Source organism: Pseudoalteromonas sp. H103, assembly GCF_001469205.1.
In the GTDB taxonomy this organism is placed as follows: Bacteria; Pseudomonadota; Gammaproteobacteria; order Enterobacterales; family Alteromonadaceae; genus Pseudoalteromonas; species Pseudoalteromonas carrageenovora.
Window position 1 is genome coordinate 141,956 of the sequence record NZ_LOFG01000015.1, and the last position, 57,671, is coordinate 199,626.

The 57,671-nt window shown below is 39.7% G+C and carries 45 protein-coding genes and 2 riboswitches (2 of these 47 running past the window's edge); of the genes, 22 read left to right on the forward strand and 23 right to left on the reverse strand.

Annotated features, from left to right (window positions below):
• Window positions 1–385: the 5' portion of a PrkA family serine protein kinase gene (locus tag ATS74_RS10590; protein WP_058548871.1), read on the reverse strand. It extends 1,538 nt beyond the left edge of the window; the window shows 385 of its 1,923 coding nt (coding positions 1–385); it begins with the start codon at window positions 383–385; its stop codon lies beyond the left edge, outside the window.
• Between the two features lie 208 nt (window positions 386–593).
• A complete protein-coding gene (locus ATS74_RS10595; RefSeq protein WP_058549160.1) occupies window positions 594–1,175 on the reverse strand; it encodes a superoxide dismutase in 582 nt (193 codons plus the stop codon).
• A 267-nt stretch (window positions 1,176–1,442) separates the two neighbouring features.
• On the opposite strand from ATS74_RS10595, the gene ATS74_RS10600 reads away from it, so the two are divergent.
• The 4 genes from ATS74_RS10600 (at window position 1,443) to ATS74_RS10615 (ending at window position 10,315) form a co-directional block, all read left to right on the forward strand.
• Window positions 1,443–1,781 (forward strand): Grx4 family monothiol glutaredoxin, encoded by a 339-nt coding sequence (locus ATS74_RS10600; protein ID WP_058548872.1) that lies wholly within the window; start codon window positions 1,443–1,445, stop codon window positions 1,779–1,781.
• A gap of 672 nt (window positions 1,782–2,453) precedes the next feature.
• Window positions 2,454–6,911 (forward strand): glutamate synthase large subunit, encoded by a 4,458-nt coding sequence (gene gltB / locus ATS74_RS10605; RefSeq protein ID WP_058548873.1) that lies wholly within the window; start codon window positions 2,454–2,456, stop codon window positions 6,909–6,911.
• 9 nt (window positions 6,912–6,920) lie between these two features.
• The gene (locus tag ATS74_RS10610; RefSeq protein WP_058548874.1) at window positions 6,921–8,336 is read left to right on the forward strand and encodes an FAD-dependent oxidoreductase; all 1,416 of its coding nucleotides are present in this window, start codon (window positions 6,921–6,923) and stop codon (window positions 8,334–8,336) included.
• A 920-nt stretch (window positions 8,337–9,256) separates the two neighbouring features.
• Window positions 9,257–10,315: a GGDEF domain-containing protein gene (locus tag ATS74_RS10615; RefSeq protein ID WP_235592003.1), complete on the forward strand. Its 1,059-nt coding sequence runs from the start codon at window positions 9,257–9,259 to the stop codon at window positions 10,313–10,315.
• A gap of 138 nt (window positions 10,316–10,453) precedes the next feature.
• On the opposite strand, the gene ATS74_RS10620 is transcribed toward ATS74_RS10615, so the two are convergent.
• From ATS74_RS10620 to nadK, 4 genes are all read right to left on the reverse strand, one after another.
• Window positions 10,454–10,768, reverse strand: a complete 315-nt coding sequence (locus ATS74_RS10620; RefSeq protein ID WP_058548875.1) for a hypothetical protein — start codon at window positions 10,766–10,768, stop codon at window positions 10,454–10,456.
• A 199-nt stretch (window positions 10,769–10,967) separates the two neighbouring features.
• Window positions 10,968–12,641 carry a DNA repair protein RecN gene (gene recN, locus ATS74_RS10625; RefSeq protein ID WP_058548876.1) on the reverse strand — a complete coding sequence of 558 codons (1,674 nt, stop codon included), beginning with the start codon at window positions 12,639–12,641 and terminating at the stop codon, window positions 10,968–10,970.
• Between the two features lie 75 nt (window positions 12,642–12,716).
• Complete coding sequence (locus ATS74_RS10630) at window positions 12,717–13,274, reverse strand: hypothetical protein (RefSeq protein WP_058548877.1); 558 nt, start codon at window positions 13,272–13,274, stop codon at window positions 12,717–12,719.
• 76 nt (window positions 13,275–13,350) lie between these two features.
• Window positions 13,351–14,235, reverse strand: coding sequence for an NAD(+) kinase (nadK, locus tag ATS74_RS10635; protein WP_058548878.1), 885 nt, complete (start codon window positions 14,233–14,235; stop codon window positions 13,351–13,353).
• Window positions 14,236–14,389: 154 nt separating this feature from the next.
• On the opposite strand from nadK, the gene ATS74_RS10640 reads away from it, so the two are divergent.
• Both ATS74_RS10640 and grpE read left to right on the forward strand, forming a co-directional pair.
• Window positions 14,390–15,355, forward strand: coding sequence for an HrcA family transcriptional regulator (locus ATS74_RS10640; RefSeq protein WP_058548879.1), 966 nt, complete (start codon window positions 14,390–14,392; stop codon window positions 15,353–15,355).
• 58 nt (window positions 15,356–15,413) lie between these two features.
• A complete protein-coding gene (gene grpE, locus ATS74_RS10645) occupies window positions 15,414–16,028 on the forward strand; it encodes a nucleotide exchange factor GrpE (RefSeq protein ID WP_058548880.1) in 615 nt (204 codons plus the stop codon).
• Window positions 16,029–16,058: 30 nt separating this feature from the next.
• Here grpE and ATS74_RS10650 read toward each other — a convergent pair whose 3' ends face one another.
• Window positions 16,059–17,261, reverse strand: coding sequence for a Bcr/CflA family efflux MFS transporter (locus ATS74_RS10650; RefSeq protein WP_058548881.1), 1,203 nt, complete (start codon window positions 17,259–17,261; stop codon window positions 16,059–16,061).
• A 186-nt stretch (window positions 17,262–17,447) separates the two neighbouring features.
• On the opposite strand from ATS74_RS10650, the gene ATS74_RS10655 reads away from it, so the two are divergent.
• Window positions 17,448–18,245, forward strand: coding sequence for a M48 family metallopeptidase (locus ATS74_RS10655; RefSeq protein WP_058548882.1), 798 nt, complete (start codon window positions 17,448–17,450; stop codon window positions 18,243–18,245).
• Window positions 18,246–18,355: 110 nt separating this feature from the next.
• Here the strand turns inward: ATS74_RS10655 and ATS74_RS10660 are convergent, their stop codons facing one another.
• From ATS74_RS10660 to ATS74_RS10670, 3 genes are all read right to left on the reverse strand, one after another.
• On the reverse strand, window positions 18,356–19,372 hold the full coding sequence (locus ATS74_RS10660) for an alpha/beta fold hydrolase (RefSeq protein WP_058548883.1): 1,017 nt from the start codon (window positions 19,370–19,372) through the stop codon (window positions 18,356–18,358).
• A 151-nt stretch (window positions 19,373–19,523) separates the two neighbouring features.
• A complete protein-coding gene (locus ATS74_RS10665) occupies window positions 19,524–20,312 on the reverse strand; it encodes a hypothetical protein (RefSeq protein WP_058548884.1) in 789 nt (262 codons plus the stop codon).
• 131 nt (window positions 20,313–20,443) lie between these two features.
• Entirely contained in the window at window positions 20,444–21,757 is a 1,314-nt protein-coding gene (locus tag ATS74_RS10670) for a Na+/H+ antiporter NhaC family protein (RefSeq protein ID WP_058548885.1), read from the reverse strand.
• Between the two features lie 354 nt (window positions 21,758–22,111).
• Between ATS74_RS10670 and dapB the strand changes: the two genes are divergently transcribed.
• From dapB to ATS74_RS10705, 7 genes are all read left to right on the forward strand, one after another.
• Window positions 22,112–22,915, forward strand: coding sequence for a 4-hydroxy-tetrahydrodipicolinate reductase (dapB, locus tag ATS74_RS10675; RefSeq protein WP_058548886.1), 804 nt, complete (start codon window positions 22,112–22,114; stop codon window positions 22,913–22,915).
• A 365-nt stretch (window positions 22,916–23,280) separates the two neighbouring features.
• Entirely contained in the window at window positions 23,281–24,417 is a 1,137-nt protein-coding gene (carA, locus tag ATS74_RS10680) for a glutamine-hydrolyzing carbamoyl-phosphate synthase small subunit (protein ID WP_058548887.1), read from the forward strand.
• A gap of 16 nt (window positions 24,418–24,433) precedes the next feature.
• Entirely contained in the window at window positions 24,434–27,652 is a 3,219-nt protein-coding gene (gene carB, locus ATS74_RS10685; RefSeq protein WP_058548888.1) for a carbamoyl-phosphate synthase large subunit, read from the forward strand.
• 47 nt (window positions 27,653–27,699) lie between these two features.
• Entirely contained in the window at window positions 27,700–28,176 is a 477-nt protein-coding gene (gene greA / locus ATS74_RS10690) for a transcription elongation factor GreA (RefSeq protein WP_058549162.1), read from the forward strand.
• 321 nt (window positions 28,177–28,497) lie between these two features.
• Window positions 28,498–29,556 carry a S66 family peptidase gene (locus ATS74_RS10695; RefSeq protein ID WP_058548889.1) on the forward strand — a complete coding sequence of 353 codons (1,059 nt, stop codon included), beginning with the start codon at window positions 28,498–28,500 and terminating at the stop codon, window positions 29,554–29,556.
• A gap of 67 nt (window positions 29,557–29,623) precedes the next feature.
• Window positions 29,624–29,812, forward strand: a riboswitch (FMN riboswitch).
• A gap of 143 nt (window positions 29,813–29,955) precedes the next feature.
• Window positions 29,956–30,609, forward strand: a complete 654-nt coding sequence (gene ribB, locus ATS74_RS10700) for a 3,4-dihydroxy-2-butanone-4-phosphate synthase (protein ID WP_058548890.1) — start codon at window positions 29,956–29,958, stop codon at window positions 30,607–30,609.
• Window positions 30,610–31,094: 485 nt separating this feature from the next.
• Entirely contained in the window at window positions 31,095–31,679 is a 585-nt protein-coding gene (locus ATS74_RS10705) for a class I SAM-dependent methyltransferase (protein ID WP_058548891.1), read from the forward strand.
• A 62-nt stretch (window positions 31,680–31,741) separates the two neighbouring features.
• On the opposite strand, the gene ATS74_RS10710 is transcribed toward ATS74_RS10705, so the two are convergent.
• The gene (locus tag ATS74_RS10710; protein ID WP_058548892.1) at window positions 31,742–33,250 is read right to left on the reverse strand and encodes an OmpA family protein; all 1,509 of its coding nucleotides are present in this window, start codon (window positions 33,248–33,250) and stop codon (window positions 31,742–31,744) included.
• A 237-nt stretch (window positions 33,251–33,487) separates the two neighbouring features.
• Between ATS74_RS10710 and ATS74_RS10715 the strand changes: the two genes are divergently transcribed.
• Both ATS74_RS10715 and rhlP read left to right on the forward strand, forming a co-directional pair.
• On the forward strand, window positions 33,488–33,832 hold the full coding sequence (locus ATS74_RS10715) for a hypothetical protein (RefSeq protein ID WP_058548893.1): 345 nt from the start codon (window positions 33,488–33,490) through the stop codon (window positions 33,830–33,832).
• 35 nt (window positions 33,833–33,867) lie between these two features.
• Window positions 33,868–34,674, forward strand: a complete 807-nt coding sequence (gene rhlP / locus ATS74_RS10720) for a rhombotarget lipoprotein (RefSeq protein WP_058548894.1) — start codon at window positions 33,868–33,870, stop codon at window positions 34,672–34,674.
• A gap of 77 nt (window positions 34,675–34,751) precedes the next feature.
• Here the strand turns inward: rhlP and ATS74_RS10725 are convergent, their stop codons facing one another.
• From ATS74_RS10725 to ATS74_RS10740, 5 genes are all read right to left on the reverse strand, one after another.
• Window positions 34,752–35,642, reverse strand: coding sequence for a dienelactone hydrolase family protein (locus tag ATS74_RS10725; RefSeq protein ID WP_058548895.1), 891 nt, complete (start codon window positions 35,640–35,642; stop codon window positions 34,752–34,754).
• Window positions 35,643–35,776: 134 nt separating this feature from the next.
• A complete protein-coding gene (locus ATS74_RS19945; protein WP_158657434.1) occupies window positions 35,777–35,944 on the reverse strand; it encodes a hypothetical protein in 168 nt (55 codons plus the stop codon).
• 132 nt (window positions 35,945–36,076) lie between these two features.
• Window positions 36,077–37,873: a SulP family inorganic anion transporter gene (locus ATS74_RS10730; RefSeq protein WP_058548896.1), complete on the reverse strand. Its 1,797-nt coding sequence runs from the start codon at window positions 37,871–37,873 to the stop codon at window positions 36,077–36,079.
• Between the two features lie 663 nt (window positions 37,874–38,536).
• Window positions 38,537–41,686, reverse strand: coding sequence for an efflux RND transporter permease subunit (locus ATS74_RS10735; RefSeq protein WP_058548897.1), 3,150 nt, complete (start codon window positions 41,684–41,686; stop codon window positions 38,537–38,539).
• Window positions 41,683–42,864 (reverse strand): efflux RND transporter periplasmic adaptor subunit, encoded by a 1,182-nt coding sequence (locus tag ATS74_RS10740; protein WP_058548898.1) that lies wholly within the window; start codon window positions 42,862–42,864, stop codon window positions 41,683–41,685. The genes ATS74_RS10735 and ATS74_RS10740 overlap by 4 nt, the downstream gene beginning before the upstream one ends.
• A 169-nt stretch (window positions 42,865–43,033) precedes the next feature.
• On the opposite strand from ATS74_RS10740, the gene ATS74_RS10745 reads away from it, so the two are divergent.
• Complete coding sequence (locus tag ATS74_RS10745; RefSeq protein WP_058548899.1) at window positions 43,034–43,297, forward strand: YkgJ family cysteine cluster protein; 264 nt, start codon at window positions 43,034–43,036, stop codon at window positions 43,295–43,297.
• Between the two features lie 99 nt (window positions 43,298–43,396).
• On the forward strand, window positions 43,397–43,885 hold the full coding sequence (locus ATS74_RS10750; RefSeq protein WP_058548900.1) for a hypothetical protein: 489 nt from the start codon (window positions 43,397–43,399) through the stop codon (window positions 43,883–43,885).
• Window positions 43,886–43,948: 63 nt separating this feature from the next.
• Here the strand turns inward: ATS74_RS10750 and ATS74_RS10755 are convergent, their stop codons facing one another.
• The gene (locus tag ATS74_RS10755; protein ID WP_058548901.1) at window positions 43,949–45,802 is read right to left on the reverse strand and encodes a TonB-dependent receptor plug domain-containing protein; all 1,854 of its coding nucleotides are present in this window, start codon (window positions 45,800–45,802) and stop codon (window positions 43,949–43,951) included.
• A 176-nt stretch (window positions 45,803–45,978) separates the two neighbouring features.
• On the opposite strand from ATS74_RS10755, the gene ATS74_RS10760 reads away from it, so the two are divergent.
• Window positions 45,979–46,470 carry a peptide-methionine (S)-S-oxide reductase gene (locus ATS74_RS10760; RefSeq protein ID WP_058548902.1) on the forward strand — a complete coding sequence of 164 codons (492 nt, stop codon included), beginning with the start codon at window positions 45,979–45,981 and terminating at the stop codon, window positions 46,468–46,470.
• Window positions 46,471–46,825: 355 nt separating this feature from the next.
• On the opposite strand, the gene ATS74_RS10770 is transcribed toward ATS74_RS10760, so the two are convergent.
• The 5 genes from ATS74_RS10770 to ATS74_RS10790 form a co-directional block, all read right to left on the reverse strand.
• The gene (locus tag ATS74_RS10770; RefSeq protein ID WP_058548904.1) at window positions 46,826–47,122 is read right to left on the reverse strand and encodes a hypothetical protein; all 297 of its coding nucleotides are present in this window, start codon (window positions 47,120–47,122) and stop codon (window positions 46,826–46,828) included.
• A gap of 381 nt (window positions 47,123–47,503) precedes the next feature.
• The gene (locus ATS74_RS10775; RefSeq protein ID WP_058548905.1) at window positions 47,504–48,055 is read right to left on the reverse strand and encodes a DUF4136 domain-containing protein; all 552 of its coding nucleotides are present in this window, start codon (window positions 48,053–48,055) and stop codon (window positions 47,504–47,506) included.
• A gap of 108 nt (window positions 48,056–48,163) precedes the next feature.
• Entirely contained in the window at window positions 48,164–50,941 is a 2,778-nt protein-coding gene (locus tag ATS74_RS10780) for a hypothetical protein (protein ID WP_058548906.1), read from the reverse strand.
• Complete coding sequence (locus tag ATS74_RS10785; RefSeq protein WP_058548907.1) at window positions 50,938–51,486, reverse strand: condensin complex protein MksE; 549 nt, start codon at window positions 51,484–51,486, stop codon at window positions 50,938–50,940. Before ATS74_RS10785 ends, ATS74_RS10780 begins: the two co-directional genes overlap by 4 nt.
• A 3-nt stretch (window positions 51,487–51,489) precedes the next feature.
• The gene (locus ATS74_RS10790) at window positions 51,490–52,761 is read right to left on the reverse strand and encodes a hypothetical protein (protein WP_058548908.1); all 1,272 of its coding nucleotides are present in this window, start codon (window positions 52,759–52,761) and stop codon (window positions 51,490–51,492) included.
• A 212-nt stretch (window positions 52,762–52,973) separates the two neighbouring features.
• On the opposite strand from ATS74_RS10790, the gene nhaD reads away from it, so the two are divergent.
• Together nhaD and lysC are read left to right on the forward strand one after the other, a co-directional pair.
• Window positions 52,974–54,221 carry a sodium:proton antiporter NhaD gene (nhaD, locus tag ATS74_RS10795; protein WP_058548909.1) on the forward strand — a complete coding sequence of 416 codons (1,248 nt, stop codon included), beginning with the start codon at window positions 52,974–52,976 and terminating at the stop codon, window positions 54,219–54,221.
• Window positions 54,222–54,319: 98 nt separating this feature from the next.
• Window positions 54,320–54,492: riboswitch (Lysine riboswitch) on the forward strand.
• 75 nt (window positions 54,493–54,567) lie between these two features.
• Window positions 54,568–55,959, forward strand: a complete 1,392-nt coding sequence (lysC, locus tag ATS74_RS10800) for a lysine-sensitive aspartokinase 3 (RefSeq protein WP_058548910.1) — start codon at window positions 54,568–54,570, stop codon at window positions 55,957–55,959.
• Here lysC and ATS74_RS10805 read toward each other — a convergent pair.
• Entirely contained in the window at window positions 55,948–56,712 is a 765-nt protein-coding gene (locus ATS74_RS10805) for a 4'-phosphopantetheinyl transferase family protein (RefSeq protein WP_058548911.1), read from the reverse strand. The genes lysC and ATS74_RS10805 overlap by 12 nt on opposite strands.
• 139 nt (window positions 56,713–56,851) lie before the next feature.
• Between ATS74_RS10805 and ATS74_RS10810 the strand changes: the two genes are divergently transcribed.
• A protein-coding gene (locus ATS74_RS10810) for a sodium-dependent transporter (RefSeq protein WP_058548912.1) crosses the window boundary here: on the forward strand, window positions 56,852–57,671 show its 5' portion. The gene runs 503 nt beyond the window's last position; 820 of the gene's 1,323 nt are visible here — the first part of the coding sequence; its start codon is at window positions 56,852–56,854; its stop codon lies off the right edge, out of view.

Sequence of the window (57,671 nt, forward strand, 5' to 3'; positions counted from 1 at the left end):
GTTGCATTAGGTATTTTAGTTTTTCAGCAATAGATGATTTACCGCCGCCAACAGGGCCGAGCAAATAAAGTACTTGTTTACACTCTTCAAGCCCTTGGGCTGCATGTTTTAAATAAGAAACTATTTGTTCAATAGCGTCTTCCATTCCATAAAAGTCTTCAAAGGCAGGGTAGCGTGCTACTACTCTATTGGAAAATAATCGACTTAATCGTGCATCCGTTGCAGTATCAACCATTTGGGGATCGCCTATAGCCATAAGTAAGCGCTCTGGTGCGCTGGCGTAGGCAGACTTATCAGTTTTACAAATCTCAAGGAATTCGCTAATACTGTACTCTTCTTCTTGTGCCGCTTCGTATCGTGCTTGGTAATGCTCAAAAATCGTCATAATAACCTCCGAAACCCGCTAAAAAAGGTGCTTACTGTTTAAAGTCTAGTCACTATTTCGTATTTTTGTGCAATAAAATTAAAAATTTAAGTGAAAAAAGATCATGTTGACCAATTAACGAATTGCCGTCGTATAACACCATTTTTATTGAAAATTGAGCATAAAAAAAGACGCCTAAGCGTCTTTTTAAATTAGCTAAAAGCGCTAATTAAGCGAAGTTTGCGTTTGCAAATTCCCAGTTAACTAGTGACCAGAAACCTTTAAGGTAATCTGGACGCACGTTACGGTAATCGATGTAGTAAGCATGTTCCCATAAATCCACTGTTAGGATTGGAGTAACACCTTCATCTGTTAACGGAGTCGCTGCGTTAGACGTATTTACGATATCTAATGAACCATCAGCAAGTTTAACTAACCAAGTCCAGCTAGAACCGAAGTTGTTAACTGCTTTATCATTTAATGCATCTTTAAACGCATCAAAAGAGCCCCATTTAGCGTTGATTGCATCAGCAACTGCGCCAGTTGGCTCGCCGCCGCCATTTGGAGATAGGCTGTTCCAGTAGAAAGTGTGGTTCCAGATTTGTGCTGCGTTGTTAAATACGCCGCCTTCTGAAGAACATACGATTTCTTCTAGAGATTTGTTTTCAAACTCAGTACCAGGAATTAAACCATTAAGTTTAACAACATAAGTGTTGTGGTGTTTACCGTGGTGAAACTCTAGAGTTTCTTTTGAAATATGTGGCTCAAGTGCATCGATTGCATATGGTAGTGACGGTAGTTCAAATGCCATTTTTCTATCTCCATCTTCTTTTGGTTGATAATCCGTTTGGTTATACGTAATGCCTGTACAAACAGGCCACTTACCTATACCAACCGGGAATATAGTGTTACTATAATTGTTGAGTATTTTACTCAAGTTTTAGCAAACAGCAATGCTATTGCTAAAGACTATTTCAATTGCGGCTTTATTTGCCCATTTTAAGTTATATATCTGTGGTCACAATGATTTATTTTCAAGGCCTAGGTATATTCAGCTATCGTCATTTTGAGGTTGTAGATGGAAACCATTGATAAAATTAAACAGCAGATTTCAGAAAACCCAATAATCCTTTACATGAAAGGGTCACCTAAATTACCAAATTGTGGTTTTTCTTCACAAGCGTCACAAGCTCTAATGTCGTGTGGCGAACCATTTGCATATGTTGATATTTTACTTAATCCAGACATTCGTGCTGAACTTCCAGCATACGCAAATTGGCCTACGTTCCCACAACTATGGGTAGAAGGCGAGTTAGTTGGTGGTTGTGACATTATCATCGAAATGTTCCAACGCGGTGAGTTACAGCCGCTAGTTGCAGAAACAGCAGCTAAATATAAAGAAGCTGACGCAGAGTAATAGTTACTTTGCTAAATTACTAAAGCCACGTTAAACGTGGCTTTTTTGTATGTGAAATATAGCTACTACTTATACCTGCCTTTTATCATGAATAATTGATCATATACCTCACTGTAATAATTCATCACTTCAGCTAGAGTGCGTTCGATACCTTAAGCAATCTTATATCGAGTTTAAATAATCCCACGTTGTAGTTATATATTATTAGATTCGGGTCTAGTTAGATAAAAATGCACTAAAAGCGTAGTAAAACAGACGCAAATTTTAATAACTATACTCATGAATGCTTAAAGTCGTTATCATAATCCTTAAATTTCCTAAAACCTCACTAAACTATCTAAATGTTAACTGAATTACACGCACGGTAGTGAATATTTATTCAATACATTGCTTGCTTACGTTTACGTAAGGTGTAACTGTTTGAGTCCTTTATTTTTACAAAGTGTTAAACTTGACACCAGTGTCATAAAAATATAACGGTCAAATAACCGCTAATTGTTAAAACTTATAACTAAAAAAGAAATCTTGCCTTGAAGTGAGAAATATTCAAGAATGTGAATATGTATTCAAAATAATATTGACTCTATTTACTATAGAGGCTAGTTTTGTGCGTCTGTTAGCAAATCGTCGAGCAGTTCATTCACGTTAACAGTGCAGCAAGGGGAGGGGTCTATGTTATACGACTCAAAATTAGAAAAAGATAATTGTGGCTTTGGCTTAATAGCCCAAGTTAATGGTCAGGCTAGTCATAGGCTTATACGTACAGCTATAACTGGACTTGATCGCATGCAGCATCGCGGTGGTATTTCTGCCGATGGTAAAACTGGTGACGGCTGTGGTTTATTACTGCAAAAGCCTGACAGTTTTTTCCGTGCTATTGCCAGTGAACATAATTGGCACTTAGGTAAAAATTACGCCGTAGGCATGGTTTTCTTAAATTCAGATCCCGTTTTAGCACAAGCTGCAAAACAGGTTTTATGTGAAGAATTAGAACAAGAAACACTTAAAATACTAGGCTGGCGTGAAGTGCCAACCGACCCTTCAATGCTAGGTCCTATTGCTACTCAGCAGTTGCCTGGGTTTGAGCAAATTTTTGTTAGTGCGCCTGAAGGTTGGCGCTCTAAAGATTTAGAACGCCGTTTATATGTGGCACGTCGTCGTGCAGAAAAGCGTTTAGCGCAAGATGATTCATTTTATATTGCAAGTTTATCTGGGTTAGTCACTATCTATAAAGGCCTTATGATGCCTGCAGATTTGCCTAACTTTTATTTAGATTTAGCCGATATTCGTATGACCAGCGCTATCTGTGTTTTCCATCAGCGTTTTTCTACCAATACTCAGCCGCGTTGGCCTTTAGCGCAACCATTTAGGTATTTAGCGCATAATGGTGAGATAAATACTATTGAGGGTAACCGTCAATGGGCGCGAGCTCGCTCGTACAAGTTCTCATCGCCGCTTATTCCTGATTTACAAAGCGCAGCGCCATTTGTAAACGAAACCGGCTCTGATTCTTCAAGCTTAGATAACATGCTTGAGCTGTTTTTAGCCGGTGGTATGGATTTATTCCGTGCTATGCGTATGCTTGTTCCGCCTGCATGGCAAAAAAACCGTGCAATGGATGATGATTTACGCGCATTTTATGACTTTAACTCTATGCACATGGAACCATGGGATGGCCCAGCGGGTATTGTAATGTCCGATGGTCGCTTTGCAGCATGTAACCTTGACCGTAATGGCCTTCGCCCAGCCCGCTATGTTATTACACAAGACGGCTTTATCACACTTGCATCAGAAGTGGGCATTTGGGATTACACTGCCGATGAAGTAGTCGAAAAAGGCCGTGTTGGACCAGGTGAATTATTAGTAATTGATACTAAGCTTGGTAAAATTTGGCACTCAGATGAAATCGATCAAGATTTAAAATCACGCCACCCTTATAAGTCATGGCTTGAAGAAAACGTTAAGCGCTTAACACCATTTGAAGAACTTACTGAGCAAGATGCGGGTAATCGCTCATTTGACGACGAAACGCTTGCGAAGTACCAAAAAATGTTTGGCTACACAAATGAAGAGCTCGATAGTGTTATTCGTGTAATGGGTGAAAACGGCCAAGAAGCGACAGGCTCAATGGGCGATGACACGCCATTTGCTGTGTTAAGTGAAGGGCATCGTTCACTTTACGATTACTTCCGTCAAAAGTTTGCTCAAGTAACCAATCCGCCTATCGATCCGCTACGTGAAAACCATGTAATGTCACTTGCTACTTGTATTGGTAGTGAGCAAAATGTATTTAACGAAACAACAGGCCACGCTAAGCGCTTACAGTTCGATACGCCTATTTTAATGTACGCAGACATGCAGCAACTACTTAATGCTGATGACGAGCACTACAGCTACTGTAAAATAGATATTACTTATACAGCTGAAGAGGGCTTAGAAAAGGCAGTGGCGCGAATTTGTGATTCTGCACAAGAAAAAGCCGCAGCGGGTTGTGTCATGCTTATATTGACTGACCGTAATTTTAGCGAAACAAGCTTACCAGTTCCTGCTGCTATGGCGGTAGGTGCAGTACAAAAGCGCCTTGTAGATACAAACCTTCGCTGCGAATCTAACATTATTATTGAAACGGGTAGTGTTCGCGATGCTCACCAATTTGCCGTACTACTTGGCTTTGGCGCAACAGCGATTTACCCATACCTTGCGTACGAGTCACTTGTTGCAATGAGCGACAGTAAAGTGATTGAAAAATCGTACTGCGAAGTAACACTTTCGTACCGTAAAGCCATCAATAAAGGCTTATACAAAATAATGTCTAAAATGGGCATAAGTACAGTTGCATCGTACCGTTGTTCAATGCTTTTTGAAGCGGTTGGTTTATCTGATTCTATGGTAGAGATGTGCTTTAAAGGCGTTGCAAGTCGTATTAAAGGTGCGTGTTTTAGTGATTTTGATAGTGATCAGCAAAAGCTTCATAAACTGGCCTTTAGTAAGCGCAAGCTACTAAGCCATGGTGGCTTATTAAAATACGTGCACGGTGGTGAGTACCATGCTTATAACCCAGATGTTATTCAAACGCTGCAAAAAGCGGTACGCTCTGGAGATTATAAAGACTACGGCGCTTACGCAAATTTAGTTAATAATCGTCCAATTGCTACTTTGCGCGATATGTTAGCGCTTAAATTACCTGAAAAAGGCATTAGTGTTGATGATGTAGAGCCAGCTGAAAACCTATATAAACGTTTTGATTCAGCAGCAATGAGTATTGGCGCACTCTCACCAGAAGCACATGAAGCGTTAGCTATTGCGATGAACCGCTTAGGTGGTTGTTCAAACTCAGGTGAAGGCGGTGAAGATAAATTACGTTTTGGCACTGAGAAAAACTCACGAATTAAGCAAGTTGCTTCTGGACGATTTGGTGTAACGCCGCACTACCTTCGTAATGCTGATGTAATTCAAATCAAAGTGGCGCAGGGTGCTAAGCCTGGTGAAGGTGGACAACTACCGGGTGAAAAAGTAACGCCGTATATTGCTAAACTTCGTTATTCAGTTCCGGGTGTAACACTAATATCACCACCACCGCATCACGACATTTACTCGATTGAGGATTTAGCTCAGCTAATATTCGATTTAAAACAAGTAAATCCTGAAGCGATGATTTCGGTTAAGTTAGTGTCAGAGCCTGGCGTGGGCACAATTGCTACAGGTGTAGCTAAAGCATACGCTGATTTAATTACTATTTCGGGTTACGACGGTGGCACAGGCGCAAGCCCGCTTACGTCTGTAAAATATGCAGGTAGCCCTTGGGAGTTAGGCCTAGCAGAAACTCAACAAGCACTTGTTGAAAATGGCCTTCGTCATCGTATTCGTCTGCAAACCGATGGCGGCTTAAAAACAGGTTTAGACATTATAAAAGCGGCTATTTTAGGTGCAGAAAGCTTTGGCTTTGGTACCGGCCCAATGGTTGCGCTTGGTTGTAAATACCTACGTATTTGTCACTTAAATAACTGTGCAACCGGTGTAGCAACGCAAGACGAAACACTTCGTCAAAAGCACTACCATGGCTTACCAGAAATGGCGATGAACTACTTTAAGTTTATAGCGCAAGAAGCACGCGAGATCATGGCAAGCTTAGGTGTTGCAAACTTAACTGATTTAATTGGCCGTTTAGATTTACTTGAAGCGATTGAAGGTAAAACAGCTAAGCAAAAGAAAATAGATTTATCATCTGTGATTGCTCAGCCTAATAACCCAACGGGCGAAACATTATTTTGTAGCGCACCAAATAGCTCTCATTACTTAGGTGAGTTAAACGAAACGTTATTAGGTAAAGCACAGCAAGCCATTGATACTTCTTCAGGTATCTCGCTCGTGAGTCGTATATGTAATACAGACCGCTCAGTAGGGGCAATGTTATCTGGTTATATTGCATCTAAACACGGTAACCAAGGTATGGCTGCTGACCCTGTTGCAATTGAGCTACACGGTACTGCAGGGCAATCATTTGGTGTTTGGAATGCCGGTGGCTTAGAAATGACGTTAATAGGCGATGCAAACGACTACGTGGGTAAAGGCATGGCTGGCGGTAAGCTCGTTATTCGCCCACCACTGGGCTCATCCTTTGAAAGCCATAAAGCGACTATTGCAGGCAACACGTGTTTGTACGGTGCTACGGGCGGTAAATTATTTGCTGCAGGTTGTGCGGGTGAGCGTTTTGCTGTTCGTAACTCAGGTGTACAAGCTGTTGTAGAAGGCGTAGGCGACAATGGCTGTGAATATATGACCGGCGGCGTTGTTTGTGTACTTGGTAATATTGGCGTTAACTTTGGCGCGGGTATGACAGGTGGTTTTGCTTATATTTTAGATGAGCGAAATGACTTTGAAAAACGCATTAATCCAGAGCTAGTTGAAGTCGTAACACTTGATGACTTAAGTTCGCACCAAGAACATCTACGCGGCTTAATTGCTGAACATTTAGAGCTTACTGGCTCATGTCGTGCAGAAACCATTTTAGCTAACTTTGAATTGTATTTACCTATGTTCAAGCTAGTTAAACCAAAATCAAGTGATGTAAAAAGTTTACTCGGGCATCGCGCTCGCAGTAGCGCAGAACTTCGTGTTCAAGCGCAATAAGGGGGCAGTATGAGCGAAAATGTATATCAATTTATAGACGTGCAGCGCGTAGATCCGCGCAAAAAACCAATCTCGTCGCGTAAAAAATCTTTCGTGGAAATTTACGAACCCTTTTCAGAGAATCAGGTGAACTCACAAGCTGACCGTTGTTTAGATTGTGGTAACCCGTACTGTGAATGGAAATGCCCAGTGCATAACTACATTCCTCAGTGGTTAAAGTTAATTAGAACAGGCCGCATTTTAGAAGCTGCTGAGCTTTCTCACCGTACAAACAGTTTGCCAGAGGTATGTGGACGTGTTTGCCCACAAGACAGACTGTGCGAAGGGTCATGTACGCTTGATGAAGAGTTTGGTGCAGTAACCATAGGTAATATTGAAAAGTATATTACCGATACGGCATTTAAAATGGGCTGGAAACCAGACATGTCATATGTGACATGGACGGATAAAAAAGTAGCTATTATTGGTGCGGGTCCGGCTGGTTTAGGGTGTGCTGATATTTTAGTGCGTAACGGTGTAAAGCCAGTGGTTTTTGACCGTCATCCTGAAATTGGCGGCCTGCTTACTTTTGGTATTCCTTCTTTCAAACTTGAAAAAGAAGTAATGCAAAAACGTCGTGAAATTTTCACCGAAATGGGTGTGGAATTTAAGCTAAACGTTGAAGTGGGTGTAGATATCACCATGGACGAAATTTTAGCTGACTACGACGCGGTATTTTTAGGTGTAGGTACGTATCAAAGTATGCGTGCTGGCCTTGAAAATGAAGATGCGCCAGGCGTGCACGACGCACTACCGTTTTTAATCGGCAATACTAACCGTGTAATGGGTTACGACGAAAAAAATCAAGCGTGCATTGATATGGCTAATCAAAAGGTTGTAGTACTGGGTGGTGGTGATACCGCGATGGACTGTGTACGTACTTCTATTCGCCAAAATGCAGCTAAAGTAACGTGTGCGTACCGTCGTGATGAAGAGAATATGCCAGGCTCTAAACGTGAAGTTAAAAACGCCAAAGAAGAGGGTGTAAATTTTACGTTTAATGTACAGCCAACAGGTATTTTACTTGACGATAATGGTCATGTTGCTGGTGTTAAAATGGTTAAAACACAACTAGGTGAGCCTGATGAAAACGGTCGAAGTCGTGCAGAAGTAGTGCAAGGCTCAGAGCATGTACTTGAGGCTGACCAAGTTATTATGGCGTTTGGTTTTAAACCACATAAAATGGATTGGTTAGAAAAGTACGATGTAGAAATTAACCATTGGGGCGGTATTAACGCACCAGAAAAAGGTGAATTTACACACCAAACAACTAACCCTAAAATATTTGCTGGTGGCGATATAGTGCGTGGTTCTGATTTAGTTGTAACGGCTATTTTTGAAGGGAGAAACGCTGCTGAAGGTATCATGGACTATTTAGAAGTTTAGTTATTTGTTCTTCTAAATAATTTTAAAAGCAAGCCAAATGGCTTGCTTTTTTCGTTTAAAGTAGACAATGTTCAATGTGGTTTGTGTAAACGGTCACGGAACTACGGGCTTTCACGAGATGGTACTACCAATTAGCAATAATACTTAATCATTTAGCGGGGCTAAACTGTCGCTTCCTGGGTTAAAAAAATTCTCGTTTACGACTGCATGGATGCAGAAGGTAGAGTAATGCAGGAGCAATTGCCAAGAACAACTAAATAGCGATTTTTTTGCCTAGCTATAAACACGTTTTTCCAGCCTCAAAATAGATCACTTAATAAAGCAAGTTGGTATAATTCTATTTTAGATAAGGCAGATCACCTTTACGCTCGGACTTGCAGCATTGTGTTGAGTGTTTTACAAGGCAGACTTTATATATGTGGTTATTTTAATTAACTGGGAAGCATATGCCCTAAAAGGCAAATAGGTGCTTTTTTGTGGGCGTTATAAGGTGGTTTTGTACACTTTGTTACCTGCAAAGGTGTAGATAAAATGAAAGGTTATAGGCGTTTTTTGATGACGTTTGCGTGGGCGAAAGTCAAAATAGTTCGTAGAGTAATTAGCTACCTATTTTGATTCAAACTCACAACATGGTTAAGTGTATTTAAAATTCGAGCTAACTTAATCTCGAAAGGTAAATAGTTTTAGTTTAAAAAAATCTAAAACCGTAGGTCTATATTTTGATTTTTAAGTAGGGTTAGAAGTCAGCGTTGAATGCTATAAAGCGAAGATATTGCGGTATTTTTTACTAATGACATAAGTTGAATAGGGCATTTAAAAACTTGATAAAAAGATTAAAGCAGTACAAAATCGTTTTTTGTTTACCATTTTATTACTTTTTGTTTATAAATTAGCTTAAATACATAAGATTTAAAGGAACTATGTACGAATATTCAAACAATTCAGAAAGAAAACTTATTGTTCGATTTTTTTCTTCTATAGGCTTTATTGCTACATTTTCGATGTCGAGCCTTGCATTTATCAATAGTAGTTTTCTACTGTCGTTCGCATTATTTGTGTCTTCGTGTTTTTATATTTGGGCATTTAGTTCAGTAAAAGGGTTAGAACGATCAGCTAGTGCAATCCTTTATAATTTATATGCACTTATGTTTTACTTAGTCGTTACAGGAGGAGTTGAAGGTACAGGGCCTATATGGATATTCATAGTATCACCTGTTACTTATTCAATACGAGGACTGAAACGCGGTACATTTGATATAATATTATTTTTATTGGCTATTATTTTGGGGTTCCATTTTGCTGATAGATTTAATATTTATGATTATAACCCAGAACAGTTACCACTTAGGATTATGCTCTCTTTTATAATCGTTGCACTACTCAGTGGTTATTACGAATACTCAAGAGAAAAGTACAATAGTAAAATAATTGCTTTGAGCCAAAAAAATGAACTATTAGCGACTATTGATCCTCTTACTAATTTACCCAACCGACGCTTTACCATGGATAAGCTAGCTACTTTTAAAAAAGAGTTAAAAGAAGCAAACATTCCATTTGTACTTTTATTAGCAGATGTAGATAACTTTAAAAAAATTAATGACGAATTTGGTCATGATTTTGGTGATAAAGCACTTATTCATTTATCAAAAACATTTCAAAAAAACATCCCTAAAAATGCAATTGCTTCACGCTGGGGCGGTGAAGAATTTTTAATTATCCTTCCAGACTCAAACCTCGAAAATGGAATGCAAATAGCTGAAAAAATACATAATTCACTTAAAAATTCAGAAGTGCAACACCTCGAAAATAGTACTAGTTTAACACTAAGTATTGGGGCTATTTCTGCAAGCGTTGAGCGATCAATAGACTCTGATATTAAACTCGCAGATGAGCTACTGTATAAAGCAAAAGAGCAAGGCAAAAACAGAACGTGCTCTTATACCAACCTGCATAAATCTTTGATTAATTTAACGAATTAAATTGCACTATAACGTCGTTAAAATTTTTTATTTAGAACAACTAGATACAAAAATTTTTGCCTAGTTCTAGCGTGATTTTCTTAACGTTAAATAGACCTCATATACAAGCAGATTGGTATTATTGAAGCTTGCCAATTTTTAATCCATAGAAAATGAATCTAATGAAGGTCTTGTTTTTGCTTTTCGTCGTTTTACACTCATAAAGCACGTAATATTTAACGCAATCTGTAATGCAATTAGCAGCCATAAATTAGTCTTTAAACTATCAGCTTTAAAATGAGTTAAATAAAAAGTTATAGTCGCTATATGGATAACTAAAACACTATTTAAAAACTTAAATAGTCGTTGTTTAAAATCGGTATGCTTATATTTACTAAACAGTACTAAGCATGCGCTTAATACTAATAAAGCCCAGCTAATAGCTATACAAAAATCAACTAAGGTATTTTGCATATTGTAACCCTTTAGTGTGTTTGTTATTTAAATAAACAATCGTAATCATAATTTCATTGGTAATAAATCGTGACTTTTGTTTAGTTGTTCTGCCAATTATTCTTAATTTTCTCAACTTTTTATATCACGCAGTTAAAGCCAAGTTTATTATTTTTAATTGGTTAACCTGTATCGCTAATTGGCATTCATCATAGAAACGTTAGCCGTGCGCCATAATAAGCTCTTTAGCATTCGCTTTTGCTGTTTTACTCACGTTGTCTCCGCCTAGTAACCGTGCAATTTCGTTTATTCTGCCGTCTTTATTTAAAGGGAGCATATGTGTAAAGGTTTCACCTTGGGCTATTTCTTTAGCGACAAAAAACTGCTGATGTGCACTGCTAGCTACTTGTGGCAAGTGGGTAACACATATAACTTGTGTAGATTTACCTAGTTGACGTAATAATTTACCCACCGCTGATGCAGTAGGGCCCGATATACCTACATCTACTTCATCAAAAATCAAGGTTGGAGTTGTAACCTTTTGCGCAATGATAACTTGTATTGCAAGGCTTATACGGGAAAGCTCACCACCTGATGCTACTTTAGCCAAAGGTTGCAGAGGTTGGCCTGGATTGGTTGATACTAAAAACGATACATTATCAAAGCCTAAGCTATTTGGTGTGCGGTCGCTTTGCTGTGTTAGTGCTATTTCAAATACACCATTTTCCATTGATAAATTAGCCATACTTTCACTTATCAATACGTTAAGTGTGTTGGCATATTTATAACGGCTTTCACTTAGCTGTTCTGCAGAGTGTTTGTAATCAATTAGTGCGCTATCTATTTCAGATTCTAGCTGTTCTAAACGCTGCGAATTATTACTAATAGACTCTAGTTCTTGGGAAATAGACTGGTGAAACTCAACCAGTTGCTGGGGTTTTATATGGTGTTTACGTGCTAAGTCCATTGCGCCACTTAAGCGCGTTTCTACTTCGGTTAAACGAGCGGGATCTAAATCTGCTTGCTCTGTATAATTTCTTACTTCACGGCTCGCTTCTTCAACTTGTACTGCTGCTTCATCGAGTAATGCAGCGACGCTTGCTAAACTTTCATCATACTGAGCAAGTTGAGCAAACTGTTGAGCACTATGTTGTAGCATAGAGCACGCATTTTGTTCATCACTTTCATATAAATGTTGTAGCTCACGCTGGCAAGATTCTAAAATTGTTTGGCTATTACTGAGCTTATAATGCTCAGCTTCTATTTGTTCAAACTCACCTTCTTGTAAAGCAAACTCATCGAGTTCAGCAACTTGGTATTCTAATAATTGCTTTTGAGCAGCTTGTTGTTGCTGCTGTAGCTCTAGGTGTTTAAATTCTTTTTGTAGGCTAGCAAATTGCTTGTAGTTTAAATTTACTGTTTCAACTAAATTGTGGTGGCCAGCATATGCATCTAAAAGCTGTAACTGGTGTTCTGCTTTTAGTAAGTGTTGATGAGCATGTTGCCCATGAATAGAAATTAAGTACTGGCCAAGCTCTTTTAATTGGGACGCAGTCACTGCGCTGCCATTTATATAGCTTTTGCTACGGCCATTTTTACAAACAACACGGCGTAATAAACATTCATTTTCAGCAGTGCTTAGTAAGTGCTGTTCTAAAAATGATTGAGCCAGAGGCAATGCTGATAAATCGAATTGAGCACATACCTCAGCTTTATCAGTGCCTGGGCGAACAGCAGAGGCTTCTGCGCGCTCACCTAAGCATAGTGATAAAGCATCAATAGCAATAGATTTACCAGCCCCTGTTTCGCCTGTTATTGCGGTCATACCGCTGCGCCACTCGGTGCTTAAATTACTTACGATTGCAAAATTTTTAACTTCTAAACCAATTAACATACTGTTCATCCATCCAGTCAATTAACTGTTAATTTATACAGTGTTTTGGTTTTTTGCAAATTAATTTTATATTATTTAAGCAACACTCGCATCTTGAGCGAATTGAGGATCGGAAGTTGATGGGATTGAATTGGCTGTATCATCTGCTATATCAGTAGGTTGTGAGAAATCATCGGTTTTAATATTACTAATAAGTGTAGGTAATGCATTTGTATAAAAGTTCTTATTATACAAAATACCTTGCTGAGGTAATTCAGATACAAAGTACTGTATATTATCAATCAAAGGTTGAATAAAATTTGTTTGGTTTACTTTAATTAGCTCGTTAGTTAGCGTATTGGTAAGTAAATCAGCAATATCTTCTAATTGTTGTAGGTTTTCATCTGTATGTGGTTGCACTACAAAAAAGTTACTTAAAATGGCTTGAATACGAGGAATATACTTTGGACGAATTATTTTAGCATCAAGTAGTTCGTTCAATTTAGTTTTAAGACGTGCGTTCACATGGGAAACACGTTCATTGAATAGCTTTTTTTTAGCTTCTATTGCTTTTTTACGGTTACTCTCAATTTTTAAGTAACTTGCTAAAAGCGTAATTAGCAGCAGTAGAGCAAAGAATACTACATAAGTCATTGCTATCTGGTTCCAAGAAGGTTGATTATTATTAGACGCTATATTTTGCTCTATAGTACTAAATTTGGCAATAAGATTAGTATAAACGACTGCCCCAATTTAATTTAGTACGTAAAACGTTGTAGTAGGAATAATTTTTAGGATGAATTAAGCGCAATTGTTTATCAGCTTTTTTAATAACTACTTCATCACCAGGTAAAACAGCAAGTACAACATGGCTGTCGCAACTCACTTGTAAGCTATCGGTGTTTTCTAGGCTTAACTTTAAGCGCACTTCATTATCGGCATCAACCACTAAAGGCCTGCTTGATAAAGTATGGGGGAACATTGGCACTAGTGAGATTGCATTAAGCTCGGGTGTTAATATAGGCCCTCCACCCGACAGAGAATAGGCCGTAGAGCCCGTAGGTGTTGATACAATTAAACCATCAGAACGCTGAGAAAACACAAAGTCGTTATTAATAAATGCTTCAAATTCAATCATGTGAGCAACTTTGTCGGCATGAAGCACAGCTTCGTTTACCGCTGAATTTGCACTTTTTAGTTCGTTATGACGATATACTTCTACCTCTAGTAAAAAGCGTTTTTCTTCGAGGTACTCACCACTAAGTACTTGCTCAAGGCTTGCTTCAAATCCTTCTGGATTTAAGTCAGTTAAAAAGCCTAAATTTCCCCTGTTAACACCAATTACCGCTATATTAAAACGTGCCAGTACGCGTGCGGCACCTAACATATTGCCATCACCACCAACTACTATAGCTAAGTCTGCTTGTTCGCCTAAGTCGACTAATTTAACAAGTTTATTTTGAGGGATATCGTCTAACTGGCTTCCTGTACGTTTTTCTACTATTACCTCAAAACCTAACGCGAGTAAAAAAGTATGTAATCGCTGAAGTGTTGCTGCTGCACCAGGGTGATTAGGTTTGCCAATAAGGCCAATAGTTTTAAAAGGTGAATCCATAATGTACGCACATAAAGAGTTAATATTCGTAGAGTAACCCAAAAGAGAAGTGTTTGAAAATACAGATTATAGCAATATTACAAACCTTCAATTTTATTGCTAATGAGTTAAGTAAGTGACTTGAATTACAACCAAATGCCCCGATATCTCTTTCATGCAACAAGATGTAGATAACATGAAACTAAACCCAAGAGATCAGCAAATTTTTTCAGCTGTTATGAACATGTACTGTAATGGTGAAGGCCTCCCAGTTCCGTCAACAAAAATTGCTAAACTTAAAGGCATGGCAGTGTGTTCGGCAACGGTACGTAACGCGATGGCTCGACTTGAAAAAATTGGCTTACTTTATTCGCCTCATACTTCTGCGGGCCGAGTCCCTACAACACAAGGGTTTGATTACTGGTTTGATGAATACTTTACGCTCGCTGATATTGCAAATTATTGGCAACCTGAGCAAGCACAATTAGTTGAACTAGCACACGGACTTAGTCAAAAGTATCAAGTGTGTTGTTGCGTTGGGTTACCCCAAGCAAGCTCTCAGCAAGTGTTTAGAGTAGAAGTACTTGATTTTGACTCAACTGATTGGCTTATTTTATTAATAGATAGAGCAGGGCAGAGTCATAATATTTGTATTGATAAACCACATGACTCTTCAGATAGCGTACGTTATCAATTTGCTACGTGGTTAAATACCGTTTTTAGCCAGCAAACCTTAATGGAAGGCCTTTATAGAATGCAGGCTATGGCTAATACTGCACCTAATAATTGCCACGATTCATTAACCCAGTGGACGCGTCAGCTTAGCCAAAAGCTAGGTTCTGATAACAGCATTGTAGTGGGTGAAAACTATTTATATAAAAAAATAGACTGCGAACAAAATCTAAATATTGGCGTGTCGTTTTTAAATTTTGTTGAAGATAAGCTTGCCTTTAAAAATGGTGTATCGGTTTTAAATACGGGTAAATTACCTTTTACTGAGTGCGATGAACTTATTGTGCTTAGCGTTCCGTATTTTCAAAATCAAGAATATCAAAGCCGCTTTTGCGTAATTTGCCCTAAATCGGCGCAAATTGAAGAAATAATCCAAGAATTTAAATTATTAGAGTCATCTAACTCTTGAATCTTTTTATTCAATCCCCATAATTACCGCAGTTGTAAAGAATTGGAGCACGTATTTTATGTCTGAGCAGACAAAAAACCCTGAGCAAGAAGTAGAACTAAACGAAGAAGTAGCTCAAATGGAAGCTGATGTTGAAGCAGCAGTAGAAGCCGCAGAGCAACATGAAGCTGATCAAGAGCAAAGCCCTGAAGCTGAAATTGCGATGCTATATGCAGAGCTAGAAGCTGCAAAACAAACTATTGCTGATCAAAAAGACAGTGTAGTACGTGCAGCAGCTGACGTTGACAACATTCGTCGTCGCGCAGCACAAGATGTAGAAAAAGCTCACAAATTTGCACTAGAGAAATTTTCTAACGAATTACTACCAGTTATTGATAACCTAGAACGCGCTATTGAGTTTTCTGATAAAGAAAACGAAACATTAAAGCCGTTACTAGAAGGTATTGATATGACGGTTAAAAGTTTTAACGATGCCGTTGCTAAATTTGGCGTTGAAATTGTAAACCCACAAGGCGAGCAATTTAACCCAGATTTTCATCAAGCAATGTCTATTCAGCCAAGCAACGATGTAACGCCAAATACAGTATTGGCCGTTATGCAAAAAGGCTATACATTGAATGGCCGTTTATTGCGCCCAGCAATGGTTATGGTTTCAAAAGCGGCTGATGCTTAATTTAGCCCTTTAACATATTTAAAAAATGCCTCAAATTGAGGCATTTTTTTTGTCTAATTTGTAGTGAATTAATTGTACTAGCATAGTTAAAAGCACGGCACTAAACATCAAGCTTGAAAACGGAACAGAGCTTTTAGCGTGCATTAGCGCAAGTAGTGGTCCAACTAATGCGCCACTGCCAAAACGAAGTGTGCCAATTACAGCTGTCGCAGTTCCTGTGTTTTTTTCAAATTTCATTAATATTAGTGAGTCGGCATTACTTGCGGTAACCCCTAAACTCATCATCAACGGCGCAATGGCAGCCACAATATAATATAAAGAGAGGTGTAATAAACTAAAAGTTAGTAGCGCCAGCCCAGATATAAACCCGCAAGCAAGCCCTATATACAGCATCTTACGAGAGCCAATCCTTGGTACAATTCGGGTGTTTAAAAAGTTACCAAACATAAGTGCCATAACGTTAAAAGCAAATAACACACCAAACAATTGCTCAGATACTTTATATAAATCTAAATATATAAACGGTACTGAGGTTAAAAAGCAAAAAAAACCAAACGATACAAACATAGAGCTTAAAATGTCTGCTCGAGCATCTTTATTACTAAGCACGGTTTTATAGCTATCAAAAAATAGGGCTAGGCCTTTTTTCTCGTTTGTGTGAATGGGTATATCAATTAAATGCACTTGTACAAACGCAAGGATCACAAAACTGTAAGCTGCCAATACTAAAAATATACTAGACCAAACAGAAAACCCTAATATAAATGAGCCAACAGAAGGAGCAACTAACGGCGCTACCATCATGATCATTGACACATACGACATGCCTTTAGCCGTATTTTGCTGATAAATATGCCTAATTACACCTGGAACAACCACTGTGGCTGCTGCACCTGTAAATGCTTGCACAGCTCTTAGTGCCCAAAAGGTATGTATTTCAGTGGTAAATGCCAGTGCTACAGAGCTTATACCAAACAAAGTTAAGCCAATACGCGCGAGTTTTCTGCGGCCAATTTGGTCAGCTATAGGGCCAAAAAATAACATACCTAATGAGTAACCCGCCAAATAAATACTTAACGAAATTTGTACATTTGGCATGCTGGTTTGTAAATCGTTCGCAATTACCAGCATGGCGGGTAAATACATATCTATTGCCAAAGGAGTAATTGCCACAATACTGGCTAATAAAGGTAATAAAATACGGGTATTAAAAGACGAGGCTGAGGCGTCCATGAATAAACTCAACAATCACTAAAAACAAGGCCTATAGTGTAACAGGGCATTGGGGGTGTATAAACTTAGTTTGCCTGCTAAGTTAATAAAAATAAATTATCAAGCAATACAGTGCAAAGATTCTAAACTGGCACTGTGTTTGCTATTCTACACACAATAAAAAATAACGACTTGAGAGAAAATACCATGAAAAAACTAGTACTTGCCGTATTAGCAACTGCAGTTTTAGCAGGCTGTAAAACATCACCAACAGGACGTACGCAAATTGCACTTTACTCAGATCAACAAATGAGTGAAATGGGCACCGCTAGCTTTGCCGAAATGAAAGCGTCTCAGCCAATAAATAAAGATGCTAAAACAAATTCTTATGTAAATTGTATTGCTGAAAAAGTAGTCGCTGTTTTACCTCAAGAATATGCGTCGCAAAATTGGGAAGTAGTGGTATTTGAAGATGAATCTGCTAACGCTTTTGCACTACCTGGTGGTTATATTGGTGTTCATACGGGCTTATTAAAAATAGCCACCAATCAAGACCAATTAGCAACAGTACTAGGGCACGAAGTCGGACACGTGATAGCAGAGCACTCAAATGAGCGTGTATCACAAAGCTCAATTTTAGATACTGGAATGCAATTAGGTAGCGCTGCACTTGAAATGGGCAATATTCAATACCGTAACGAAATAATGCAGGGTCTAGGGTTAGGCGCACAATACGGTGTTGTTTTACCTTTTAGCCGCTCACATGAATCTGAAGCAGACGAAATTGGTTTAGATTTAATGGCTCAGGCCGGTTTTAACCCACAAGAGTCGGTAACGCTTTGGCAAAATATGAGCGCCGCAGGCAGCGGTACAACCCCTGAGTTTTTATCTACTCACCCAGCGCCAAGTAACCGCATTAAAAATTTACAAGCGCAAATGAGCAAAGCACTTAGTGAGCAAAGCACTGCTAAATCTCAAGGCAAAAAACCGCAGTGCACACTGTAGTTATGCGTTTTATTAGTTAAAGTTGTACACGTTTAGTATTAATACGTAATTAATATAAAACCCCTGTAAGTATTTTACCTACAGGGGTTTTGTTTTATTTTTAAGCGTGGTTATTCAGCAGCAAGTGCTTGTTTAAATACAGTTTTAAAGCGTTCAAAATCTTCTATTTGTGGTAAATGCCCTAAATTATCAAGCTCATATAATTTAGCATTAGGGATAAGCGATGCCGCATTTTTGCCTAACTTATCGTAACGGCCAAGCTCATAATCTACACCGTCTTTTTTCCAGTTTCGGCCGGGTCCTGTTCTATCACGAGTGCCAATTATTAACTTAACTGGCACAGCAAAGTCTTTAAATTCTGTAATTACCGGTTGAGTAAAAATCATATCGTACGTTTTAGCGTTAACCCACGCCATTTGCTCTTTATCTGGGCCTTGTATTTGCCCTGTAATAAAGTCGGTTAATGCTGAGTATGTGGCGTTCCACTTTCCATCGTAATAATTTTTTTGTTGATAACGTTGAACACCTTCAGGTGTTTTTGCTAATTCGTTTTTATAGAAAAAATTAGTATCTTTGTAATCTACATATTGTAAGTAGTTTTCAAGCCCTATTGGGTTTAGTAAAATCAGTTTAGTTGTTGTGCTGGGGTACATTAATGCAAAGCGACTTGCCAACATACCGCCCATAGAATGGCCAACTACAATCGTTTCTTTTAAATTAAGAGAGTCAATTAATGCATGTGTATGATGGGCAAGCGCGGCAAATGAATACTGATAGTTGGTGGGTTTAGATGATTTACCAAAGCCAATTTGATCAGGCATTAACACGCCAAAGCCAAGTGATTGTAGGTACTGCGCTGTAGTCGTCCAATAATCAGCATTAAAGTTTTTACCGTGCATAAGCGTTACTGTAGGCATATTTTCTTTGGTAGGCTTTAGGTAAATATACGCCATTTTAAGAGACTGCTTTTGTGATTCAACGCTAAAGTAATTTACTTTAAAATCATATTGATAACTGCTTAAAAGCGCATCGTAAGAGAGAGACTCTGTATTTACTTCACTACTTGCTAAAGCATTATTAGTTAAAGCTAACAAAGCAGAAAAACAAATAACTTTAATAGATGACATGTTGATACTCCTAGTAAGGCAAGCGTGTGGCTTAAATGAAGTACGACAATAGCTAAGTATTAAACACTGTTCAATTAAATACTTTTCATGGCATAAAAAAGGAGCACTTAATAGGGCTCCAATTTATGTAATTTTAACGCAGAGTGATTGCTTAAAATGTCCACTCTACATGTATTTGCGGAACTGACTCTGTGACCTCAGTACCTAGCTTGTTATGCCAGTATTGAAGTTCCATACCGAGTAATAAGGTATTTTCTTTCATTTCAAGTGCATGACCCATATCCCATACTAAAATAGGCTGTGCGAGTATCCACGCTTCTAAATCGTTACCAAATTCGTCTTCACGTTCAGCAATATATTCGGCGTGGCCTTTAAAGCTAAATTTTTGTGAGCCAATAGTAAAAGGGTATTCAAAAGCAACATCAAACATCCAGCTATTTGTTTCAATAGGTGCGCCGCCTTTGGCTACACCTTCACTGTCATCAATGTAGGCAGTTACTAACGTTTGAAAAAAGTTAAACCCGGGTACATCCCAGCTTAACTTAACGCCCGGCAAGTATTTCATCATTTTAGCGTCGCCCGCTACGTTAATACCGCCGGTAAGGCCAACATCTAATAACGCGCCTGCGCCAATTTTTTCACCGCTAATGGCCGATAAGCTTACCGTAGAATACCATTCGCCGTAAAAATCGCTATCTTGATAGCCGTCAGTTGTATCGTCTTTACTGTAATCGATAAAAAAGAAGTTATCGCCGTAATCGTAACTCGATGCATGTTGAATAGAGTAAACAGTGGTATCCGACTCTTGCTCAGTAAAAGGGTTTTTTTGGTCGCCATTATTAATATGTAATGCTGTGCTGCTCCAATTAGCGGCAAAAGCAGAAGACGATAAAGCAATTGATGTAAGGGTAATGAGAGGAAGTAATTTTTTAAATTTCATATCTGTATTTAACTATAATTTTAGTGACACGCGAAGGCGCGCATTATAGCAAAAGTGATTGATATGTAGAGTATTATTTTAACATATGTTGCAGCTTACTTATTAAGCTGCAACACATAAAGACTCGTTTATTATGCTTTGTTGCGGCGCAAACAGATTATAGTAATTGCCGTAAACGCTAAAATAAAGCAGTAGTATGATGAAGTAGATACTTCCCATGGGCTAATTTTAAATGTAGCACCGAGTAATAAGGCTTGTGCGCCATAAGGCAATGAACCCTGCGTTACACAGGCAAATATATCAAGTAAACTTGCAGAGCGTTTAGAGCTTATTTCGCCATCCTCAGCGAGCTTTTTAGCAATAGGGCCGGCAACAATAATAGATACTGTATTATTAGCTATACACACATTACTAGTTAAAACTAAAGCCGCAATACCTAGTTGATCAGCCACTTTACGGTGCCATTTAGCGATTACTTTAGTAATGGCTTGAATTTTTTGGGCAATGTAATCAAGGCCGCCGTTAATACGAATAAATTCAGATAAGCCACCAATAAACATAGAAAGTAAAAATATTTCCTGCATATCAGTAAAGCCTTTGTATATGTCTTTTACAAAGCTTGCACCTTCGTAGCTGCCGGTAAAGCCCATTAAAGCAGCAAAAACAATACCACTAAATAACACTACAAATACGTTCATACCCGCAACAGCCAATATTAAAATAAAGGCATACGGCAGTACTAATAACAAATCGTAATCTTTCGTTTCTACGGCTTGTGGTGCAGGTGTTAAATATAATAATAACGCGATGGTGAGAACGGCAGCGGGCACGGCTATTTTTAAGTTTTCTTTAAATTTATCTTTCATTTCACAGCCTTGCGTACGAGTAGCTGCAATAGTCGTGTCTGAAATAATAGATAAGTTATCGCCAAACATAGCGCCAGATACAATAGTACCGGCCATTAATGCAGGGTCGATGCCTGTTTTAATAGATACCGCATAAGCTATTGGGCCTATAGCACCAATAGTACCCATTGAAGTACCCATAGCCGTAGATACAACCGCAGCAATTAAAAATAAGCCTGGCAGCAACAAAGCGGGAGGAATAAGCGATAAGCCTGCGTTTACAACAGCATCAACACCACCGGTTGCACTTGCCACAGCCGAAAAGGCACCCGCAAGTAAGTATATTAAACACATGGTAATAATGTTGTTGTGCCCAGCACCTTTAATAAAGGTTTCTACACATTGGTTTACTGTGCCTTTATTTAAAATAAACGCAAGCATAATGGCTGGCAAAATAGCCACAGGGGCGGGTAGTTGGTAAAACGCGTAATCAACCCCTTGCGATTGCAAGTATAAACCTGAGCCTAAAAATAGCGCTACAAAGGTAAGTAGGGGGAGTAAAGAAAGTATTGCTTTGTTTTTGTTAAATGATGGCTGCATCATATTCCTCATAACCAGTAAAATTTATCACAGCCAAAACTCCTCTTTTAGCTGAATTTAGCAGTACAACTTTTTATTTTAAAAAGTTGTTAGCCGCAGCGTCCGCAAGCCAAAGACCAAATCGACGCGAAAGAGAAGTTTAAATGTATAGATGGCTAAAGTAAACTGGTATTGTTATTATTATAAAATTAAAAGGTCACCTGACTATTGCATGACTTTTAGATAATATCTATAAAGCGACGCGATTTTCAGCGATTAATATTTATCCAGCTGCATAAAAATACCCACCTGCGTATTTTGCAATGTCCGGATATATGGCTAATAAACGGATTCAAATTAAATTAGGTAAAAACCATGACTACAAATCGAATAGGTGTTTTTGGTGCTAACGGCAGAATGGGCTTAGCCTTATTAGAAGCCGCGACAATTAAAGAGCAAACACAACTTACAGGCGCATACGTTCGTAGCAGTTCATCGTTATTAGGTATTAATGTAAATCAAGTAAATAGTGCAGCCGATATCGCTGTAAGCTTTAGTGTTGAAAGTGAAGTGAATAATGTAGATGTGTTAATCGATTTCACATTGCCACAAGGTATGCGTAATCATTTAAAAACAGCGGTTGCGCAAAAGCTACCTATGGTTATTGGTACCACAGGGCTGAACGCTGATGATATGGCGCTTTTGAACGATGCGGCAAAGCACATTCCGATTGTATTTGCCCGCAATTATAGTGTTGGCGTAAACGTGCTATTAAATTTGGTACAAACAGCAGCCACTAAATTTGGCGATGATTTAGATATAGAAATATTTGAAGCGCACCATCGTCATAAAATAGATGCACCATCGGGTACTGCTTTAGCTATTGGTGAATCAATTGCAGATGCAAAGGGCTGGAACCATGACGAGGTTGCAGTATACGACCGCAGCCAAGTAGAAACGGCTAAATCGCAAAATGAAATAGGTTATTCAGTACTAAGAGGTGGAGACATAGTAGGTGAACATACCGCATACTTTGCCACAATGGGCGAAAGGCTCGAATTAACCCACAAAGCAAGTTCAAGAATGACCTTTGCACTAGGTGCTGTAAGGGCTGCATGCTGGTTGCAAAATAAACCGGCAGGACTTTATGATATGCAAGATGTGCTTGATCTTAAGTAGTTTAGTTACTTTTTTACCTGTTTGGGTCTAATTTCACCTAAAGCGACTTGTTTGTAACAATTTACCAAATAGTGTTAGACCTAAATAGTAACTTAATGTAGAATGCAGCCAATTTGCCAAAAATTACTAAATGCGTGTTTCCAATTATACCCAAGTGGCTAGTAAAACCAGGGGTTTCAGTGGGAATGATAAGAGTTTTAGGCAAGAAAAAATGATTGAAGGTTTAGCGTTTTATATCGGCATCATTTAAGACTGCGTAAAACAATTATAAGCTCACAAAAAATCTGGTTTTGACGATCCCTCTGGGTATTGGCGGGGTGTTAAGCAATTGCTTACTCCCGTTTTTTACTGTTAGGAGGTTTAACTTGACTAAATCCGCTCTGTTAGTCCTAGAAGACGGCACAGTGTTTCGCGGTACTGCAATCGGCGCTGACGGCATGTCAGTCGGTGAAGTAGTATTCAATACGTCTATGACTGGTTATCAAGAAATTTTGACTGATCCATCATACGCGGAACAAATCGTAACTTTGACGTACCCACATATCGGTAATACGGGTACCAACAGCGAAGACGAAGAAGCGAATCAAATATGGGCTAAAGGCCTAGTGATCCGTGATTTGCCACTGCTAGCAAGTAACTTTCGTAACGAGCAATCGTTAGATGATTACTTAAAAGAACGTAATATTTTAGGTATTGCGGACATCGACACCAGAAAGCTAACACGTATTCTGCGCGACAAAGGCGCACAAAACGGGTGTATTATCGCTGGTAGCGAGCTAGACGAAAACAAAGCGTTAGAAGCCGCGCAAGCCTTCCCAGGTTTAAAAGGTATGGATTTAGCAAAAGTTGTCTCAACCAAGGAAAATTTTGAGTGGCGCGAATCAAGCTGGACATTAGGTGAAGGATTTAAAACCCTAGATACCGCTGATGAAAAGTTTCATGTTGTTGCCTACGACTTCGGTGTTAAACGTAATATATTACGTATGCTAGTTGATCGCGGCTGTAAATTAACCGTCGTGCCAGCGCAAACCTCAGCAGCCGATGTACTTGCTTTAAACCCAGATGGTATATTCCTATCTAATGGCCCTGGCGATCCTGAGCCATGTACTTACGCTATTGATGCAATTAAAGCCTTTTTAGAAACCGACACGCCTATTTTTGGTATCTGTTTAGGTCATCAGTTATTAGCCCTTGCCTCAGGTGCTAAAACAGCAAAAATGAAATTTGGCCACCACGGTGGTAACCATCCAGTAAAAGATTTAGACCGCGACGTAGTAATGATCACCGCACAAAACCATGGTTTTGCTGCAGATGAAGCGTCATTACCAAGTAACTTACGTGCTACGCACAAATCGTTATTTGACGGAACGCTTCAAGGTATTCATCGTACAGATAAGCCAGCGTTTAGCTTTCAGGGTCACCCAGAAGCAAGCCCAGGCCCGCACGATGCAGCCCCATTATTTGACCACTTCATCGACTTGATGCAAGCGCGTAACAACTAATTTAACTGGAGTAATAATGCCAAAACGTACCGACATAAAAAGCATTCTTATCTTAGGCGCAGGCCCAATTGTAATTGGTCAAGCTTGTGAATTTGATTACTCTGGTGCTCAAGCGTGTAAAGCACTCAGAGAAGAAGGCTATAGAGTTATATTAGTCAACTCAAACCCTGCAACTATCATGACCGACCCAGAAATGGCCGATGCAACGTACATCGAACCAATTCACTGGGAAGTGGTAGAAAAAATTATTGAAAAAGAAAAGCCAGATGCAGTACTCCCTACAATGGGTGGTCAAACAGCATTAAACTGTGCGCTTGATTTAGACAAGCACGGTGTACTGGCTAAGCACGGCGTTGAGCTAATTGGCGCAACAGCTGATGCAATCGACAAAGCAGAAAACCGTGAACGCTTTGACGTAGCAATGAAAAACATTGGCCTTGAATGTCCTCGTGCTGAAATTGCTCATTCAATGGAAGAAGCTAAAGATACAATGAGCCGTATTGGCTTACCGTGTATCATTCGTCCTTCTTTCACCATGGGTGGCACCGGCGGCGGTGTTGCTTACAACATGGAAGAGTTTGAAGAGATTTGTGAGCGCGGTTTAGACTTATCGCCAACGAACGAATTATTGATTGATGAATCACTGATTGGTTGGAAAGAGTACGAAACAGAAGTTGTTCGTGACAAAAAAGACAACTGTATCATTGTGTGTACTATTGAAAACTTTGACCCAATGGGCGTGCATACAGGCGACTCAATCACGGTTGCTCCAGCACAAACTTTAACCGACAAAGAATACCAAATTATGCGTAATGCCTCTATGGCAGTACTGCGTGAAATTGGTGTTGAAACCGGTGGTTCTAACGTACAGTTTGGTATTAATCCAGAAGATGGCCGTATGGTTATCATTGAGATGAACCCACGTGTATCACGCTCATCAGCACTTGCTTCTAAAGCAACGGGTTTCCCAATTGCTAAAATTGCAGCAAAACTAGCAGTAGGCTACACGCTTGATGAGCTTCAAAACGATATTACTGGCGGTAAAACACCAGCGTCTTTTGAGCCTTCAATTGATTACGTTGTAACTAAAATACCTCGCTTTAACTTTGAAAAATTTGCCGGTGCTAACGACCGTTTAACAACGCAAATGAAATCAGTAGGCGAAGTGATGGCAATTGGTCGTAACCAACAAGAGTCATTACACAAAGCATTACGTGGTCTTGAAGTTGGCGCAACGGGTTTTAACCCAATTGTGGCACTTGATGACCCTAAAGCCCGTGAAAAAATCATTCGTGAATTACGCGAGCCAGGCGCCGAGCGTATTTGGTATATTGCTGATGCAATGCGCCATGGTATGAGCGTTGAAGATGTTTACGAACTGACTAAAGTTAACCGCTGGTTCTTAGTGCAAATTGAAGACATTTTAAAAGACGAAGCTAAAATTAGTGACGTAGGCATGGCTGGCTTAAATGCAGACTTTTTACGCAAACTTAAGCGTAAAGGTTTTGCCGACCCGCGTATTGCTGAAATTGCCGGTGTTTCTGAAGCTGAAATTCGTAAAAAACGTCATCAACTAAACATTGTGCCAGTGTACAAACGTGTTGATACGTGTGCAGCAGAATTTAGCTCAGACACAGCTTACATGTACTCATCGTACGATGAAGAGTGTGAAGCAAACCCAACAGACAAAGACAAAATCATGGTTATCGGTGGCGGTCCTAACCGTATCGGCCAAGGTATTGAATTTGATTACTGTTGTGTTCACGCAGCCCTTGCGCTTCGTGAAGACGGCTACGAGACCATCATGGTTAACTGTAACCCTGAAACGGTATCTACCGATTACGACACATCTGATCGTTTATACTTTGAGCCAATTACGCTTGAAGACGTACTAGAAATCGTCCGTGTTGAAAAACCAAAAGGCGTAATCGTGCAGTACGGTGGCCAAACACCACTTAAATTAGCGCGTGAGCTTGAAGCGAATGGCGTGCCAGTGATTGGTACTTCTCCTGATGCGATTGACCGTGCAGAAGACCGTGAGCGTTTCCAACAGTTAGTAGAGCGTCTTGATTTACTACAGCCAGAGAACGCAACGGTAACATCAACTGAAGAAGCACTACTTAAATCAGTTGAAATTGGTTTCCCACTGGTTGTGCGCCCATCGTACGTATTAGGCGGCCGCGCAATGGAAATTGTATACGACGAGCAAGATTTACGTCGCTACATGACCGAAGCCGTGTCAGCATCAAACGAGGCACCAGTATTACTTGACCGTTTCTTAGATAACGCAATTGAAGTTGACGTTGACGCAATTTGTGACGGCGAGCAAGTAATTATTGGCGGTATCATGGAGCACATTGAACAAGCGGGTGTTCACTCAGGTGACTCAGCATGTTCATTACCAGCACATTCTTTATCTCAAGAAGTGCAAGATGTAATGCGCAAGCAAGTAACCGATATGGCACTTGAGCTTGGCGTAGTTGGATTAATGAATACACAGTTTGCTGTAAAAGATGGCAAAGTGTACTTAATTGAAGTAAACCCACGTGCAGCACGTACAGTACCGTTTGTATCAAAAGCAACCGGTGTTGCACTTGCAAAAGTAGCTGCGCGTTGTATGGCGGGTCAGTCACTGGCAAGCCAAGGCATTACTAAAGAAGTGATCCCTCCATATTACAGCGTTAAAGAAGTGGTTTTACCATTTGCTAAGTTCCAGGGTGTGGATCCTATCCGTGGCCCAGAGATGCGTTCAACAGGTGAAGTGATGGGTGTTGGCGATACTTTCGCCGAAGCGTTCGCAAAAGCACAATTAGGTGCAAGCAACACTTTACCACGCGGTGGTCGCGCGTTACTATCTGTACGTAACAGCGATAAGTCTCGTGTTGTAGAGCTTGCAAAAACCATGACAGACCTTGGTTTTGAAATTGATGCAACAGGTGGCACAGCAGAGGCTTTAAAAGAGGCCGGTATTGAAGTACGCCGTGTAAACAAAGTATATGAAGGCCGCCCGCATATTCTTGATAACATCAAGAATAAAGAGTACAGCTATATCGTAAATACCACCGAAGGTCGCCAAGCGATCGAAGATTCGAAGGTGTTGCGTCGTGGTGCATTGCAAAACAAAACCAACTACACGACAACCTTGAACGCGGCATTTGCTAACTGTACTGCTAACCAAGCAGACGACCGTAGTAAAGTGACGTCAGTTCAAGAGCTACACCAGCGATTGAACTAAGGAAATGTACCAAGGCCATTAAGGCCTTGGTGTTAAGTGAGAAAAGTATGCAATCAATTCCGATGACAGTTCGTGGCGCAGATTTACTGCGCAAAGAGCTTAACGAATTAAAAACAGTTACCCGTCCTAAAATCGTAAATGATATTGCGATTGCACGTGAACATGGTGACTTAAAAGAAAACGCTGAATACCACGCTGCGCGTGAGCAACAGGGTTTTTGTGAAGGCCGTATTCAAGAAATTGAAGCTAAGCTTTCAAATGTGCAAATTATCGACGTAACTAAAATGCCTAATACGGGTAAAGTTATTTTTGGCACTACAGTGACTATCGTAAATGTAGAAACTGATGCCGAAGTAAAATACCGTATTGTAGGGGATGATGAAGCAGATATTAAAAACAACTTAATTTCTGTTAATTCGCCTATCGCGCGCGGTTTAATTGGTAAGCAAACAGATGATGCTGTAACCATTAAAACGCCAAAAGGCGACGTTGAGTACGAAATCATTGATGTTGAGTATCTTTAATATTTAGCTCACTGTAACGTTTAAATAAAAACCGATGCATTCGCATCGGTTTTTTTATGTCTTGAATAAATCACGATACTAATACCAACTCCAATAAATAGCCGATCTATTTTACTTGCTAAAACAACCCATTTCTTTGTTGTAAATTTCGTAGAGGGAACAACCATTTACATCAATTTACGCCTAGAACTGAGTTGTTTTTTCGGCGTAAAATTTAGAACACATACTTAATGGAGTTGGTATAACAAAGGTATTCATATTGCATAAAGAGTTAACATGATGATATAGGTACATAATCACTTTATTAAAAAGGAACACTCAATGGCTAATATACTTTATCCAGCGCCTTTAAAAGTAGGCTCTAAAATTGCTATTTGCTCGCTTTCATCTGGGCTAAAAGAAAAGTATCACGGACGATTAGATATAGTGATAGACGGATTAAAACACCGTGGTTACGAGGTAGTAGAAGGCGAGTTTTTACGCCAAAACAAACCTCGAGAACAACTTGATGCCAAAGCCCATGCACAGCAATTAATGGGCTTTTTACTTGATGAAGAAATAGCAGCTATTATGCCACCAATGGGCGGTGAGCTTGCAATGGAAGTGCTACCGTTACTCGATTTTAACGCTATAAAAGCGGCAAAGCCTAAATGGCTGGTGGGCTTTTCTGATGTGAGCACTATTGCTTGTGCATTAACGGCTAAATGCCAATGGGCCACTCTACATAGCGCAAATTTAATGCAATTACACCCTGATGAAAAAAATCCGTATAGTTTACAAATTTTTGAAACTTTGACCTACGAAGCGGGGAGTAAGTTTGAACAAGGCCCTTCATCTTTACATCAAAAAGTGAAACCTAATTATGCTCAAAACCCTGATGAACTTTTAAACCCCAGCGAGCCAACTCATTGGCAATGCTTAAACTCTACTGATAAACGCACGATAGAAATGTCAGGGCGCTTATTTGGTGGGTGCTTAGACACAGTAGGTTTATTGCTCGACTCCCCCTTTTTAGCATTACACGAATTTAAAAAACACAGTGCATCAGAAGGATTAATTTTATACCTAGAAAACTCAGAGCTTACGCCGACGACGGTTGCTCGGTTTTTACTTTCACTAAAGTTAGCCGGAATATTTGACGATATTAATGGCCTTATTTTAGGGCGAAGCGAAATCACTCAAAGTAATTACGACGCCTTTGATTACCGCCATGCGCTTGATGTGGCTCTAGGCGGATGTTTGTTTCCGGTAATTTTTGATGCCGATATAGGCCATGTACAACCTAATTTAAACCTGGTAAATGGCGCTTCATGCTCGCTTATTGCTGATATTAATGAAGGTAAAGTACTTAAAGCATCATTAAATACTGAGCTTTCTTAACTTTTATTTTTGAATAACCTATAAATACAGGCGTATAATGCGCATACCGTAAACGTATAAGTTTGCGGTAAATTCTCAGGGCGGGGTGAAATTCCCCACCGGCGGTATGTTTTACTCAATACTTTTTTGATTAAAACGAGCCCGCGAGCGCTTTATTTAATTTATTTTTACAATATTGAAAGAGTTAAATGAAGGTCAAGCAGATCTGGTGAGATGCCAGAGCCGACGGTTAAAGTCCGGATGAAAGAGAATATAGCTTATTACACTACGCCATAAACAGAACTTTTTGGTGTGTGTTTTTAATGCTGTTTTTTGGCTAAACATACAAATTTATTTTGTATGGCTTTGCCATGCCTTTCAGTGTCCTGAATCTATTTATTTTTTATTTGGAATATAATGATGATTCAGTCTTTACTTACTCAATTTGGCGAAAGCCACACCCGTGTAGAAAATGCCATCGCCGCACTGCAGCAAGGCCAAGGCGTACTTGTTGTTGATGACGAAAACCGCGAAAACGAAGGCGACTTTGTATTTTCTGCAGAGCATTTAACTCCCCCTCAAATGGCCGAAATGATCCGCGAAGGCAGCGGTATTGTGTGCTTATGCATGGGAGATGAGCGTATTAAACAACTCGACCTACCGCAAATGGTAGCTAACAACACCAGTCAAAATAACACAGCTTACACTGTAACCATTGAAGCTAAACACGGCGTAACAACCGGTGTATCAGCAACCGATAGAGTAACCACGATTAAAGCGGCAACCGCCGATAATGCTAAACCGAGCGATTTATCACGCCCAGGCCATGTATTTGGTTTAAAAGCGCAAACCGGTGGTGTACTTGTACGCCGAGGTCATACCGAGGCATCTGTTGATTTAATGCAGCTGGCTGGTTTAAAACCATTTGGTGTTATTTGCGAACTAACTAATCCTGATGGCACCATGGCGCGTTTACCACAGGTAAGTGACTATGCTAATAAACACAGTATGACCGTGGTATCGATTGAAGACCTAGTACAGTATATTCAAGCACGCGAACTAAAAGTTAGCTAGTTTAACTGGTTAGGTTAAATTTATTATAAAGCCCGACTTTTAAGTTGGGTTTTGTATTAAGAAGTAAATAATTTATTACTCTAAATTTAACAACTAATATTGAGAGTTAAGTGCTATCTAAGTAAAGTTAATAAATCTGAGTGTGAACTATTAACGTTTTAAGCAGGGTCCCTTTAGTTAGGTTGTTAAACCTTATACGACTCACTGTGTATTGTGCTTTAGGCCAGTGTCCCCGTTACTTTTTTTACTTAGTTTTATTGGTTAAACTTTAATGTATTAAGTATCTATTGTGCAGGTGCTAATAGGCGTTATAACTTTAGTAGATGCGAGTTAAACTCATAATATGGCTAGGCGTTACTTCAATGGTAAAGCTTGGCCTTTAGCCTAAATTTTACCTATTTACTCCCCTCGGTATTCGTGAAATTATTAAGTGACTAAAGTACAATTTATGCAGAATGTGTAAAAAATTTAGCTCAGGAGTAGTTATGTGGGATGAAAGGTACGACAGTGAGCAATACGCTTATGGCAAAGATCCAAACGATTTTTTAGCCCAGCAATATCAACAATTACCTAAAGGCAACGTTATAAGCTTGGCCGAAGGTGAAGGGCGAAATGCCGTGTTTTTAGCAAAAATGGGTTATAGCGTTACTGCGGTTGATGGCTCTAAAGTAGGTCTTGAAAAAGCAGCAAAGCTTGCCATAGAGCATAATGTAAACATTGAGCTTATACATGCCGATTTAGCAGAATTTGATTTTGGAGAGGCAAAATGGGATGCAGTGGTCTCTATATATTGCCCTTTACCGAGCGCGGTACGCTCAGCGGTATATAAACGCGCTGTAAAAGGTTTAAAGCCTGGTGGGGTATTTTTACTTGAGGCCTATACGCCAGAGCAAATAAATTATAATACCGGCGGCGGCCCAAGTGCAGATACTAAAACATCAAAAAACGATTTAGAAGATGACTTAACAGGGCTTAGTTTTGTACATTTAGAAGAATTAAAACGAGAAGTGTTTGAAGGCTCCTATCACACCGGTTTAGCTTCGGTCTTGCAGGCTATAGCTAAAAAATAAATTTTACATAGGTTTAGGGCGCCTGTTATAGCGCCCTTTCTTTTTTTGGTTTTGAACAGAAGCTAATTTTTCTTACCAGCTAATTTCTCAACCAATTCAACCCGCCTATTAAGTTCGCGACCTAATTCATTACTGTTTGTGGCAACAGGTGAGTAGGGGCCTGCGCCATGAGCGAATAGCCTTGATTTTGATACACCGTAATTAGTTATAAGCGCCTTAACAACAGCATTAGCACGCCGCTCAGAAAGGTTTAAATTATACTCAGCTGATCCTTTATCGTCGGTGTGCCCAACCACATATAAGCTCAGCTGTTTATTTTTATTTAATACTTGTGCAATGGTATCTAAAGCCTGTTTTGACTCTGATTTAATACTGGCTTTATCGTAATCAAACAAAACACCATATATTGAGGCTTTTCCTTTTTGCGCTAATTGCTCTAATACTTTATTGCTATTAGTCTCGATTAGACCAGTTAGCAATGGCTTAGTTTGTATAACCACTAACTGAATACGTGAATGGCCTTGATAATTTCCTATAAAAAATACAGCGTAAGTCGTTTGCTCATCAAGTACCTTTTTCATAACCTGATAGCGAGGCTGCTCTGAGTAGTTATAAATTGATTCAACCGCTAAAATATCACCTAACTGTTTTATATCATCTCTAATTTTTCTTTTATTTGTATTTTTACTACATGAGCTTTTTTGACACGAAAATACAGTTTCAAATCCCTCTTTAACTAATGCGCCTACATAGTTGTGGTAAATTTTAAGAGAAGATACGTTGTTTACCACATAGGTAATTTGAGTGAGGTCACCTGTTACATCAAGTGTTGGGATTTGTTTTGTTTTTTTATTTACAACACCTACAGGAATGCTAAATTCTTCATAGTCTACCTGCTTAAAATCCTCAATATAACTGCCAGGATAGCGACTCAGTAAAGGGTGATCTTGAGTTCCTTTTTTATCTTTTTTTGGAGCTTTATTACTATTTTCATTTGTTGTTTTTTTAAGTGCACTGAGATCGGCGATTATTAAACCGGTTTCAATCTCTTTTATATCTATAGTAGTTAGCTGAACACCCGTTTTATTTTTATATTGTCCTACATAAAGAGTAACAGCAGCCTCAAGTTTGTCAGTGCCTTTGGTAGCGTATATATAATAGGGGTTTCTAAATGCATTACCTGGGCTAAAATAGCTAGACTCTTCGCCTAATCGCTTTTTATTTTCGTAGCTTTCACCTGAGTAACATTCATCTAGCAAACACATATAGTTGATAGTAAAGCCGGCTTTAATAAGTGCTTTTTGATAGTTTTTGGTAACCTTTAAAGAAGCTACATTTTTGATGTCGTATGAGTAATGGTTTGTAGAGCCAATAAATGAGTCAAAAGTGAGTTGCTGGGCCTTTTTAGCGTTGCGATCAAAATTTGTAACAAGGCGAGTTTGCTCACCTTCTAACATAACTTTATTTTGTAATTTTGCACCAGGATAAGGTGATAGAAACGGCTTAGCTTGAATATTGAATGTACTGAAACTACAGGCAAAAACGATGACTAACCTAGTTATATATTTCATTAAAATTTCCTTTTTATATTGAAAGTATTCACCGACTATAAAACAGCTGATTTTTAAAGTCATCCAACTTAACATTATAGTTTTACTTACATTTATTTTTTAAGCTAGCGCATTAGCACATTGTTTTGATTTACGTTTACTTAGTGACGAGTGCTCATAAAAATGAGAATCTAATTAAGGTCGCTTTCAAAAAATAAATTGTTAAACCAGCTGCCTAAAATAACAATGGAGAAAACAATGCAAGTAGATGATATTAGAGTGTTTGTAGCGTGTAAAAACTATCAACAATCGTGTGCATTTTATCAGGCGCTTGGCTTTAGTATTGAGTCAGCCTCTGCTGATTTAAGTATTGCAACATCAGGTGAATGCAGCCTCTTTCTACAGCGTTACTACAACCAAGAATTTGCTGAAAATTTAATGCTGCAAGTGTGCGTATTAAACATAAATGAAGCCTTTGACATTATTAGTAAGCTCATTAACTTTGATATTCGCTTTGAAGGGATAAAACAAGAGCCGTGGGGTAAAGTGATTTATTTATGGGGACCATCAGGCGAGCTTTTACACGTAACTGAATTTAATTAAAAAGGAATAATAATGAAAAAAATACGTTTTTTGTCATGTTGATGGTTTTTTTACTGACCTCATGTAGTGCGCTTGTGAGTAATCATGCAGGTAAAAATACGCGTTCTAGCAGTTTGGTTGACTTTCTTTATCCAAACGAAGATAGTCGTGCTACGTATAAACCAGAAATTCCAGTGTTGAAATTGCCCGTTACAGTGGGCATTTCATTTGTGCCCTCTAAAGATTGGCGAGCAAACGCAATTGAAAGTCAAAATGAGGTAGCGTTGCTCGAAAAAGTTAAAAAATCATTTTTGCAGTACGATTACATTGACCGCATCGAAGTGATTCCAAGTACGTACCTTATAGGTGGAGAAGGGTTTTCAGCGCTTGAGCAAGTAGGTCGACTATACGATGTAGACGTAATGGCATTGGTTTCTTACGATCAAGTAACACAAACCTATGAAAATAACGCCGCATTATTGTATTGGACCATTGTAGGTATGTACTTGATTCCGGGTAATGAAAATACTATTCAAACCTTTGTCGACACTGCGGTTTTTGATATAAAAAGTAAAAAAATGCTTTTTAGAGCACCCGGTATCAGCAAGCTTGAAAAAAGAACCACCGCTATTAGTATTGACGAAACGCTCAATGAAAAGTTACTTGAGGGCTTTAATTTAGCGGTTACCGATATGAGCTTAAATTTAGATGCAGAATTAGCCCGCTTTAAAACACGGGTAAAAGAAGAAAAAATTGCAAAAATAGAAAATAAAGATGGCTCGAGTAGCGCAGGGGCGTTTAGTGTGTTTTTTCTAGTTTTAACATCGCTACTTGTTTTAAAGCGCAGATATGTAAATAACTAAATATATATAACTAAGTCGCTAAATACTTAAATTTAAAACGCCACATTATTTAATTTATGCGGCGTTTTTTATGGTGTTTAGCTTAATTTTTCATTAAAAAACGCTAAGGTACGCTGCCAAGCAAGTTCTGCTTTTTGCTCATCATAACGCCCCGTAGAGTCGTTATGAAAACCATGATTAGCGCCTTCGTACATGTGCATAGTGTACTCAACATTGTTAGCTTTTAAGCTCTTTTCATAATCAGGCCATGTAGCGTTAACACGTTTATCAAGTTCACCTAATTGAATCATCAAAGGCGCCTTTATATTTTTGTGCAGTGACTCACTGGCAGGAGTACCATAAAAAGGCACGCCAGCGCTAAGTAAATCACTATCAACGGCTGCTAAGTAATTAACAATATAACCCCCAAAACAAAAACCCACAGCCCCTAGTTTGCCGTTACTATTTGAATGATTTTTTAAAAAGTGAGCGGCGGCTACAAAGTCTTTTTGAATTTTAGCTCTGTCCATGGTTTTTTGCATTGCACGGCCTTCATCGTCATTACCCGGGTAGCCACCAAGCGGGAAGAGTGCATCGGGGGCAAAGGCAATAAAGCCTTTTTTGGCTAAGCGCCTTGCTACATCTTTTACGTAAGGGTTTAACCCTCGGTTTTCGTGAATAACTAATACAACAGGCAGTTGACCTTCAATTGTGCTGGGTACTGCTAAGTAACCTTTGCCTTTACCATGCCCGTTTGGCGAATCAAATTCTTCGTAGGTGGCTTTAATATCGTCATCATTAAACGATACTTGCTCCGCAAACGCGTAATTAGGCAATAGCGCCGATGTAAGTACACTCATTGAAAACCCAAGTGCAGCTAAACCGCCAAGTTTTTTCATAAATGTACGTCTGTCCATTAAGCCGTGGGCGTATTCGTCGTACCAATCAAAGGCTTCTTGTGGGATATGGTCTGATTGCGGGTTATTCATGGCTGCTCCTTCCATTATTATTAGTTATGTATTGTTATTTATTACCATAACGTATTAGGAGTAAAAAACGAGCAGTTTATCTCTTTATTTATCGAACCTTTTTAATAAATAAAAATTAGTTATTGAGTTTTAGCTTACCTGCCTGATAACCCTTCATCTACCCCCATTAAAAAATCAAGTCCCACAAACGCGAACGATATAGCAATGGCGCCTAATAGCATTAAGTTACGGTTATTCTTTTTGTAGCCAATTGTAGTTAACACGGCAAAAGCAATAAATAGAATAATTTGTACGAGTGGCATAGTTACATCCTTTTATGTATTGGAGACCATTTAAGGGCCTAACTTACCAGTTTAAAAAAATTTAAACAATTGATTTAAAATAAAAAACTCGGAAAACTCCGAGCTTTTTAAGTAAGTTACCTAATTGGCTTATTACGCCATAGCGTCGTTGGCTACAGGGTATTTAGGGTCTTCAACAATGTTAACCTCAACTAAATCACCGGCTTTTCGTAATAACTGTGCAGACTCAGGGCTTAAGTGGCGTAAATACAACGTTTTTCCTAATGCTTTATAACGTACGCTTAAACCATGTATAGCTTCAATACCTGATTGGTCGCACACTCTAGCATTGGCAAAATCTATACACACTTTTTGTGGGTCGTTATGTGGGTTAAACCCTTCTTTAAACGAGGTTATAGAGCCAAAAAATAAGCTGCCTGCTACTTGGTAAGTTTTTTGAGTTTGAGACTCATCGCTGCATTGAATACGAACTTCTTTTGCAGAATTCCACGCATAAACTAAGGCTGAAATAACAATACCTATGCCTACTGCAACGGCTAAATCAAGCAATACGGTAACGGTTGATACCACAATAATAATAAATATTTCAGACTTTGGAACGCGGCCAAATAAGCGTAAAGATGACCATTCAAAGGTTGCAATAACTACCATAAACATAACGCCAATTAATGATGCGACAGGGATCATTTCAATTAAGCTTGGGAAAAACAAAATAAATACCAGCATAAATAAAGCGGTAGCAATGCCCGCAGCACGGCCTCGGCCGCCTGAATTTAAACACACCATGCTTTGGCCAATCATGGCGCAGCCGCACATGCCACCAAATAAACCGCTTAAAATATTGCCCGAGCCTTGTGCCACAGACTCGCGATTACCTTGCCCGCGGGTTTGTGTTATGTCATCAATAAGCGAAAGGGTCATAAGCGTTTCAATTAGCCCAACCGATGACAAAATAAGCGCAAGCATTAGCACGGTGATAAGCGCATCGAGCGAGTCGCTATTAGTTAAATCCCAGCTAATTTGCGGAAAGTGAAAACTCGGTAATGCACCTTTTAAACTGCCATCAAGTGGGTCAATGGTGTCTTTTAAGCCTTCAGCTACTTTTTGCGCTTCGTTAGCTTGCCATTTAACCGTAATTTGCGCATCGGTTGGGCGCTCAAGTGCAATATTTTGCGCCACTTCACTGTATTGCCCATGAGGTACTTGATTTTTTATAGCTGCAAAGTTTTCAGTAATGATTTCTTTTTCAATCATTGAAGTACGCTGCGTGTGCACAACATCGCTAACAAGTTTTGACTCAAGTGGCGTAAAGGTGACCAGCGCTGTACACACTGCTATTGCAGCAAGAGGGGCAGGAACTGCTTTAGTATAGCGCGGTAAAAAATACACAATTGCCATGGTTAACGCAATTAGCCCCATCATGGTAAGCATAGCTGGGCTGGTTAGTTGCATCCAATCGCCTGCGTAGGTAAACATATCGTGTTGCTTATCGTAAACTACACGAACGTTTTCTTTAAATTGGCCAAATTGCGCCATACCAATCACAATAGCTAAGCCGTTTACAAAGCCAAGCATTACTGGGTGAGGTAACAGCCTTATAAACTTGCCCATTTTAAGCGCGCCAAATATAACCTGTAGCACACCGGTTAACACCACAGCAGCCAGTAAATACTCTAGCCCAAACATGATAATAAACGCGGCGGTTACTACGGCCATAGAGCCCGCCGCGCCCGAAATCATAGCAGGACGGCCGCCAAAAACAGCGGTAATAAAACCAATAAAGAACGAGCCATACAGCCCCATCATAGGGTCAATACCGGCTACAAAGGTAAACGCGACGGCTTCGGGAATGAGTGTTAGCACGGCGGTTAAGCCTGCTAAAACGTCATTTTTTAAATTAGCGCTGCGTTTGCTTATTAAATCAAACATAGAGTTCCTCGGGTGCATAAATAAACTACATGCCATGGCGCTTTAAGCGAATAGCAGTGTGTTTTGGTGTTTTAAAATTTACGTGTATAGGGCGTGTTGATCTTTGCGGATTGAGATTTGTTCAATCTAGGGGCGATCAAGTCGCGGCGCGAGGTTTGTAACCTAGTGGGCTAAGTAAAAACCGAGCAAAGCTTCCGCGTCCTGCTCACGCCCCTTACCTACATCCATGTAGGCAACAAAGAGTTTATCGCCCCTAGGCAGAACCCAAAGGGCAGCGTATGTTTGGCATTTATGCTACGTTATCGCCTATTTATGGGGAGTAACCACACTTCATAGGCTCTGCCTTGCCTAAAAACCAAACATACTGCTGCAAATTCAAACGCCAAAGGTCAACACGCCCTCGTTATTAGAGCTAAGCGGAGGGCACTTGGCTGTTATGTGGCTCAAAACCATTGCGGTGTGAGCTAATGCTAAGCAATAAAACTATTACGTGTTAGCGGTGCTTTAAATTGAGGACGCATAATACGCTGATAAACATAGAATAATTACATGCAATTTATTTGAAACACTTTATAAAAACTATTAATAATGCAGGGCAATATGCAGGCAAATAAAAAGCTCGGCGTATTAGGCCGAGCTTTTTTGGTTGGGAGTATAGATTATTTAGTTATTTGTAGGTGTTGGTTGAGCACTTACAGGTTGCGATTTACCAAGTAGTTTACGTGTTAGGCGCTTAGCATCTTCTAGTGCTACGTATTGGCAAGGTATAAGTATTAAAGTAATTACCGTGGCAAATAGCACACCAAAGGCCAGCGATACCGCCATAGGAATAACTATTTTAGCCTGTAAGCTGGTTTCCATAATAATTGGCATTACACCAATAAATGTAGTGATTGAGGTAAGCAATATAGCTCTAAAGCGCTTAGCACCGGCTTGCATAACGGCCTGTTTTACGGCCATGCCTTCTGCGCGTGCTTTATTTACAAAATCAACCATTACGAGTGAGTCGTTTACAACTATGCCCGCTACGGCAATAATGCCAAACATAGACAGTCCGCTCATGGTCATGCCTAATATTACGTGACCAAACATTGCACCTACTACACCAAATGGAATAACCGACATTATAATAAGTGGCTGCGAGTAAGAGCGAAGCGGAATGGCCAATAAGGCAAATATAATCATCAGCGATATAGCAAAGTCGCGTAACTGCTCATCGGCGCTGTCCATTTCTTCTTGTACGCGTCCAGCCACATTACTTTTAACGCCTGGGTAGCTTTTAAGCAATGAAGGTAAATAGGTATCGCGAATTTCTTGTGCAATAGCAAACGGCTCAACTTGGTCAGTATTTACCGCTGCCCATACATTAACAGTACGGTTTGAGTTTTCACGGCGAATACGGTTTACACCATCTACTAGCCTAACTTCGGCTACTTCGCTTAACGGTACTTCTGCGCCGGTTGGGGTAATAATACGCGCACTTTGAATGTTGCTAATTGAGTTACGCTCGCTTTCTGGGTAGCGTATCATTACTTTAATTTCTTCGCCTTCGCGTAAAATACGCTGCGCTTCTAATCCGTAGTAACTAAAGCTTACTTGCGATGCAACGTCGGCAAGAGTAAGTCCCATGCTGTAGGCCAGTGGTTTTAAATCAAGCTGTACTTCGTCGGTGGCACTTTGCAGTGAGTCGTTTACATCGCCTACACCTTCCATGCTTTGTAGTTTAGCTTTTAATTTACCAGCTACTTCCTTTAGCTCATCGGCATCTTTGCCTTGTAGCCTAAAGCTTACGTCGCCGTCATCACGTCCGCCGCTAAAAATATTATCTTGAATATTAAGCGTTTTAACACCTGGAAGCGGGGGCATTTGTTCGCGCCACAAAGTGCTTAATGCAAAGGTGTCGATAGGGCGCAAGTGTGGCTCTACTAAAATAGCCATAATGTTTGCTTGAGTACGCCCACGTAAGCTTACCGATAAATCGCGGATCATGCTTTGGCCGTATTGCTCTTCAAGCTCTTTATCTACTTTGAGTAATACATCTTCTATTTTACGGGCAGTTTCAAGGGTGGCTTGCTCCGAAGAGGCCAGGTTCATTTCAAGCGTAATACGCGGAAAATCATGCGGTATTTTAGGGTTAGGCACAAACTTAACTAAGCCGCCTGCAAACATACCTGCACTGACTATTAATATACATAAAAAGCCAATAATTACGGTATAACGATAATGTATACAATGGCCTATAAAAGGCGTGTAGTAGTTTTGTACAAAGTGTTTTAAACCGCTATCAACCACATTACGCAGTTTATGTAATGGGTTTTTAGGGTTTGGTTTACGTGGGTTCATGGCAGCAATATGCGCAGGTAATATTAGCTTTGATTCAATTAACGAGAAAATCAAACACAAAATAATAACTACACCAATGGCCTTTGAAAACGCAGCACCTGGGCCTGATGCCATAGCTTGTGGCAAAAACGCTGCAATAGTGGTTAATACCCCAAAGGTTGCAGGCATCGCTACACGCTTAACACCACGAATAACGTTATCAAGGCTATGGCCATGTTTTTCAATTTCGGCACTGGCAGACTCGCCCACAACTATGGCGTCGTCGACCACAATCCCGAGTACTATAATAAAGGCAAATAACGACACCATGTTTATGGTGATGTCTAAAAAGCCAATTGGCATAAACAAAAAAGCACCTAGAAATGAAACTGGTAAGCCCATCATTACCCAAAATGCTAAACGCAGCGGTAAAAACAGCGCCAGCACTATCATTACTAAAATACCGCCCCATACCATGTTGTCGATCATCATATCGAGACGACCTTCAAGGTAGTAAGTTAAATCAACAATAGGTGAGAGCTTTACGCCTTGCGGAAGTTTTGACTGTTTTTCTGCCATGTAGCCTTTAAGAATTTTAGCTACATCGGTTATGTCTTGATCTTTTGAGGCGTCTACTTCAAACGAGAGTGAGTTTTTACCATTATATTTAGAGTAAAGTAGGCCTTCTTCAAAGCCGTCGTTAATTGTAGCTACATCGCCTAAATTAATTTGTGCGCCATCGGCAAGCGTCATAAGTGGAAGCTTTGCAAATTCGCCGCCACGGTAGGCCTGCTTTTCAACACGCATTGAAATATAGCCTGTGTCAGAACGAATTTGCCCTGCCGACATATTGGTAGAAAAGTTTTGCACTGCACTTGATACATCTCTAAACGTTAGGCCGTATTCACGTAGTTTATCGGGGCTTATTTCTATGCCTATTTCGTAATCTAGGCCACTGTAAAAATCGACTAAGTTAACGCCTGGTAAGGCGAGTAGTTCATCTTTTATGTCGTTACCTAGCTCTTTAAGCTGGTAGTAGCTCATGTCGCCATAAAGCGCGAGGATCATTACCTCTTGCTGAAATTTTTCACGTTGAATAACGGGGCGTTCCATCCCAGCTGGAAAGGTATTAATAGAGTCTACTTGCGCTTTTATTTCGTCTAGGGCTTCTTGTAGGTCGTATTTTTCTTCTATTTCTACCCACGCTTGCGAATAACCTCGGTTAGAATAGGTTATTAAACGTTTTATACCCTCGGTACCCTCAAGGTTTTCTTCTATTTTTATGGTTATACCTTCTTCAACCTCTTGCGGGGCTGCGCCTGGGTATACCGCTTCAATACTCACCCAGTTACTTTCAAACTGCGGAAATGCCTGTTTACGAATTGTCAGCGCCGTTAAAAGCCCGCCAATAAGTATAAAAATCATAATTAGGTTTGCCGCAACTGGGTTACGTGCAAACCAAGCAATTAAGCCTTTTTCTGAGGTACTCATGGCGTATCCTCTTTAAGTGCTAATTGAGTTACATCGCTTTTAGGCTCATTGCCTTCTAGCTTAACCGCCATGCCTTCTGTTGGGTATTCAAGGGCAGAGGTAATAAGTTGCTCGCCATTATTTAACCCTTGGTCAGCTATTACCATGCCATTTTGCTCACGAACAATATTAAGCGTTTTAAAGCTAAGAGTTTGATTGTCATTTAAAATAGCAATTTTGTTATTTTTAACCAAATGGTGCGGGACAATAATCGCGTTATCCAGCGCTCGCCCTTCAATTGTGGCGTTAATGTACGAACCAAAACGAAGTGGCTTAGTGTTATCAGCATACGGGGTAGGTAACTGCGCAACTAAATAGCTCATACGGCTGGTTTGATCAACAATCCCTTCACTGCGTACCACTTTGGCTTGCCACGTAGTTTGCTTACCAGCAAATTCTGCGTTAAGCGTAACCAGTGCGCCAATACCGCCATTATTTAAATATTGCAGCTCTTTATCTGCAACCGGTAAACGTACCTCTGCAACTGCTGTCGCGCTAAGCTCACCAAATTTACTGCCTGCGCTTACAACAGAGCCTAAGCTAATAGTGCGATCGTTAATAATGGCGTCATATGGGGCTTTTATGTACGTACGTTCTAAGTTACGTTTAGTGCGTTTTACACGGGCTTGAGCAGATTTAAAATTTGCCATTTTTTCAGCAAGTTGTGGTTTACGTAAATAAAGCTCCGAGGCAATCGCATCGCTTGAGTCTGATTTAATACGTTCCCATTCTGCTTTAGCCACGTGGGCTTGTGCACGCTCTATTTCAAGTGCTGAACTTGCTTGTGCAAGGCCTGCTTGTGCTTCAATAAAGTCGGCTTCGTAATCATTTGGATCAATTCGTGCTAAAATATCGCCTTGCTTAACAAACGCGCCTTCTACAAATTGCCCGGCTACCGAAATAACTTGCCCGCTTACTTGAGCAACCAGCTCGGTACGGTCTTTAGGTTTTACAACGCCGTACGATTTTACATCAAGCGTAATAGCATCAATGTTTACACTTTTTGCCGCAACCAGCGGGCGAGTGTCTTGCTCTGGTTTTTCTTCTGGTGGCGTTTTCATTGCTGAAAGGCCAATTGCGAGTGCAATCCCGGCAGCTAAAACCGCGATTGGTAGTAAAATTTGTTTTTTAGTAGCCACAAGGCATTCCTTCATATATTTGGTGACAAGGCAATAATACGCAATAAAGTGTTTACAAGGCGTTTGAAGATGTAACAAAGCATTACATGTGTGTATTACAAATAAACAATTGACTATGCATGAGTGAAAGTACACTGCAAATTGCATAGTTTTATTAACTGAGGTTATTATGAAAACTGAGCCTATGACGTGTCGTTTAGGCTGCGGTGCGTGTTGCATTGCACCGAGTATTAGCTCCCCAATCCCAGGAATGCCAAATGGTAAAAAAGCCGGAGAGCGTTGTATTCAGCTAGATGAGCGTAATTTATGTAAATTATTTGGCGATGAAAGTCGCCCAAAAGTGTGTAGCGATTTTAGCGCCACATTTGATGTGTGTGGGTCAACAAATGCAGAGGCTTTAGCGCTTATAACCGAGCTTGAGCAATTAACTTAGCTTACGAGGTTAATACACATATATTTACATTTAAGGTAACGCTAAGTACTTAATAAACTCAGATTGGAGTATTAATACTTCAATTTACTAAGGGAATATATGATCATAGTTGATTATTCACAGTACTCATTAACTGAGCTTGAAGAAGCCATAAAGAGCATAGATAAACAAAAGTACGTTGGAAATTATCAGGCTCTAATGAATGAGTATTCTAAAAGAGAAAATAACTTAGCTGCTTATAATGAACAAACCGAATCTCAGTTAGAATCTAGTGAACCAAATATAAAAACAACAAGTGAATTTGAACGCTTATTAGGAATATGTTTTTTTGGGCTTATTTTTGGTGCTCCAATAGGAGCAGAGGTTGATCCTAATACTTTAACTGGTTCAGATATATTTATCTCTTTGTTATTAATCACTATGTTTGGTGGTTTATTAGTTCATTCATTTAACAATGGCTGGACTTTTGGAGGTAACAATAAATTTTATATTAAAGAAGACCCTATTATGTTTACCGTTGCACAGTTAATTTATGCATGGCTTTTAGGTTTATTTTCCGCTGTTTTTGTACTCGGAGTATTTTCCTAAATTAAATTTATTAGGTACCCACCTATAAGCAGGTACCGAATGAATAAACTCCTAAAGTTTTAATTACCAACTATACGTTGCGCTTAACGTATATTGCTCACCGCGTCCTGGTGTACCTGGTATTTCTTCAAACGACTCATCCCATAAGTTATCAGCCGCTAAAGTAATAAATAAATTGCTTAACTGAGGCAGGGTTATTTTAAGCGTTAGCTGGGTAAATAACGCGTTGTCGTGGCCGTTTCTAAGCGCGTTTTTGTGTTGTGTACGCCATTCGTTATCTATTCTAAATTCTAAAATATCATTTGGGTTGTACACAGCGCCGAGTGTTAAACGGTGATCAGGAAAGTTTAACGCGTAAAAACTGGCATCAATATCGGCAGCGCCGTAGTTTTCTGATTTATGCAAATAGGTGTAGCTAGCAATAATTTTTGCAGTATCAAAGTGCTTAGTCGCTAAAAATTCAACCCCTGCAGTATCAATATCAACCGGGTTTGCAAAGCGCGCAGAGGTAGAGTCAAAATTAAAGGTCCAATCGGTTAAGTTATTATCTTTTCGATAAAAAATAGCCGAATTTAACTGCCAGCTTTGCTTTTCAAGTAATAAGCCTAGCTCTAAGTTTGAAGTCGTTTCGCGCTCAAGGTTGTAGTTACTTCTAAATAACCCGCCAGAATCGCTGCCGCCAATGGCTGTGTAGCCTGCAACTTGGCTCGCCTGCGCGTACGATAAATAAAGGCTTTGCGCTGTGCCGTCATTATTTTGGGTATTTAAGGTTATATCACCAATGGCTGATAGCTCAGCATCATCACGATTTGTATCGTCATACGCAGCCCCTAAACGAAATATAAGTTGTTGGTTAGCCTTTAGTGCCATAGTGTATTGGGGCAATATACTCAGTTTATAATATTTTCGTGAGGTAAAGTTGTTTTCAAGTGTGGTTGATTCAATCGAGTCATCAATAAATTGTGCTGAGTAATTGATTGAAAACGCATTGCTTTGTGCATGGCGGCCCGAAAGAGCAAGCGATTTAACTTCACTTTTATGAAAAGCTTCAAATGCACTTGGGTTTTCGCGCGAGTAAATATAGTGATCGTCATGGGTGCGGTAATACGCCGATACTTCAAAGTGACTGTTTTCAGCGTAGGTTTGCTTGTGATTAAGCATCCAAAGGCGGGTTTCTAGATCTTCAGTTTCGTTAACGCCAAAGGGAGTGTATAAATTAGGCCAGCCAAAAAACTTATCTTGCGAGCCATAAAATAAATCGGTTTGACTATTCTCACTTGCTAATTGCACGCGTGCTGAGGCGCGCGAAAAGTCATGATCGCCATAATCAATAGTGCCATCACTTTGCGAATGAGAATACTCACCTTCAAAGCCGAGGGTATAGTTAGCTAAGCTATCAAGTTGTGTGTTTTTAGCAGCGTGAATACTTTGCAGGTTAAAGTCGTTTGTGCCAGTACCAAGTGATACGCCGCCGCCAGTAATAATCGGTTTCCAACCAAACGAAACCGTACCTACAGAGCTGTTCATACCGTACAGTGCGTTATCAGCACCTGTTAAAACATCTGGGCCACTTAGCATCTGTGGTGCTATGGGTATTTCAGCAAAATAATGACCAGATTGCGGGTCAAGCAGGGTAGCGCTTCCTACTCTAAAACCGGTGTTTTCAAAAATCCCACCGCGAATAGTTACATCAGCTTGTGCTTCAGCCATATTACGCGATTGAAGATCAACACGGGGATCGTACTCTAAATTAGAAATAGGCGAGTCAAATGTACCCACAGGCAGTTTATTCGCAGTAGGTGAGGCTTCAACCGTTATTTGCTCAATTGTTGACTCATCAGGTTGTGTATTGGCATAAGCAAATGGGGTAACACTGCATAAAAGTGCAGGTAATATAATGTGTGGTGTGCGGTTCATGTGTTTCTCGTCGTTTTTTATTTGAAGCTGCGGTTAAAATTAATTTCAAAGCTTATATTTGAGCATGATAAAATAGCCAAATGTAACAGCAGTCATTTTGTGCGCGATTGTACATTAATTTGTTAATATCTGCATTTGATAACCATTCACACTTTTCTCATTAGGTAACATTTATAATGGATACTAAAGAACATAATACTATTTACTTTGCTGGTGGCTGCCTGTGGGGTGTACAAGAGTTTATGAAACACTTACCAGGCGTTGCTAGTACACAAGCGGGCCGTGCTAATGGGGCATCTAAAACTACAGATGGCGAATACGATGGTTATGCAGAATGTGTAAAAGTAATTTTTGATCTAAACGCCGTTAGCTTAAATAATTTGTTTGACTACTTTTTTGAAATTATTGACCCATACAGTATTAACAAACAAGGAGATGACGTAGGCCCTAAATACCGCACTGCTATTTACAGCAAACACCAAAGCCATATAGACGCAGCAAACAATTATATAAATAAGCGCAATGATGCCGAAAAAGTTGTAGTAGGGGTAGAGCTGTTAACTAATTACGTACCAAGCGATCCTGAGCACCAAGACCGGTTAACTAATCACCCAGATGACTATTGCCACATACCCTTTGAGTTATTGTATAAGTACAAAACGAGTTAATAAAAACTATTGTTTATTTTTTCTTTGAGCTTTTTTGCTTAGTTTTTTCTCTTTTTTACGCGGAAACATGTCTCTACTTAGGTACGGTACTGCTAAAAAAAAGATCCCACATCCTAAGTAAAAAAGAAGGTTAAAAATATAAGCAAATGGAGAGGTCGAGAAAAAATAAACCTCAGATTCAACACGATAATCTGTTGGTGTAAGTACATAACCGTCGTATATAGATTTTACTGCGATTATGATAGATAAGGAGCCTATAGCTAAAAAAAACAAGGAGAATGCTATTTGATTTAATAACATTCTGGTATTACTAATATTAACGTGTTTTATTTTTGGCTTCTTTCTTGGTTTTGTATTATTTGATTGCTTCATGCTTACCAAAAAGAGTAATAAGCATAGCTATAAATATTCCGGCAAAGCCAACGGTTGAGAAAACTAAGCTATATTCACTTTTAATGCTGAAAATATTTAGAAGACTAGTTATTAACAAAAGTGATATTCCAGCAGCTTTTATAATTTCTTGTGTTTTATTCAAACGAACCCATGTTCGACAAGATGGGCACTCGACTTCAAAAAATATCCCTTTTTTATTAGTGTTTTTTATTTCCGTACTTTTGATCTTATTATGGCAACTAGGGCATGTAGGTTTCATTTTAATCCTTTATTTAACCTTTTTAATTTCTCTTAAGACCCTAAAACCAATATAGCTTGATCTTCAGTTTACTGTAAATACCATTCGCAGGGAGTTATGTAAGTGTTTCTGCTAAAATCTATTTATAAAGGTAATACTGTCAACGCTACTTTAGATAGGCTCAAAACTTTAATTATATTAGAAAAATTATACATAATTTAAAGCTCTCCTTCTTGCACAAATAATTAGCGCCTACAACTTAAATTTAGCTCGGAGTAGTTGTAGACGTGCAGCTTGCTGACGTGACGAGCGCAGCTCGTAATTACTTAAATCTAAAGTCCCAAAACAAACAGCCACAAAAAAGCTCACATACTGTGAGCTTTTAAACAACTAACTTTAAACTTACAGCTGCTTGTGCGGCGGGAAGTTACTTAGTATGTTAGCGACTGTTTCCTTAATTGACGCTTCGCGTTGCTCAGGTGTTTGTTTTTTCTTTAAACGACCTTCTTTAGCTCCGCGCCAGATCAGCTGGTTAGATTCGCGGTCAATAATATCTATAACTAAAGTACCCACTTCGTATTCGCGGGCAGAAACGTCACGTTGAAAACCTGTACCCCAGTATCCCCAACGAGCGCCGTAACCTACGTTAAAGGTATCTACTTCAAGCTCTTTATCTACCGATGCATGGTAGTTAACAAGTACATCCGCTTGTGCTGCGTCTACTAAGCTCATACCCAACGTTTGGCTAAGCTCTTTATTAACAGCGGTACGTACGCGTTTTTCCATTAAGCCGTTAATTTGATAATTTGTGGTGTCTTTAGTTAAGCTCGCGTTTTCTACCCAAGCAAATGTTTTAAAATTACTAAAGTTAGCTGATTTGTCGTAATCCCAATCAGGGGTTTGTGTACAGGCTGTAAGTAGTGCTAGCGCTGCAACAATAAGTATATTTTTCATTACGTTTGCTCCAATAAAATGCGTTACCTTAAAATAACACACATCATTTAAATGTGTATTATTTTAACGTTCTATATTTTAGTTTAATAGCTGAGCCTTAATGGCCAATTAACTGTGTTCGACTTCTATCCAATCTTTTTCGTCTACCCAGTTTTGTGCGCCATCTTTTACTGAACGAATAGGCACAATGTAGTCACAACTTATTTGTGGCTTAACCGAGGCAAATATAGGCACAAAGCCAAAGCTCAGTGCAGTTTCTATAATTGCTTTTTGGTTTTGCGGGTCGATATCGGCCGCTTCATCTATATAAATAGGTATACGGTAAAGGTTTTGTTCCTGATCGCTTAATAAGTAACGAATAAACAACATGCCACATAATAACTTAATAGTAATACGAGTTCCGTTTGAGCCGGCTGAGTCTATTTTTTCAAAGTGTTCGGTTTCACCTGCGCGGTTTACCACTTCAAAACGAATGTCGAACAAATCAGTTAAGGTGAGGCCTGCTTTATCCGAGGCAAGTTTTATTAAGTGATCTTTTGCTTCGTTTACTGCGCTTTCGCTAAAGGGTTCTTGGCTTAGTAAATCAAGGGTGTCGCCTTGCTCAAACTGATGCGACGTACTGATAATAGTATCAATACTATCAACCAGCATTTTGCGCGGTATTACGTTAATTTTAAACGCTTGAAGGTTAGAAATACGGTGCTGGCTTATGCCTTTATTAAAGCTATTCATCTCGCGGCGAAGGCGATCTAAGTCTTCTCGCAAGCCTTTAATGGTTGCGGCTACTTCGGTTAGTGCCACGCGTCCTTGGCGTTCAACGGCATCGCGTTCGTTATCAAGGTTGTGAAATGCGCTAATTAATTTTTGATATTTAGTAAATTCGTCGTTTTCGTTATCGAACTTAGTAATGCCTGCGTTATATACATGCAAATAGGTATTACGTACGTTTATGTCAAAATTGCGCAGCTCTTGGCAGTCTTTATTAAAGTGATGTACTAAATCGCTTAAATTATCAAAATCGACTGTTATATCAATCATGTATGGGGTTACTTTACCGCTGTATAAATCGAGAGTGTGATCAATTCGCTCGCTTTTAACTTGGCGTAGGCGCTCGGTTTGACGATTAATTTGCTCTTGTTTCGATTTAATTAACGAGCGTCTATCTGCAATTGAGCCACTATTTTTTTGAATGTCTTGCAGGTAGTCGTCAACTTGTTCGCGCTCTGCTAATAATTGCTCTTTTAGCATGGCTTGCGCTTCTACCGACTGCTGCATTACCTCAAATTGCTCTAAACGTTTTAGGGCGCTCTCAAGGCTCATTAGTTCATCGTAGAGTGCGTCTTTTTCTTTTTGTTTATCGGCAACATTTGCAGCCACTTCGCGCTGTTGTTTAAACTCTTTTAATGAGTGTTCAAGTGCACTCAACTGCGCTGTTAATTGCTCTTTGTTTTCGCCGCTTTGCATGTGTACTGGCGAGAGCTTTTTAAGTTTAATACTTGCGCCTGGAAGCGTTAGCACACCGCCTTTAACGTTTTCACTTAATAGCGATAAAAACTCCCCAAAGGCGTCTTCGTCATTAATGGTTATATCGCCATTAGTGGTGGTTGCAAACGAGAGTAGGTCGGGGTTTAAAACGCGCGATATTTCTTCTACTTCTTTAAGTGATAGGTCTTCGCGCATACGGGTAAACAAATTAAACTCAAGGTTTTTAAGCTGCAGTTTTAAACTTTTGATTTGTTTTTGCGTTTCGCTAATACGGTAATCAAGCGTGTGCAGGCTTTGCCCTTGTGCGCTGGTTATTGAGTGCGAAAGCGACTCGTAATCATGCTTAAGCTGGCTAAGGCTAGTTTTAAGAGTGGCCTTATTTACCAGCTCAAACTCGCTTTTTAGCGCGCTGTAATCTAAAAACCATTGCTCAATTTGGGTTTGTCTGCGCTCTATATCGCGTGATTGCTGAACGTATAGGCTTTGCTTTTGTTCAAACTCATGTTTTTCGTGTTCTATGTCTTCAAGTGCAACACCTAACTCATTTAGCTGCGCCTCTTGGTAAGTATCAAAGTCAATGAGTGCTTGGTCAATTTTAGGTGCGTAGGCTGCTAACTTACCTTTAAGCACAGTTTGATTTTCAAGCATTGATTCAAGCGCGCTTATTGGCTCTTGCATTGATTCAAGGGCTTTTAATTCACGTTTAGCGCGGTTTACTTTATCAAACGAGCGACGCCAGACTTCGTAAAAGTCGACCTTTGAGTTTGACATATGGCGTTCAAACACGCGTAGCATAAAGCGTTTAACATCGCTTGCGCCCAATTTATGTAAGTTAAGAATACGTCTAAAAATTTCTTTATAAATGGCAGAGTCTTGCACATTATTAAGCGGGATCATTTTTAAATTAATGTCGCCATCAAACGGGGTTGCGCCACCGGTAAGTAGGGCGTTCAGCTCTTGTGCTTTTAGCTCAATAGGGTTGTAATTAAGCGATTTTAAATGATTAAACAGCTTGGTAAACTTAATTATGGTATTACCTTGCGTGTACTGTTCTAAATCAAGTTTGCCCTGGTAACAAAAGTACTGATGTGCGTAACCGGCTATTTTACCAAGGCCCGCTACACCAATAACAACCGAGCCATGAGGGAGGTTAGCTTCTAGTAAAATGTACGACTGATCCGATGAAAAATAAAACTTACGGGTTTCATCTAAATCGTGTCCGTCCCATTCGGTTAAGCGTAAATCGTTTATAAGCGGAAATTGCAGGGCGTTAATAACCGAGCTTTTACCGGTATTGTTAGGTGCACAAATAGAGCTACTTTTATCAAGCGGGATCACACATTTTGCATAGCCTGCAGTATTAAGTAAGGCGAGTTTACTCAGTCCGTATAGGTTTTTCATTCCTCGTCCTCCGTAATGTAGGTTTCTTCGTTTACTTCCATGAGTGCATCAATATAGCGGTGAATAGGCGCTTGTAGCATAAATCCGCCTTCTACTTCTCGGGCTAAACCTAAGCGCACCATGCGCAGGTATACGTCTTTACGTAAATCTGAGCCCGAGAATATCTCAAGCTGATCAAATAAGTGTTTGTTAATTTGCACTAAGGTTTGCATCAGTTCTAAATCGTTTACGTCATCAAACAAGGCGCGCATTGGGTCTTTACCCGTATTGGCAAAATGCTCAATTAAAATGTAAATAGTAAGTGCGATAGCACGGGATATTTTGCCCATATTTGGCGTGCTTTCGTCGCTTGTAAAGTAGTAAAAGCCGCGGCTGTCGTGTTTTAAATCGTGGCCAAGGGCGTTAAATAAAGCACTGTAGGCGTCTATGTGTTGGTCAAGCTCTTGCCACATTACGTTGTCTTGTTCGCAAATATGATAACCCGCAACTAATTTCTTATTAATGGCTTGCAGGTGTGTTAGCTCGTCTAGGTTTATATGTGTCATGTGTTACTCGTCTGCCTTTGTATCTGGCTGAGGCGCTGAATTAAATGGGTATAATGAAAAGTGTTGGCCGGCTATTTTTACGCGCGCTTTTTCATCGCTTTGGCTAATATGCACGTCGCTGTCGCTGACTAGTTTTTGATACAAAAATAGCATTTCGTCGGCGTCTAGGTCGGGATAGCTTTCATCTAAAAATTGCAGCAGTGGTTGAGGCTTTTTGCGTTTTTTATTAAAGCGTTTTGCAAAGGTTTTTTTAACATCGTGGTAATCAGGAATGTTAGGCGTTACAAAAGCCGGTACGTCTTGTTGCTCTGGAAGCTGGTATTCTTCATGTTCAAATTCCACTAAGCTTGCCATGTAAGCCACTATATGGCGCTGCTGCCCAAGCGAATAGCGCTGCGCATCGCTTACAAAGTTTGGCTGTACCGCACTTAGCATGTTGTCTACGCCATTTTTACGCACCAGGCCGAGCACTTTTGCCGCTTGGCGGGTAATTAAGTTATTACGGCGTAGTTCTTCGCGCAGTGGCATGAGCATATCGGCACTTTTACGTAAGCTTTCTCGGCCAACTAAATGCATTTCGAGTATACGGGTACGTAACTGCTCAAGCATGCGTTTGTCGTTGTAGGCTTTACCCGAGCGCTCAATGTGCTCTATTTGCTTACTTATTTGTTGCTCAATAATTGTAAAGCAGGCATGAAAATCGCCCCTAATATCGACCATTTCAAGCATCGGCTCTATGTATTCGTCAAAGGCTTCTATTACGGCTTTGTAGCGCTTTTGCAAAGATTGCACAGCGTGATCAGACTTAGCTTGCTCAACAATATTTAATATGGCGTTTTCGTTGTGCGCGTAGAGCTTCATTATTTTACGCACCCGATCATCCATGATGCGGCTAAAACGGCGCAAATCGTCATAGTCTTCCATTTCGCCAGCATTATCTAAACGGTTTCCTAGACGGGCTAAGTCATCAACCAAAACGCTAATTTCTTGTGCTAAACCTAGGTGTTCTTCTTGTAATAAAAAGGTCGCAAAATCGGCAATGGCACGGTTAATTTCAAGCTGAGAAGATTTAGCCAATGGAATGAGTATATCTTGATTGAGCAAGCGATTTGTTTCTTTGTATATGCGCTCGTTTGTCCATGTGGGCTGCTTTTGCTTAATGGCGTTTTGTACGTCTTTTAGGCTAAAGTCGGCCATTTTAAAACGTTTAAATAATAGCTCTAAAACACCCCAATGTTCGCTAAGGGTATTTAGCAGCTTTTTAGCTGGGATCATATGAGGTTACAACATCCTAGTATTTTATTATTGAGTTCTTACAAAGGACTCATTATTACGTATTTTGCCTGCATATAGTATTCGTTTTTAAGACCATTTAATAATAGTTTTTGCACATCTGTGGTGCTAAAATCCGCACCAAAATTAGGAACGATCAAATGTGAGTTATTTGAACGTTCTGTTAAAACTATATCAAAGGTTATTTAACTACCATGGTCCCCTCGATAATTTTAACCCTAATAGCGATTGCCTTTTTACTGATCGTTATAGAAGATATAATTCACGTAAATAAAGCTAAAACAACACTCTTTTTTGGAACGCTTTGTTGGATTATACTTTTTGTTAACCCTCTTCATGGGCAAAGCCCAGCAACTATTCAGCATCTTCTTAACGAAAACATATTAGAAATAGCCTCACTGTGGCTGTTTTTAATGGCCGCTATGACCTTTGTTGCGTATTTAAACTCTAAAGGGTTTATAGAAAATATTGTGCACCGGGTTATGCCTAAAAGCATTAGCGAACGGCAGCTTATGTTTTTAGTGGGCGGCTTTGCTTTTTTGTTTTCGTCTATTTCTGACAATGTAACCGCTACGCTTATATCACTTGCTGTGGTTATGTCGTTAAATCTTGAAACTAAAAAGCTCATTAAATACGCCACACTTATTGTGTTTGGGGTTAACTCTGGCGGTGTATCGCTAATAACCGGTGATGTAACCACCTTAATGATATTTTTGGACGGCAAGGTTTCTATTGCAAACTTATTACTGCTTATAGCGCCTGCGTTTATAAGTGTAATGCTATTAGCGCTTTTACTCTCTATTGGTATGAAAGGGCAAATAGAGTTTGTAGGCTCGCAAAAAAAACGTATAGAAAAAACCGACATTACCATCGCCATCATTTTTTTATCAACCGTGGTAAGTACGTTAACACTTAGCGTAATTTATAGCGTACCGCCGCTATTAACGTTTTTATTTGGCTTATCGGTAATGTTTTTAGTGGCGCAATTTTTAATGCGCAAAAAAGATATAAACAAAGACATCATCGATTTTGTACGCGACATAGAATACGACACGCTACTGTTTTTTGTGGGTGTACTTTTACTTGTTGGCGCATTAAAAGAAATTGGTATTTTAAGTAAATTTACCGATTTATATACAGTAATGGCACCTGAATACGCTAACTATTTAATGGGAATACTCTCGGCAGGGGTTGATAACGTACCGCTTACTGCTGCGCTATTAAAAGCAGATATAGTAATGAGTCAGCAACATTGGTTGTCGTTTACCTATGCAACAGGTGTAGGTGGGTCAATGCTTATAATTGGTTCGGCAGCGGGTATTATTGCCATGAGCAAACTTAAAGCACTTACTTTTACTAGCTACTTTAAATTATCGCTGCAATTATTAATTTGTTATACCGTAGGTTATGCAGGCGCTTACTTTATGGGTGGTTTTGTTTAATATTTACTATAAATGCTTGACACCTAGACGTCTAAACGATAACTTTCAAAGCCCCGCTAATTAGCGGGGCTTTGTTTTATTAGCCAATGGTTAATAAAGCATTCAGAAGAGGTGCGATACTTAGGTATTTAATGGTAGGTGACGAACGCCAATAACCATTAAAGAGGGAAGTACTCGCCGAGAAAAACAATGGTACGTCGCTATTGTTTTTCGGTTTATGGGGCTGAATCCTCAAAACTGTCACCAATATAGGTGGAGAGCTTCTGGCAGCGGACTTATCTTCAAGCATTCCTTTGCCAAGTTCTTCTTGTTTTATTGCGGTTTGGATACCGCGAAAGGAGACTAAATGACTACCCAATCAGCGCCACAAACAGTGCCTAAAACAGAGTTAAGCGCAAAATCAGATTACATCGTTGCCAAATTTGGCGGAACCAGTGTTGCAAACTTTGAAGCGATGAGTCGCTGCAGCGAAATTATTGTTGCAGATAAAAGCGTACGTATTGTAGCTGTGAGCGCCAGTGCCGGCGTAACTAACCACTTAGTTGCACTGTGTAAATCAAGTATTACCCCAGAGCATCGCCAAGAACACATAGACGGCGTGCTAGCCATTCAGCACGCTATTTTAGATGAATTATCGCTTGATGCCGATTTAGCCGTAGGCTTTAACGAAACATTAAAAGCATTTCAAACACTAGCGATTGAAACACTAACAACTGATCAGCAGCACGATGAGCTACTTAGCTTTGGTGAGCGTTTATCGTCGTACTTATTTGCGCAAGTGCTACGTTTAAAAGGCTTAAATGCCGACCGTTTTGATGTACGAAAAGTACTTAAAACCGACAGCCAGTTTGGTAAAGCAACACCTAATGTTAAAGCCACAGCGCAAGCGGCTAAAGAAGTATTAATTCCGTTGTTAGATGAGCAGGTAATTGTGACTCAAGGTTTTGTTGGCAGCGACGAATTTGGCCAAACAACCACGCTTGGCCGTGGTGGTTCAGATTACAGCGCTGCATTACTTGCTGAGGCGATTAACGCTAAAAGCGTACATATTTGGACCGACGTAGTGGGTATTTTTAGCACAGACCCTCGTTTGTGTGCAAAAGCAACACCTATAGCCCGTTTAAGCTTTGACGAAGCCGCAGAAATGGCTACCTTTGGCGCAAAAGTATTGCACCCAGCCACTATTTTACCAGCCAGCCGTAGCCACATTAATGTGTTTGTAGGTTCAAGCCGTGAGCCAGAGCGCGGTGGTACGTGGATTGAGCGCGAAAAATCTCAGCATCCAGGTATACGCGCCGTAACGCAACGTAAAAACCAAATTTTGCTCACACTTAAAAGCCCTGAAATGCTATTGGCAAGTGGCTTTTTAGCCCGTGTGTTTACCATTTTAAGTGAGTTTAATATATCGGTAGATTTAGTTACTACCTCTGAAATAAGCGTAGCTATTACGCTCGATAACGCGCCTAATGCCTCGCGCCCAGAGCTTGAGCAAGCGTGTTTAGATAAGCTTGCTGAATTTTGTCATGTATCGGTTGAAAACAACTTAACGCTAGTGGCGCTTATAGGTTCAGAAATACAGCTTCGTCAGCACGAAATGAACCTAATGAATGTACTAAAAGAGTTTAATATTCGTTTAATTTGCCACGGTGCAAGTAAGCACAACCTTTGCTTTTTAGTAGAGCAGGGCGAGTCAGATACCGTGGTACAGGCTATACATAGCCGCCTACTAGAGGCATAAAAAGCTAAAGTCTGTTATTAAAAAGCATCGCCAGTCGATGCTTTTTTTATGCGCTACAGTTACATCAAATTGGGTGTGTTTGCTATTACTTTCAACGGTAACACAGTTACTTGATGCACTCAGTGTTGCCATATTTAACTCATTAAACACGTTCGGGCTAAGCAATTTAGCAATAGGGCGGCTGGTGGCTTTAGCAAGCGATTCTTTTATTGTCCAAATTCTAAAAAAGGTATTAGCTTGGGTTTGCGTATTACTTGGCTTGGTAATTAGTGCTATTTCGTCTGCGTGATAAAAATGCTTAGCGAGCTTTTCAAATGGGCGCTTTAAGCTTATTTTTTCAATATCAAAACCAAACTCAGTTTTAGCTAAGTTAAGGGCTACGCCGACCAAACCGTGGGAGTGTGAAATACAGGTATTAATAACCTCGCCACTAACATGCAGTTGTAGTTTTGCGCTCGCCTCGTCAAATTGAGTGCTCATAACATTTAGCGGTGTGTTTGCGTATTGTGGCTTAGCTATTTTAACCAGCTGTTTTAGCAATATACGGGTAGCCAAGTATTCTTGTTTTGCTTGCGCTCGTTTACGGCGGTTTATAACGCTCAGCTCAAACGGGCTAAAGTAATCAGGTAAATTAAATTTACTTACATCTAGTTTTGTAGCATCAAATAATAAAATACTGTTATTAGCTAACGGTAAGTTTGTTAATTGAATAGGAGTAATACTTAAGGTGTTTTTAAAATAATGTGCGGTCATAAATGCTTAAAATGAGTGAGCCGCTGTAATTATGAGCGGTTAGCAGAGCTTATTTATACAACGAGCAATTTTATTACTCAGCTGGCATGAAATATGGTTTAATTCACAACTATCAAAATAATAACAGATTTGTAGATGTATGGCACAAGTGCGTGATGGCTTTCAAAGCCGATTTGGTTTTGTTTTAGCCGCTGCTGGCGCAGCAGTGGGTTTAGGTAATATTTGGGGTTTTCCTACACAAGCGGCCAACCATGGTGGCGGTGCATTTTTACTGGTTTACTTTATTGTCATTTTTTTATTGGCATTGCCGGCGCTTTATACCGAGCTTTACTTAGGTCACAAGGCACAAGCAAACCCAGTAAAAGCCCTTGGCGATACATGGCAAAATACTAATAAAAAAATAGGTGCTGCGGCAGGTTATATTGGCCTTGCGGGCGCTGTGGTTATGCTTAGCTTTTATTCTATTGTAGCTGGGTGGATGCTTTCATACGCCATTGAGCCCATAACCTCATTTTTTGGCTTTGATGCCGCAAGCGACTTTTTACACAGTGACTCGGTACTGCGTAATTTTGTATTTACGCCACTTATGCTTATTTTAACAGCCAGCATTATTTTAAAAGGGGTTAAGTCGGGTATTGAAACCTGGTCGCGCCGTTTAATGCCTTTGTTACTGGTTTTATTAATTGGCTTAATTGTTTATATAGCCAGCTTAGATGGCGCAAGCAAAGGTTTTGCCGCGTATTTAATACCTGATTTTAGCCAAGTGCTCGATCCAAATTTAATTATTGCAGCAATGGGACAGGCGTTCTTTTCGCTCTCGTTAGGTGTAGGTTGTATGATGATTTACGGATCGTACTTACAACCTGGTGCAAACCTTCCAAAACTAACCGCAAGCGTTGCACTACTCGATACAAGCGTGGCATTTTTAGCCGGTTTACTCATTGTGCCTGCAATTTATG

Excerpts from the sequence above, each read along its gene's own strand:
- ATS74_RS10595 (WP_058549160.1), bottom strand. The coding sequence starts at position 1,175 with ATGGCATTTGAACTACCGTCACTACCATATGCAATCGATGCACTTGAG.
- ATS74_RS10600 (WP_058548872.1), top strand. The coding sequence starts at position 1,443 with ATGGAAACCATTGATAAAATTAAACAGCAGATTTCAGAAAACCCAATA.
- gltB (WP_058548873.1), top strand. The coding sequence starts at position 2,454 with ATGTTATACGACTCAAAATTAGAAAAAGATAATTGTGGCTTTGGCTTA.
- ATS74_RS10610 (WP_058548874.1), top strand. The coding sequence starts at position 6,921 with ATGAGCGAAAATGTATATCAATTTATAGACGTGCAGCGCGTAGATCCG.
- ATS74_RS10615 (WP_235592003.1), top strand. The coding sequence starts at position 9,257 with ATGTACGAATATTCAAACAATTCAGAAAGAAAACTTATTGTTCGATTT.
- ATS74_RS10620 (WP_058548875.1), bottom strand. The coding sequence starts at position 10,768 with ATGCAAAATACCTTAGTTGATTTTTGTATAGCTATTAGCTGGGCTTTA.
- recN (WP_058548876.1), bottom strand. The coding sequence starts at position 12,641 with ATGTTAATTGGTTTAGAAGTTAAAAATTTTGCAATCGTAAGTAATTTA.
- ATS74_RS10630 (WP_058548877.1), bottom strand. The coding sequence starts at position 13,274 with ATGACTTATGTAGTATTCTTTGCTCTACTGCTGCTAATTACGCTTTTA.
- nadK (WP_058548878.1), bottom strand. The coding sequence starts at position 14,235 with ATGGATTCACCTTTTAAAACTATTGGCCTTATTGGCAAACCTAATCAC.
- ATS74_RS10640 (WP_058548879.1), top strand. The coding sequence starts at position 14,390 with ATGCAACAAGATGTAGATAACATGAAACTAAACCCAAGAGATCAGCAA.
- grpE (WP_058548880.1), top strand. The coding sequence starts at position 15,414 with ATGTCTGAGCAGACAAAAAACCCTGAGCAAGAAGTAGAACTAAACGAA.
- ATS74_RS10650 (WP_058548881.1), bottom strand. The coding sequence starts at position 17,261 with ATGGACGCCTCAGCCTCGTCTTTTAATACCCGTATTTTATTACCTTTA.
- ATS74_RS10655 (WP_058548882.1), top strand. The coding sequence starts at position 17,448 with ATGAAAAAACTAGTACTTGCCGTATTAGCAACTGCAGTTTTAGCAGGC.
- ATS74_RS10660 (WP_058548883.1), bottom strand. The coding sequence starts at position 19,372 with ATGTCATCTATTAAAGTTATTTGTTTTTCTGCTTTGTTAGCTTTAACT.
- ATS74_RS10665 (WP_058548884.1), bottom strand. The coding sequence starts at position 20,312 with ATGAAATTTAAAAAATTACTTCCTCTCATTACCCTTACATCAATTGCT.
- ATS74_RS10670 (WP_058548885.1), bottom strand. The coding sequence starts at position 21,757 with ATGCAGCCATCATTTAACAAAAACAAAGCAATACTTTCTTTACTCCCC.
- dapB (WP_058548886.1), top strand. The coding sequence starts at position 22,112 with ATGACTACAAATCGAATAGGTGTTTTTGGTGCTAACGGCAGAATGGGC.
- carB (WP_058548888.1), top strand. The coding sequence starts at position 24,434 with ATGCCAAAACGTACCGACATAAAAAGCATTCTTATCTTAGGCGCAGGC.
- greA (WP_058549162.1), top strand. The coding sequence starts at position 27,700 with ATGCAATCAATTCCGATGACAGTTCGTGGCGCAGATTTACTGCGCAAA.
- ATS74_RS10695 (WP_058548889.1), top strand. The coding sequence starts at position 28,498 with ATGGCTAATATACTTTATCCAGCGCCTTTAAAAGTAGGCTCTAAAATT.
- ribB (WP_058548890.1), top strand. The coding sequence starts at position 29,956 with ATGATTCAGTCTTTACTTACTCAATTTGGCGAAAGCCACACCCGTGTA.
- ATS74_RS10705 (WP_058548891.1), top strand. The coding sequence starts at position 31,095 with ATGTGGGATGAAAGGTACGACAGTGAGCAATACGCTTATGGCAAAGAT.
- ATS74_RS10710 (WP_058548892.1), bottom strand. The coding sequence starts at position 33,250 with ATGAAATATATAACTAGGTTAGTCATCGTTTTTGCCTGTAGTTTCAGT.
- ATS74_RS10715 (WP_058548893.1), top strand. The coding sequence starts at position 33,488 with ATGCAAGTAGATGATATTAGAGTGTTTGTAGCGTGTAAAAACTATCAA.
- rhlP (WP_058548894.1), top strand. The coding sequence starts at position 33,868 with ATGTTGATGGTTTTTTTACTGACCTCATGTAGTGCGCTTGTGAGTAAT.
- ATS74_RS10725 (WP_058548895.1), bottom strand. The coding sequence starts at position 35,642 with ATGAATAACCCGCAATCAGACCATATCCCACAAGAAGCCTTTGATTGG.
- ATS74_RS19945 (WP_158657434.1), bottom strand. The coding sequence starts at position 35,944 with ATGCCACTCGTACAAATTATTCTATTTATTGCTTTTGCCGTGTTAACT.
- ATS74_RS10730 (WP_058548896.1), bottom strand. The coding sequence starts at position 37,873 with ATGTTTGATTTAATAAGCAAACGCAGCGCTAATTTAAAAAATGACGTT.
- ATS74_RS10735 (WP_058548897.1), bottom strand. The coding sequence starts at position 41,686 with ATGAGTACCTCAGAAAAAGGCTTAATTGCTTGGTTTGCACGTAACCCA.
- ATS74_RS10745 (WP_058548899.1), top strand. The coding sequence starts at position 43,034 with ATGAAAACTGAGCCTATGACGTGTCGTTTAGGCTGCGGTGCGTGTTGC.
- ATS74_RS10750 (WP_058548900.1), top strand. The coding sequence starts at position 43,397 with ATGATCATAGTTGATTATTCACAGTACTCATTAACTGAGCTTGAAGAA.
- ATS74_RS10755 (WP_058548901.1), bottom strand. The coding sequence starts at position 45,802 with ATGAACCGCACACCACACATTATATTACCTGCACTTTTATGCAGTGTT.
- ATS74_RS10760 (WP_058548902.1), top strand. The coding sequence starts at position 45,979 with ATGGATACTAAAGAACATAATACTATTTACTTTGCTGGTGGCTGCCTG.
- ATS74_RS10770 (WP_058548904.1), bottom strand. The coding sequence starts at position 47,122 with ATGAAACCTACATGCCCTAGTTGCCATAATAAGATCAAAAGTACGGAA.
- ATS74_RS10775 (WP_058548905.1), bottom strand. The coding sequence starts at position 48,055 with ATGAAAAATATACTTATTGTTGCAGCGCTAGCACTACTTACAGCCTGT.
- ATS74_RS10780 (WP_058548906.1), bottom strand. The coding sequence starts at position 50,941 with ATGAAAAACCTATACGGACTGAGTAAACTCGCCTTACTTAATACTGCA.
- ATS74_RS10785 (WP_058548907.1), bottom strand. The coding sequence starts at position 51,486 with ATGACACATATAAACCTAGACGAGCTAACACACCTGCAAGCCATTAAT.
- ATS74_RS10790 (WP_058548908.1), bottom strand. The coding sequence starts at position 52,761 with ATGATCCCAGCTAAAAAGCTGCTAAATACCCTTAGCGAACATTGGGGT.
- nhaD (WP_058548909.1), top strand. The coding sequence starts at position 52,974 with ATGGTCCCCTCGATAATTTTAACCCTAATAGCGATTGCCTTTTTACTG.
- lysC (WP_058548910.1), top strand. The coding sequence starts at position 54,568 with ATGACTACCCAATCAGCGCCACAAACAGTGCCTAAAACAGAGTTAAGC.
- ATS74_RS10805 (WP_058548911.1), bottom strand. The coding sequence starts at position 56,712 with ATGACCGCACATTATTTTAAAAACACCTTAAGTATTACTCCTATTCAA.